General features: G+C 60.0%; 52 protein-coding genes and 5 tRNA genes (2 of these 57 running past the window's edge). 31 read left to right on the top strand and 26 right to left on the bottom strand.

The genetic code is table 11. The annotated features are described in order from the left end of the window. Nucleotides 1–547, bottom strand: partial view of a YceH family protein gene (locus AC1DQM_RS13220; protein ID WP_018925410.1) — the 5' portion only. It extends 101 nt beyond the left edge of the window; 547 of the gene's 648 nt are visible here — the first part of the coding sequence; it begins with the start codon at nucleotides 545–547; its stop codon lies off the left edge, out of view. A gap of 127 nt (nucleotides 548–674) precedes the next feature. Here AC1DQM_RS13220 and AC1DQM_RS13215 point away from each other — a divergent pair, with 127 nt between their 5' ends. Continuing rightward, a complete protein-coding gene (locus AC1DQM_RS13215; RefSeq protein WP_019579999.1) occupies nucleotides 675–1,184 on the top strand; it encodes a DUF1993 domain-containing protein in 510 nt (169 codons plus the stop codon). Nucleotides 1,185–1,253: 69 nt separating this feature from the next. Here the strand turns inward: AC1DQM_RS13215 and sstT are convergent, their stop codons facing one another. Then, on the bottom strand, nucleotides 1,254–2,486 hold the full coding sequence (gene sstT / locus AC1DQM_RS13210; protein ID WP_028941213.1) for a serine/threonine transporter SstT: 1,233 nt from the start codon (nucleotides 2,484–2,486) through the stop codon (nucleotides 1,254–1,256). 334 nt (nucleotides 2,487–2,820) lie between these two features. On the opposite strand from sstT, the gene AC1DQM_RS13205 reads away from it, so the two are divergent. Continuing rightward, a complete protein-coding gene (locus tag AC1DQM_RS13205) occupies nucleotides 2,821–3,975 on the top strand; it encodes an MFS transporter (protein ID WP_018925413.1) in 1,155 nt (384 codons plus the stop codon). A gap of 4 nt (nucleotides 3,976–3,979) precedes the next feature. Here AC1DQM_RS13205 and nhaR read toward each other — a convergent pair whose 3' ends face one another. Continuing rightward, nucleotides 3,980–4,879 carry a transcriptional activator NhaR gene (nhaR, locus tag AC1DQM_RS13200; protein ID WP_477746310.1) on the bottom strand — a complete coding sequence of 300 codons (900 nt, stop codon included), beginning with the start codon at nucleotides 4,877–4,879 and terminating at the stop codon, nucleotides 3,980–3,982. 155 nt (nucleotides 4,880–5,034) lie between these two features. Between nhaR and AC1DQM_RS13195 the strand changes: the two genes are divergently transcribed. Both AC1DQM_RS13195 and AC1DQM_RS13190 read left to right on the top strand, forming a co-directional pair. Next, entirely contained in the window at nucleotides 5,035–5,277 is a 243-nt protein-coding gene (locus AC1DQM_RS13195; RefSeq protein WP_477746309.1) for a hypothetical protein, read from the top strand. A 28-nt stretch (nucleotides 5,278–5,305) separates the two neighbouring features. After that, the gene (locus AC1DQM_RS13190) at nucleotides 5,306–6,055 is read left to right on the top strand and encodes a TerC family protein (RefSeq protein WP_018925415.1); all 750 of its coding nucleotides are present in this window, start codon (nucleotides 5,306–5,308) and stop codon (nucleotides 6,053–6,055) included. An 80-nt stretch (nucleotides 6,056–6,135) separates the two neighbouring features. On the opposite strand, the gene AC1DQM_RS13185 is transcribed toward AC1DQM_RS13190, so the two are convergent. Beyond that, nucleotides 6,136–6,306 carry a hypothetical protein gene (locus AC1DQM_RS13185; RefSeq protein WP_477746308.1) on the bottom strand — a complete coding sequence of 57 codons (171 nt, stop codon included), beginning with the start codon at nucleotides 6,304–6,306 and terminating at the stop codon, nucleotides 6,136–6,138. A 171-nt stretch (nucleotides 6,307–6,477) separates the two neighbouring features. On the opposite strand from AC1DQM_RS13185, the gene AC1DQM_RS13180 reads away from it, so the two are divergent. The 3 genes from AC1DQM_RS13180 (at nucleotide 6,478) to AC1DQM_RS13170 (ending at nucleotide 7,752) form a co-directional block, all read left to right on the top strand. Beyond that, nucleotides 6,478–7,206, top strand: a complete 729-nt coding sequence (locus tag AC1DQM_RS13180; protein WP_018925417.1) for a cysteine peptidase family C39 domain-containing protein — start codon at nucleotides 6,478–6,480, stop codon at nucleotides 7,204–7,206. Between the two features lie 93 nt (nucleotides 7,207–7,299). After that, entirely contained in the window at nucleotides 7,300–7,515 is a 216-nt protein-coding gene (locus AC1DQM_RS13175; RefSeq protein ID WP_230175229.1) for a DUF6021 family protein, read from the top strand. 12 nt (nucleotides 7,516–7,527) lie between these two features. Next, nucleotides 7,528–7,752 carry a hypothetical protein gene (locus tag AC1DQM_RS13170; protein WP_018925419.1) on the top strand — a complete coding sequence of 75 codons (225 nt, stop codon included), beginning with the start codon at nucleotides 7,528–7,530 and terminating at the stop codon, nucleotides 7,750–7,752. Between the two features lie 58 nt (nucleotides 7,753–7,810). On the opposite strand, the gene pbpG is transcribed toward AC1DQM_RS13170, so the two are convergent. Both pbpG and folD read right to left on the bottom strand, forming a co-directional pair. Then, nucleotides 7,811–8,749 (bottom strand): D-alanyl-D-alanine endopeptidase, encoded by a 939-nt coding sequence (gene pbpG, locus AC1DQM_RS13165; RefSeq protein WP_018925420.1) that lies wholly within the window; start codon nucleotides 8,747–8,749, stop codon nucleotides 7,811–7,813. 261 nt (nucleotides 8,750–9,010) lie between these two features. Next, nucleotides 9,011–9,865 (bottom strand): bifunctional methylenetetrahydrofolate dehydrogenase/methenyltetrahydrofolate cyclohydrolase FolD, encoded by an 855-nt coding sequence (gene folD / locus AC1DQM_RS13160; RefSeq protein ID WP_018925421.1) that lies wholly within the window; start codon nucleotides 9,863–9,865, stop codon nucleotides 9,011–9,013. Nucleotides 9,866–10,140: 275 nt separating this feature from the next. Between folD and AC1DQM_RS13155 the strand changes: the two genes are divergently transcribed. The 12 genes from AC1DQM_RS13155 to AC1DQM_RS13100 all read left to right on the top strand — a co-directional run bounded on the left by AC1DQM_RS13155 (nucleotide 10,141) and on the right by AC1DQM_RS13100 (nucleotide 20,747). After that, nucleotides 10,141–10,217: transfer RNA gene (locus AC1DQM_RS13155), tRNA-Arg, on the top strand. Between the two features lie 32 nt (nucleotides 10,218–10,249). Then, nucleotides 10,250–10,325, top strand: a tRNA-His gene (locus AC1DQM_RS13150). Between the two features lie 57 nt (nucleotides 10,326–10,382). After that, nucleotides 10,383–10,467: transfer RNA gene (locus tag AC1DQM_RS13145), tRNA-Leu, on the top strand. A gap of 78 nt (nucleotides 10,468–10,545) precedes the next feature. Further along, nucleotides 10,546–10,621, top strand: a tRNA-His gene (locus tag AC1DQM_RS13140). 400 nt (nucleotides 10,622–11,021) lie between these two features. Continuing rightward, the gene (gene tig, locus AC1DQM_RS13135; protein ID WP_026286355.1) at nucleotides 11,022–12,332 is read left to right on the top strand and encodes a trigger factor; all 1,311 of its coding nucleotides are present in this window, start codon (nucleotides 11,022–11,024) and stop codon (nucleotides 12,330–12,332) included. Nucleotides 12,333–12,425: 93 nt separating this feature from the next. Continuing rightward, on the top strand, nucleotides 12,426–13,064 hold the full coding sequence (gene clpP, locus AC1DQM_RS13130; protein WP_018925423.1) for an ATP-dependent Clp endopeptidase proteolytic subunit ClpP: 639 nt from the start codon (nucleotides 12,426–12,428) through the stop codon (nucleotides 13,062–13,064). A 106-nt stretch (nucleotides 13,065–13,170) separates the two neighbouring features. After that, entirely contained in the window at nucleotides 13,171–14,454 is a 1,284-nt protein-coding gene (clpX, locus tag AC1DQM_RS13125; protein WP_018925424.1) for an ATP-dependent Clp protease ATP-binding subunit ClpX, read from the top strand. A 232-nt stretch (nucleotides 14,455–14,686) separates the two neighbouring features. Beyond that, nucleotides 14,687–17,083: an endopeptidase La gene (lon, locus tag AC1DQM_RS13120; protein WP_007940400.1), complete on the top strand. Its 2,397-nt coding sequence runs from the start codon at nucleotides 14,687–14,689 to the stop codon at nucleotides 17,081–17,083. 150 nt (nucleotides 17,084–17,233) lie between these two features. After that, nucleotides 17,234–17,506, top strand: coding sequence for an HU family DNA-binding protein (locus AC1DQM_RS13115; protein ID WP_002552737.1), 273 nt, complete (start codon nucleotides 17,234–17,236; stop codon nucleotides 17,504–17,506). 53 nt (nucleotides 17,507–17,559) lie between these two features. After that, nucleotides 17,560–17,636: transfer RNA gene (locus AC1DQM_RS13110), tRNA-Asp, on the top strand. Nucleotides 17,637–17,738: 102 nt separating this feature from the next. Next, complete coding sequence (locus AC1DQM_RS13105) at nucleotides 17,739–19,610, top strand: SurA N-terminal domain-containing protein (RefSeq protein WP_477746307.1); 1,872 nt, start codon at nucleotides 17,739–17,741, stop codon at nucleotides 19,608–19,610. A 279-nt stretch (nucleotides 19,611–19,889) separates the two neighbouring features. After that, nucleotides 19,890–20,747 carry a DUF2242 domain-containing protein gene (locus AC1DQM_RS13100; protein WP_477746306.1) on the top strand — a complete coding sequence of 286 codons (858 nt, stop codon included), beginning with the start codon at nucleotides 19,890–19,892 and terminating at the stop codon, nucleotides 20,745–20,747. A gap of 291 nt (nucleotides 20,748–21,038) precedes the next feature. On the opposite strand, the gene AC1DQM_RS13095 is transcribed toward AC1DQM_RS13100, so the two are convergent. Further along, a complete protein-coding gene (locus AC1DQM_RS13095; protein WP_477746305.1) occupies nucleotides 21,039–22,124 on the bottom strand; it encodes an AraC family transcriptional regulator in 1,086 nt (361 codons plus the stop codon). A 3-nt stretch (nucleotides 22,125–22,127) separates the two neighbouring features. Then, a complete protein-coding gene (locus tag AC1DQM_RS13090) occupies nucleotides 22,128–23,258 on the bottom strand; it encodes a carbon-nitrogen hydrolase family protein (protein WP_018925428.1) in 1,131 nt (376 codons plus the stop codon). Between the two features lie 208 nt (nucleotides 23,259–23,466). Here AC1DQM_RS13090 and AC1DQM_RS13085 point away from each other — a divergent pair, with 208 nt between their 5' ends. Together AC1DQM_RS13085 and AC1DQM_RS13080 are read left to right on the top strand one after the other, a co-directional pair. Further along, nucleotides 23,467–25,506: an oxidoreductase gene (locus AC1DQM_RS13085; RefSeq protein ID WP_064618900.1), complete on the top strand. Its 2,040-nt coding sequence runs from the start codon at nucleotides 23,467–23,469 to the stop codon at nucleotides 25,504–25,506. Between the two features lie 202 nt (nucleotides 25,507–25,708). Beyond that, entirely contained in the window at nucleotides 25,709–26,641 is a 933-nt protein-coding gene (locus tag AC1DQM_RS13080; RefSeq protein ID WP_477746304.1) for a 1-aminocyclopropane-1-carboxylate deaminase/D-cysteine desulfhydrase, read from the top strand. Here the strand turns inward: AC1DQM_RS13080 and AC1DQM_RS13075 are convergent. From AC1DQM_RS13075 to AC1DQM_RS13065, 3 genes are all read right to left on the bottom strand, one after another. Next, entirely contained in the window at nucleotides 26,638–27,186 is a 549-nt protein-coding gene (locus AC1DQM_RS13075) for a cytochrome b (RefSeq protein ID WP_018925431.1), read from the bottom strand. The genes AC1DQM_RS13080 and AC1DQM_RS13075 overlap by 4 nt on opposite strands. A gap of 192 nt (nucleotides 27,187–27,378) precedes the next feature. After that, nucleotides 27,379–28,206: a phosphonoacetaldehyde hydrolase gene (gene phnX, locus AC1DQM_RS13070; RefSeq protein ID WP_477746303.1), complete on the bottom strand. Its 828-nt coding sequence runs from the start codon at nucleotides 28,204–28,206 to the stop codon at nucleotides 27,379–27,381. A 118-nt stretch (nucleotides 28,207–28,324) separates the two neighbouring features. Beyond that, nucleotides 28,325–29,434, bottom strand: coding sequence for a 2-aminoethylphosphonate--pyruvate transaminase (locus AC1DQM_RS13065; protein ID WP_477746302.1), 1,110 nt, complete (start codon nucleotides 29,432–29,434; stop codon nucleotides 28,325–28,327). Nucleotides 29,435–29,547: 113 nt separating this feature from the next. Here AC1DQM_RS13065 and AC1DQM_RS13060 point away from each other — a divergent pair, with 113 nt between their 5' ends. Next, on the top strand, nucleotides 29,548–30,411 hold the full coding sequence (locus tag AC1DQM_RS13060) for a LysR substrate-binding domain-containing protein (protein WP_018925434.1): 864 nt from the start codon (nucleotides 29,548–29,550) through the stop codon (nucleotides 30,409–30,411). Between the two features lie 102 nt (nucleotides 30,412–30,513). Here AC1DQM_RS13060 and AC1DQM_RS13055 read toward each other — a convergent pair whose 3' ends face one another. Then, nucleotides 30,514–31,944, bottom strand: coding sequence for a type VI secretion system Vgr family protein (locus AC1DQM_RS13055; RefSeq protein ID WP_477743823.1), 1,431 nt, complete (start codon nucleotides 31,942–31,944; stop codon nucleotides 30,514–30,516). Nucleotides 31,945–32,176: 232 nt separating this feature from the next. On the opposite strand from AC1DQM_RS13055, the gene AC1DQM_RS13050 reads away from it, so the two are divergent. Then, nucleotides 32,177–32,881 carry a YebC/PmpR family DNA-binding transcriptional regulator gene (locus AC1DQM_RS13050; RefSeq protein WP_007940960.1) on the top strand — a complete coding sequence of 235 codons (705 nt, stop codon included), beginning with the start codon at nucleotides 32,177–32,179 and terminating at the stop codon, nucleotides 32,879–32,881. Nucleotides 32,882–33,033: 152 nt separating this feature from the next. On the opposite strand, the gene AC1DQM_RS13045 is transcribed toward AC1DQM_RS13050, so the two are convergent. From AC1DQM_RS13045 to AC1DQM_RS13005, 9 genes are all read right to left on the bottom strand, one after another. Further along, on the bottom strand, nucleotides 33,034–34,335 hold the full coding sequence (locus tag AC1DQM_RS13045; RefSeq protein ID WP_477746301.1) for a leucine-rich repeat-containing protein kinase family protein: 1,302 nt from the start codon (nucleotides 34,333–34,335) through the stop codon (nucleotides 33,034–33,036). A gap of 81 nt (nucleotides 34,336–34,416) precedes the next feature. Continuing rightward, nucleotides 34,417–35,544 (bottom strand): cell division protein ZapE, encoded by a 1,128-nt coding sequence (gene zapE / locus AC1DQM_RS13040; RefSeq protein ID WP_477746300.1) that lies wholly within the window; start codon nucleotides 35,542–35,544, stop codon nucleotides 34,417–34,419. Between the two features lie 237 nt (nucleotides 35,545–35,781). Next, nucleotides 35,782–36,828: an ABC transporter substrate-binding protein gene (locus tag AC1DQM_RS13035; RefSeq protein ID WP_477746299.1), complete on the bottom strand. Its 1,047-nt coding sequence runs from the start codon at nucleotides 36,826–36,828 to the stop codon at nucleotides 35,782–35,784. Between the two features lie 18 nt (nucleotides 36,829–36,846). After that, nucleotides 36,847–37,962: an NAD(P)/FAD-dependent oxidoreductase gene (locus AC1DQM_RS13030; protein ID WP_477746298.1), complete on the bottom strand. Its 1,116-nt coding sequence runs from the start codon at nucleotides 37,960–37,962 to the stop codon at nucleotides 36,847–36,849. Next, the gene (locus tag AC1DQM_RS13025) at nucleotides 37,959–39,314 is read right to left on the bottom strand and encodes an FAD/NAD(P)-dependent oxidoreductase (protein ID WP_477746297.1); all 1,356 of its coding nucleotides are present in this window, start codon (nucleotides 39,312–39,314) and stop codon (nucleotides 37,959–37,961) included. Before AC1DQM_RS13025 ends, AC1DQM_RS13030 begins: the two co-directional genes overlap by 4 nt. After that, complete coding sequence (locus AC1DQM_RS13020; protein WP_018925441.1) at nucleotides 39,311–39,601, bottom strand: (2Fe-2S)-binding protein; 291 nt, start codon at nucleotides 39,599–39,601, stop codon at nucleotides 39,311–39,313. The genes AC1DQM_RS13025 and AC1DQM_RS13020 overlap by 4 nt, the downstream gene beginning before the upstream one ends. A gap of 7 nt (nucleotides 39,602–39,608) precedes the next feature. Further along, the gene (locus AC1DQM_RS13015; protein ID WP_019580025.1) at nucleotides 39,609–40,403 is read right to left on the bottom strand and encodes an ABC transporter permease; all 795 of its coding nucleotides are present in this window, start codon (nucleotides 40,401–40,403) and stop codon (nucleotides 39,609–39,611) included. Between the two features lie 6 nt (nucleotides 40,404–40,409). After that, complete coding sequence (locus AC1DQM_RS13010) at nucleotides 40,410–41,279, bottom strand: ABC transporter permease (protein WP_019648426.1); 870 nt, start codon at nucleotides 41,277–41,279, stop codon at nucleotides 40,410–40,412. Continuing rightward, nucleotides 41,276–42,301 (bottom strand): ABC transporter ATP-binding protein, encoded by a 1,026-nt coding sequence (locus AC1DQM_RS13005; protein ID WP_064618870.1) that lies wholly within the window; start codon nucleotides 42,299–42,301, stop codon nucleotides 41,276–41,278. Before AC1DQM_RS13005 ends, AC1DQM_RS13010 begins: the two co-directional genes overlap by 4 nt. A gap of 243 nt (nucleotides 42,302–42,544) precedes the next feature. Here AC1DQM_RS13005 and AC1DQM_RS13000 point away from each other — a divergent pair, with 243 nt between their 5' ends. Then, entirely contained in the window at nucleotides 42,545–43,381 is an 837-nt protein-coding gene (locus AC1DQM_RS13000; RefSeq protein ID WP_018925445.1) for an IclR family transcriptional regulator, read from the top strand. A 12-nt stretch (nucleotides 43,382–43,393) separates the two neighbouring features. Here AC1DQM_RS13000 and AC1DQM_RS12995 read toward each other — a convergent pair whose 3' ends face one another. Both AC1DQM_RS12995 and AC1DQM_RS12990 read right to left on the bottom strand, forming a co-directional pair. Next, complete coding sequence (locus tag AC1DQM_RS12995; protein ID WP_018925446.1) at nucleotides 43,394–44,146, bottom strand: anti-sigma factor family protein; 753 nt, start codon at nucleotides 44,144–44,146, stop codon at nucleotides 43,394–43,396. Then, a complete protein-coding gene (locus AC1DQM_RS12990; protein WP_086945058.1) occupies nucleotides 44,143–44,649 on the bottom strand; it encodes an RNA polymerase sigma factor in 507 nt (168 codons plus the stop codon). Before AC1DQM_RS12990 ends, AC1DQM_RS12995 begins: the two co-directional genes overlap by 4 nt. A gap of 294 nt (nucleotides 44,650–44,943) precedes the next feature. On the opposite strand from AC1DQM_RS12990, the gene AC1DQM_RS12985 reads away from it, so the two are divergent. From AC1DQM_RS12985 to AC1DQM_RS12965, 5 genes are all read left to right on the top strand, one after another. Further along, complete coding sequence (locus AC1DQM_RS12985) at nucleotides 44,944–46,506, top strand: amino acid adenylation domain-containing protein (protein ID WP_477746296.1); 1,563 nt, start codon at nucleotides 44,944–44,946, stop codon at nucleotides 46,504–46,506. Continuing rightward, nucleotides 46,503–47,837, top strand: coding sequence for a ferredoxin reductase domain-containing protein (locus AC1DQM_RS12980; RefSeq protein WP_477746295.1), 1,335 nt, complete (start codon nucleotides 46,503–46,505; stop codon nucleotides 47,835–47,837). Before AC1DQM_RS12985 ends, AC1DQM_RS12980 begins: the two co-directional genes overlap by 4 nt. 57 nt (nucleotides 47,838–47,894) lie before the next feature. Then, on the top strand, nucleotides 47,895–48,659 hold the full coding sequence (locus tag AC1DQM_RS12975) for an enoyl-CoA hydratase-related protein (protein WP_436275624.1): 765 nt from the start codon (nucleotides 47,895–47,897) through the stop codon (nucleotides 48,657–48,659). A 122-nt stretch (nucleotides 48,660–48,781) separates the two neighbouring features. After that, nucleotides 48,782–49,873, top strand: coding sequence for a catalase family peroxidase (locus tag AC1DQM_RS12970; protein WP_477746294.1), 1,092 nt, complete (start codon nucleotides 48,782–48,784; stop codon nucleotides 49,871–49,873). Continuing rightward, nucleotides 49,870–50,415 carry a cytochrome b gene (locus AC1DQM_RS12965; RefSeq protein WP_018925452.1) on the top strand — a complete coding sequence of 182 codons (546 nt, stop codon included), beginning with the start codon at nucleotides 49,870–49,872 and terminating at the stop codon, nucleotides 50,413–50,415. Before AC1DQM_RS12970 ends, AC1DQM_RS12965 begins: the two co-directional genes overlap by 4 nt. Nucleotides 50,416–50,516: 101 nt before the next feature. On the opposite strand, the gene AC1DQM_RS12960 is transcribed toward AC1DQM_RS12965, so the two are convergent. Beyond that, complete coding sequence (locus tag AC1DQM_RS12960) at nucleotides 50,517–51,743, bottom strand: MFS transporter (protein WP_477746293.1); 1,227 nt, start codon at nucleotides 51,741–51,743, stop codon at nucleotides 50,517–50,519. Nucleotides 51,744–51,839: 96 nt separating this feature from the next. On the opposite strand from AC1DQM_RS12960, the gene AC1DQM_RS12955 reads away from it, so the two are divergent. Beyond that, a complete protein-coding gene (locus tag AC1DQM_RS12955; RefSeq protein WP_026286359.1) occupies nucleotides 51,840–52,286 on the top strand; it encodes a winged helix-turn-helix transcriptional regulator in 447 nt (148 codons plus the stop codon). 62 nt (nucleotides 52,287–52,348) lie between these two features. Here AC1DQM_RS12955 and AC1DQM_RS12950 read toward each other — a convergent pair whose 3' ends face one another. Continuing rightward, entirely contained in the window at nucleotides 52,349–53,500 is a 1,152-nt protein-coding gene (locus tag AC1DQM_RS12950; protein WP_018925455.1) for a M14 family metallopeptidase, read from the bottom strand. Between the two features lie 487 nt (nucleotides 53,501–53,987). Continuing rightward, entirely contained in the window at nucleotides 53,988–54,329 is a 342-nt protein-coding gene (locus tag AC1DQM_RS12945) for a DUF6124 family protein (protein ID WP_018925456.1), read from the bottom strand. 129 nt (nucleotides 54,330–54,458) lie between these two features. On the opposite strand from AC1DQM_RS12945, the gene AC1DQM_RS12940 reads away from it, so the two are divergent. Beyond that, nucleotides 54,459–54,504, top strand: the start of a protein-coding gene (locus tag AC1DQM_RS12940) for a LexA family protein (RefSeq protein WP_018925457.1). 620 nt of this gene lie beyond the right edge of the window; the window shows 46 of its 666 coding nt (coding positions 1–46); it begins with the start codon at nucleotides 54,459–54,461; its stop codon lies beyond the right edge, outside the window.

The following is a 54,504-nucleotide window of genomic DNA, read 5'->3' as shown; positions in this document are numbered from 1 at the left end:
GGTTCTGTCGGGCCGCGAGGATCGCTTCGATATCCGCCGGATCACCCAGCGCATGCATGTAACGATCTTCGCGCTGACCGGCCTGGCGCGGGATCAACAGCGCCAGGCCTCGGGCGATCAAACGCTCCAGTTGATGCACCACTTGTTCGGCATCTTCGAAGTCATGCATGCGGCCGCTGCGGGTCAGCAGTTCGTTGACCGTCTGCGGACCGCGCAGGAACAACAGCCCCGTCAGAATCACCTGGGCCGGCACCAGTTCCAGCGCCTTGTCGACCCGATGTTCCCAGCGGTCGGCACGGCTGCCCATCACCAGCCGGGTGAAGCCGCGACCTTCAAGGGCGCGCAGGCTCTGGCCAACCTGGCCCTGGCTGAGGTTCATCACCGGTTCGCGGCTGGTTTTCTGGTTGCAGGCAATCACCAGGGCATTGAGGGTCAGCGGATAGGTTTCCGGGCTGGTGGCCTGTTTTTCGATCAACGAGCCCAAAATGCGGATTTCCGTGCTGTTGAGCCGCGGTTCGTCGAAGGTCGTCTCTTGTTCAGTGCTCATCGCGCTTTTCCCTAGGCAGTCGAGCCGCCTAGCCTAATCCTTGCTGGATAAAAGACAAGTCGCAGGGCGCGCCGGCATGGCTATAATCGCTCCACGTTTTTTACTCCCGTCACCACACGAGACTGCCATGACTATTTCCCTGTACGCCGCATCCGTTCCGGTTTTCCAGCAAATGCTCAACGCCCTGAGCAACAACCTGAGCAAGGCCGAAGCCCACGCTACCGCGAAAAACATCGACCCGAACGCATTCCTGCAGGCCCGTCTGTACCCGGACATGTTCCCGCTGGTGCGTCAGGTGCAGATCGCCGTTGATTTCGCCAAGGGTGTTTCGGCGCGTCTGGCTGAAATCGAACTGCCGAAATACGACGATACCGAAACCACCTTCGCCGAACTGCAAGCGTTGATCGCCAAGGTTCTGGCCTTCATCGGCGAGATCAAACCCGAGCAAATCAACGGCAAGGAAGGCATCGAAATCGTGACCCGTCCTGGCACCCCTAAAGAGAAGCGCTTCACTGGCCAGGCTTACCTGCTGAGCTACGGTCTGCCGCAGTTCTTCTTCCACGTCACCACCGCCTACGCGCTGCTGCGTCACAACGGTGTGGAAGTGGGCAAGCGCGATTACATGGGCGCGTTCTAAACCACCCAGGTACAAAAAAGCCCGCCAAGGTGTAAGCCTTGGCGGGCTTTTTCGTTTTCGTCGGTGCGTTTACGCCAAACGCTGCGCCTTCAACTCTTCACCCTGGCAAGCCGCCGCGGTGAACAGCACGTCGGTGGAGGAGTTCAGCGCGGTTTCCGCCGAGTCCTGCAACACACCGATGATGAAGCCGACCGCCACCACTTGCATGGCGATTTCGCTCGGGATGCCGAACAGGCTGCACGCCAGCGGAATCAGCAACAACGAACCGCCCGCCACGCCCGAGGCGCCACAGGCACAAATTGCCGCGACGACGCTGAGCAGAATGGCCGTCGGAATATCCACGGCGATGCCCAGGGTGTGCACGGCGGCCAGGGTCAGCACAGTGATGGTGATCGCCGCGCCGGCCATGTTGATGGTCGCGCCGAGCGGGATCGATACCGAATAGGTGTCTTCATGCAGGCCCAGGCGTTTGCTCAATTCCAGGTTGACCGGAATGTTCGCCGCCGAGCTGCGGGTGAAGAAGGCGGTGATGCCGCTCTCGCGCAGGCAGGTGAGTACCAGCGGATACGGGTTGCGGCGCAGTTTCCAGAACACGATGACCGGGTTCATCACCAACGCGACGAACAGCATGCAGCCCAGCAGCACCGCCAGCAGGTGCATATAGCCGATCAATGCGCCGAAACCGGAAGTGGCGAGGGTCGAAGCCACCAGACCGAAGATCCCCAGCGGCGCAAAGCGAATCACCAGGCGCACGATCACGGTCACGCCATTGGACAGGTCGTCCAGCACTTCGCGTGTCGTCTCGCCAGCATGGCGGATCGCAATGCCCATGCCGATCGCCCACGCCAGAATGCCGATGAAGTTGGCGTTCATCAGTGCGCTGACCGGGTTATCGACCACGCTCAGCAACAGACTTTGCAGCACTTCGCTGATGCCGCCCGGCGCGGTGACCGCAACGTCCTGGGTCGACAGCACCAGGCTCGACGGAAACAGCGTACTGGCGATCACTGCAACCACGGCTGCGGCGAAGGTGCCCAGCAGATACAGAAACAGGATCGGCCGGATATGGGTTTCCTGGCCGTGCTTATGATTGGCAATCGAGGCCATGACCAGCACGAACACCAGAATCGGCGCGACAGCCTTGAGCGCCGACACGAATACTTTGCCAATGAAGGCGGTGGACTTCGCCACCTCAGGCGCGAACAGGGCCAGGGCAATCCCGGCGATCAGGCCGATGATGATTTGCGTGACCAGGCTGCTGCGTTTCAGGCGTTGCAAAAGAGAAGGGGATGAAGCGGTCATAACGGTATCTCTGATTTTATTAGGGTGCAGGGTTCCTTGGCTCATGCAGCAAAAAGCCGGGCAGGCTACATGGAGGGAACCGAAGGGGTCGCCACATCAATGCCAATCAATGGCCGATGAGCAAGGTGTCAATCTCGCGGGTCGCGGACTTTATCACAGCGTAGCCGCGATCCTTCAGACCTGTGACGATCTGCCACCCGATTGTTCAACGCGATTTGCAGGTTCGTGCAACTTCGTTTGGAAACACTCTGTTAAGCTTCGCCATCCTCATTTTCTAGTTCTGCCAGTGGGCCTTCGGGCTGTCGCTGGTGTCGTCGTTTTCCTGGAGTTCTGCATGCTGTTGCCCATTCTTCTGTTGTCCGCCGCCGGTTTCACGGTGCTGACCACGGAATTCATCATCGTCGGCCTGTTGCCGGCAATCGCCCGTGACCTGGACGTCAGCATCCCTCAAGCGGGTTTGCTGGTGACCCTGTTTGCGTTCACCGTGGCCGCGTTCGGGCCGTTCCTGACAGCGTATTTCGCAAGGTTTGAACGACGCAAACTGTTCATCAGCGTGTTGATCATGTTCGGCCTGGCCAACACGCTGGCGGCGTTTGCGCCGAACATTTGGGTGATGGCCATTGCCCGGTTGATTCCGGCGCTGGGGTTGCCGGTGTTCTGGGCGTTGGCCAGTGAAACCGCGGTGGACATCGTCGGACCGGACTACGCCGGGCGGGCGATTGCCAAGATTGGTTTCGGCATCGTCTGCGCCACCGTATTCGGCATTCCGGTCGGCACGTTGATTTCCGATGCGTTCGGTTGGCGCAGTGCTTTCGGCATTCTGGCGGTGATTGCGTTTGCCAAGGCGCTGCTGCTGTTTATCTATTTGCCGAAAACCAGCCTGCACCAGCATCAGGTGAGTTTTCGTTCGCAGTTCAAGATCCTGCGCAGCCCGCTGATGCTGGGTCATGTTCTGCTGTCGATCCTGGTGTTCAGCGGCATGTTCACCGCCTACACCTACCTGGCCGACATTCTTGAACGCCTCGCCGGTTTCAACGGCACCGTGGTCGGCTGGTGTCTGATGGGCTTCGGCGCGGTCGGGCTGATCGGCAACTCGCTGGGCGGTCGCGCGGTGGATCGTCACCCGCTGATCGCTTCTATGACGTTTTGCGCGTTCATGATTGCCGGCATGGTGACGCTGGTGCCGAACATTCACTCGCCGCTGGGGCTGGCGGCGGCGATGGGGATTTGGGGGGTGACCCAGGCGGCGTTGTTCCTGGTCAGTCATGTGCGGTTGATGAAGGCGGCGCCTGAAGCGCCGGCCTTCGCGGCGTCGTTGAACATTGCCGGGGCCAACCTCGGGATCGGCCTGGGCGCCATGGTTGGCGGCCGGGTGATCGACAGTGTGGGCCTGGGTGGACTGGGTTTCGCCGCAGCCGGTTTTATCCTGGTTTCGATTCTCCTGGCCATGGCGCTGATGACCTTCAAACCTCGCGAAGTCTGCGCCTGAGGCTTTACATCTCGGTGAACAGCTCGCGTCGGGCACCTTCGGTAATGGCGACAATGCCGGGGTGCTTGACCTTGCGTTCCACCGAAATGGCATAGAACGACTCGCGCACCGCGTCGGTCTGGCCGATCAACTCCACACCGCATTGGCGTTTCACCTCGTTGGCAATCACGCTCGGGCCGATGAAAATCCCGCTACCGGATTGGCCGAAAGCCTGCATCAAAGCGCTGTCGTCGAACTCGCCGACGATTCGCGGCTGGATCTGCTGTTCGGCAAACCAGCGTTGCAAGCGACTGCGCACCACGGTTTCCGGCCCGGGAATCAACAACGGGGCGCCGTGCAGGCTGTGGGGGAAATCCTGGCCGTATCGCGCCGTCAGTTCGGCGGTGGCGAAGAAGCTGATACCGCATTCGCCGAGCTTCTGGCTGTAGCCCTTGATGTCCAGATGCGAGGGCATCGGGCTGTCGGAAATCACCAGGTCGAGGCGTTGAATCGCCAGGTCGGCGAGCAATCGTTCCAGTTTGTCTTCGCGGCAGGTGATGCGTAGCGGCTCGCTCAACTCCATGGTCGGCGCGATCAGGCGATAGACGATGGATTTGGGCACCACATCGGCGACGCCCACCCGAAACAGAATCTGTTGCTCATTGGGCTGCGCCCGCAGCATCAGCTCCAGCTCGCCCCCAAGTTGAAACATCTGCTCGGCGTAGGGCAGGGTCTGACGTCCGGCTTCGGTGAGTTCCAGTTGCCGCCCGACCCGGCGAAACAATTCAATGCCATAGGTTTGTTCGAGCAGGGAAATCTGCCCGCTGATGGTCTGTGGCGTCAGGTTCAACTGCTCGCAGGCGCGCACGATGCTGCCGGTCTTGGCCACCACCCAGAAATAATGCAGCTGTCGATAATTCAGCATTCATGTTCCCCGTAGCGTGTGTTTTGCTATGGATTCGTAAAAACCGAAGTATAACCGCTGAAAATACGAATTTTCCTGAAGTATTTGCCTCTTTAGACTGCCTCGCTATCGACGGATTGCCTTTCGGTTCTGTCTGTTCTATCGAGGAAAGCATCATGAAGCTTAAAACCACCGCGCTGCTGATCACCTCTTTACTGGTGTTGGCCGGTTGCGACCAGGCCGAGAAAAGTGCTCAGCAATTGATGGGCAAGGCCGCCGAAAGCGCCAAACAGGCGATCGACGATACCCACAAAGTCGCAGAACAAGCGTTGAGCGAGGCCACGAGTGGCCTGACCAGCAAGAAAGAACAACCGGCCAAAGAGACGGGCAAAACCGACTCTTCGTCCCAGGAAATCTAAACCGTCTACAACGAGTCAGGACTGACCCATGGAATACCTTTTAGAACTCGCTGCAAGCCCCACCGCCTGGGTCGCCCTGGCCACGTTGGTGGTGATGGAAATCGTGCTCGGCATCGATAACCTGATCTTCATCTCGATCCTCACCAATAAGCTGCCCGAGCAGCATCGCCAGAAGGCGCGGCGCATTGGTATCGGCATGGCGTTGATCCTGCGCCTGGCGCTGTTGAGCACCATCGCGTTTATCGTCCAGTTGACTGAACCGGTGATCGACATTCTCGGCCACGCGTTCTCCTGGAAGGACATGATCCTGATCGCCGGCGGCCTGTTCCTGTTGTGGAAGGCGACCACCGAGATTCATCACAGCATGGACCCGTCGCCGGAAGACCCGACGTCGGCCACCTCGACCGTGACCCTGGGCTTTGCCGCCGCCATCGGTCAGATCCTGATGCTCGACATGGTGTTCTCCATCGACAGCATCATTACCGCTGTCGGCATGACCGAGCATTTGCCGATCATGATCATCGCGGTGGTGGTGTCGGTCCTGGTGATGTTGCTGGCTGCTGACCCGTTGGCCAAGTTCATCAACGACAATCCGACGGTGGTGATGCTGGCGCTGGGCTTCTTGATCATGATCGGCATGACGCTGATCGCCGAAGGTTTCGGCGCCCACGTACCGAAAGGCTATGTCTATGCGGCCATGGCGTTCTCGGCGACGATCGAAGGCTTGAACATGCTGTCGCGGCGGGCCAAACAGAGGCGCGTTGCCGCAGAAGCTTAATCGCCGATAAACGAAACGGCCGCCTGAACTTGCGAGAGTCCAGGCGGCCGTTTTTTGTTTGTACGACTGAAAAGCGCCAGTCAGTGCGCGGTGATGGGGTGTGTAGCCGGTTTATCGGTTTTGGCCGCGGGCGCCGAGTTAATCGGGTGGTGATGGTGCCGACGGGTAATGCGCAAAACGCCCCACAACATGGCGGCGGCCACTGCCAGCCAGCCGGAAATCAACATCACAATGGTCATTGTCAGGCTCATCAGTGCCTCCTCTTTGCCCTGCCGCGGGCGCACACTCTTCCTTGGTAAAGGACAGTCTAGCCGTTGCTGTGTTTCAGGCTATTGACCAAAGGTCGTCTGTCATCAACCCGTTCGCTCTATCAAATGCAAACAACTGCCGGTTAAGGCTATACCGCTGTCGCGCGGCATCCTATGATCGACGGCCAAGCCGGCTGCGTGATCGCCTGGCGTCTGAACAAGAGAGTGATGATGGTGCGGGTATTTTCTCGAATTCGATCTTTGGCACTGATCGTTGGCTGCGTTGCCGGCCTGGCTGGCTGCGCGGGGAGCGTAGCGCCTGAGATCAAGCGTCTGCCGGAGCGTGTCGAACTCAGCGGTACGTTCTACCGCGGGCAAAGTTATCAGAGCGGGCCTCAAGTGCTGGCCAGCCTGTTGTCCCAACAGGACATCGTGATAACTCCGGGGTTGCTCGAAAAGCCCCTGAATTTACCGGGTGCCGAAGATCGGTTGCAGCAGAACATGCAAAACCTCGCCCGCGAATACGGGATGGTGGTCTATCCCCTCGACAGCCAATTGCCGGCGCTGCTGACCCAGGTCGCAGCCGGTTATCCGGTGATGGTACGCATTACTGAAGGCTCGGCATTCTGGGCCGGGCCGCGATACGCCATTCTTGCCGGTTACAACCGTCAGAAGCAGACCGTGTTGCTGCGCACCGGGATGGATCGTCGGTTGCTGATGGGGTTCAGCGCCTTTGAGTCGGCGCTCGAGAATGCAGGCGGTTGGGCCGTTTTGATCCAGAAGCCGGACCAGATTCCGGCCAACGTCGATCAGCAGCGCTGGCTGAAAGCGGCGAATGATCTTGCTCAGTCGGGTCAGGAGCAGGCGGCAGCCAGGGCGAAGAAGGCGCTGACCGCGCAGTAGGTTCCGCTCGTCATCTGCAAGGCACGACTCAGCGTTTTTGGTCTCTTATATAAAGGGCCCGGATTCTCGCCGGGTCGTGACCAGGAGGCGCCCATGGCTCATCCCAATACCCCCGACGGCCCGCACTCGTCCGAGCATTCGTCCGATAATGAGTTGGGGTTCGACCCCGATTCTCCGGACGTTGCTGATCCTCAGGTCGACCCCATCGGACCTGCCAGGGCACCCAAAGATATAAAACCGGGTGAAGAGGGCAAGAAGACACCGGCAAAGCCTTACGACCCGCTCGGTAATCTGAAACCCAAGTCTTAGTCAGAGGTGCATATGTCTACCGATTCGAGCTTCGACGACAAACATTCGGACCCTCCCGAAAACGTTCCAACAACCCCCGAGGCGGACCTGGACCCGGTGATGGATCCGGACAGCCCGCTAAGGGATCCCTTGGCCAGGCCGACCGTGGTGCCGACGAAGCATCCACAGGGCTGGCGAGACCCGAGTGCCGGGGATGGCATTCCGGATGACGATCAGATGCCGTTGCCCAATGATTGATCGCTGGACAAAAAAAGCCCCGAATATTCGGGGCTTTTCATTTACGGATGTTTCGACCTTATTTTGAGGCTTCAATCACACCGCTCTGGCGATGCTTGAGGTTCTTGTCTGACTTGTACTGCAGGGCGACGGACGGCACGTTGGTGCTCTTGCCGGTTTCAACCCAGCTGCGAATACGGGTCGCATCGGCAAAGTGCGTGTACTTGCCGAAGGCATCGAGAATCACCAGCGCAACCGGACGGTTGCCCATGCTGGTCACCAGCACCAGGCAGTGACCGGCCTGGTTGGTAAACCCGGTTTTCGTCAGCTTGATGTCCCAGTTCGGCTTGTTGATCAAGTGGTCGGTATTGTGGAAACCCAGGCTGTAGTTGGGTTTACGGAATGTAACGGTTTTTTCCTTGGTCGTGCTCAGCTCGGTCAAGAGTGGGTACTTGTGCGCGGCGATCAGCAGTTTGCTCAGGTCGCGGGCGGTGGACACGTTGCGCGGGGAGAGCCCCGTCGGTTCGACGAAATGGGTACTGGTCATGCCCAGCGCCTTGGCTTTGGCGTTCATGGCGGCAATGAACGCGACGTAACCGCCCGGATAGTGATGCGCCAAGGTTGCGGCGGCACGGTTTTCCGATGACATCAGGGCGATCAGCAGCATCTCGCGGCGCGTCAATTCGCTTTGGAGTTTGACTCGGGAGAACACGCCTTTCATTTCCGGGGTGTCGCTGATGTTGACGGGAATATATTCGTCCATGTTCTGCCGCGCTTCTACGACCACCAGGCCGGTCATCAGTTTGCTGACGGAGGCGATGGGTACGACGACGTCAGGATTGCTGGCATAGATGACTTTGTTGGTTTGCAGATCCATCAGCAAAGCGCTGCCGGAAGCGATCTTCAGTTGTGCAGTGTCTCGTGGTGCCGCGGTGGTTTCACCGGCGTTGACCGTTGGCGTGATGAAAGTCCCTGTAACTGCAAAAACTAGGCTCAGGATGGAAAGACGGATTTTCACGCTGGCAGACTCATAAAGGGTGGATATGCCGTTCTGTAACGGGCTGTTTCTTAAAAACGACGCATTTTAGGAGTATGTGCCAGGAAAGCCATAGGCGCCTGCAAGACGGGGGGTAAAAGTGAAGAATATTTAATGCTGTAACTCTTTCTTTACTATTTGGCTTTGCAGTTGTCCGACCTCTGTGATCGAGCTGTTTGCTACAGGCAAAAAGAACCCCGCGATGGGCGGGGTTCTTTTGGGTGCAGCAGGGTGAGAGTTAACTCAGCTGTGCAGTGTTTCGGCGGCGTACAACGTGTTTTCCAGCAGGCAGGCGCGGGTCATCGGGCCGACGCCACCCGGTACCGGAGTGATCCAGCCGGCACGGGCCAGGGCGGATTCGTAAGTCACGTCGCCGACCAGTTTGCCGTCTGCCTGACGGTTGATGCCGACGTCGATCACGATCGCGCCTTCCTTGATCCACTCACCTTTGACCAGGCCCGGCTTGCCGGCGGCAACCACTACCAGGTCGGCGCGACCGACGTGGCCGGCCAGATCCTTGGTGAAGCGGTGGGTGACAGTCACGGTGCAACCGGCCAGCAGCAGTTCCATCGCCATCGGACGACCAACAATGTTGGAGGCCCCGACAATGACCGCGTCCATCCCGTAAAGATTGACGCCGGTGCTTTCCAGCAGCGTCATGATGCCTTTGGGCGTGCACGGGCGCAGCAGCGGAATGCGCTGGGCCAGGCGACCGACGTTATAAGGGTGGAAACCGTCGACGTCCTTGTCGGGACGAATGCGCTCCAGCAATTTGGAGGCGTCCAGGTGTTCAGGTAGAGGCAGCTGAAGCAGAACGCCGTCGATTGCCGGGTCGTCGTTCAGGCGATCGATCAGATCGGTCAGCGCTGCTTGAGTGGTGTCGGCAGGCAGGTCATAGGCTTGGGATAGGAAGCCGACCTCTTCACAGTCTTTACGCTTGTGCGAGACATAAACCTGAGAGGCAGGATCGCTGCCGACCAGGATCACCGCGAGGCCGGGTGTGCGCAGGCCTTGCTGGCGACGCTCGGCAACTCGTTTGGCGATCTGCTGGCGCAGGCTGGCGGCGATCGATTTGCCGTCGATTAGTTGTGCAGTCATTGCGCGTGATTAACCATCGAGAGGGGAAAAAAAGAGAGCGCATTCTCGCATGTCACGAGGTGAGGGCAAAGGCGCTTGGTCTGCAAATTCCCCTAACTCCTTTAATTAAATGAATTTTTTTCAAAAAGGATTTGACGACCTTCAGGGGGCTCTATACTATTCGTCGCACTTGTCGGGCACAGCCTAGCACTGGTTAAGAAGGTCGAGCGGAGTTACGGTTCCGCAAGACTGAAAAGCACTTAGTTTGTAGTCCTTCAAGGGTACAGATTAACAAGGCGCCCGTAGCTCAGCTGGATAGAGCATCCGCCTTCTAAGCGGATGGTCGCAGGTTCGAGTCCTGCCGGGTGCGCCATTAGGCAGCATTGGCACAAGTAGCGCGATATGGTGGGCGTAGCTCAGTTGGTAGAGCACGGGATTGTGACTCCCGTTGTCGTGGGTTCGATCCCCATCGTCCACCCCATATTTCGAAAGGCGCCAGATTAATAGTCTGGCGCCTTTGCTTTAACAGCTTCAACCCGCGGATGTGGTGGAATTGGTAGACACACTGGATTTAGGTTCCAGCGCCGCGAGGCGTAAGAGTTCGAGTCTCTTCATCCGCACCAAATAAAGCTTCACTCATGCCGATTGGCATGATTGAGGTTCAACAAAGAAGTTGTTTGGCTTCTTTGTCACGCAATATGGTGGGCGTAGCTCAGTTGGTAGAGCACGGGATTGTGACTCCCGTTGTCGTGGGTTCGATCCCCATCGTCCACCCCATATTCCGAAAGGCGCCAGATTTAACAGTCTGGCGCCTTTTTTGTTTCAGTGGTTTGAGTGTCGGTGGCTGCAGGTTGTGGGCCGCAGGGGCAGGTCGCTTCGTCGTATTTATGTTTCTCGATGATGCCTGATTTGCCCGCCGATCCCCTCGCGGGGTTGGCTGTCAGGGACGGATTGCCGATTCCTTCTATATATAGGAAGGTGGGTGCAGAGCCCTGGCTTGATTGGCTGTATTTGCTAACAGGGCGAGGCACAACCGTTTGTCCCCGCCTATAAATTGCCTGCTGTTTTTTTACCCGTTTTCAGTAGGGTGACTTCTTGAGTTTGACCCACTAGAATGCATGCCCTTGATTCTGGGGTCGGAAACGGCCGGCTAACGTCTGTGCAACGAGGAATATCCATGCAAGTTTCTGTTGAAAATACTTCTGCTCTTGAGCGCCGCATGAGCATCACCGTGCCGGCTGAGCGCATCGAGACTCAGGTCAACAAGCGTCTGCAGCAGACTGCCCAAAAGGCCAAGATCGCTGGCTTCCGTCCAGGCAAAGTGCCAATGAGCGTGATCCGTCAGCGTTTCGGGGCTGATGCACGTCAAGAAGCCGTGGGCGACGTGATCCAGTCTTCCTTCTACGAAGCTGTCGTCGAGCAGAAGCTGAATCCGGCTGGTTCGCCTTCGATCGAACCTAAAACCCTGGAAGCGGGCAAGGACCTGGAATACGTAGCCGTATTCGAAGTGTTCCCTGAGTTCACCGTTGCCGGTTTCGAAGGCATCACCGTCGAGCGCCTGAGCGCCGAAGTGGCTGACGCCGATCTGGACAAGATGCTGGAAGTCCTGCGCAAGCAGAACACCCGTTTTGAAGTGGCCGAACGCGCTGCCCAGAACGAAGACCAGCTGAACATCGATTTCGTCGGCAAGGTCGACGGTGAAGTGTTCGCAGGCGGTTCTGCCAAAGGTACTCAGCTGGTGCTGGGTTCCGGCCGCATGATCCCTGGTTTCGAAGACGGTCTGGTTGGCGCTAAAGCCGGCGAAGAGCGCGTTCTGAACCTGACCTTCCCAGAGGACTACCAGAACCTCGACCTGGCAGGCAAAACTGCTGAGTTCACCGTGACCGTGAACACCGTTTCCGAGCCTAAACTGCCAGAGCTGACCGAAGAGTTCTTCGCTCAATTCGGCATCAAGGAAACCGGTCTGGAAGGCTTCCGCACCGAAGTTCGCAAGAACATGGAGCGCGAACTGCGTCAGGCGATCAAATCCAAGGTCAAGAATCAGGTGATGGACGGTCTGCTGGCCACCAACCCGATCGAAGTGCCTAAGGCTCTGCTGTCCAACGAAGTCGACCGTCTGCGCGTGCAGGCTGTTCAGCAGTTCGGTGGCAACATCAAGCCTGACCAACTGCCGGCCGAGCTGTTCGAAGAGCAAGCCAAGCGCCGCGTCGTGCTGGGTCTGATCGTGGCTGAAGTGGTCAAGCAATTCGACCTCAAGCCTGACGAAGCCCGCGTTCGCGAGATGATTCAGGAAATGGCTTCGGCCTACCAAGAGCCTGAGCAGGTTGTGTCCTGGTACTACAAGAACGACCAGCAACTGAACGAAGTCCGTTCGGTTGTGCTGGAAGAGCAAGTTGTGGATACTGTTCTGCAGAAAGCTAGCGTGACCGACAAATCGGTCTCTTACGAAGAAGCGGTCAAGCCGGTAGAAGCTCCACAAGCCGACTGATTGGTTTTGCGGTAAGAAGTACACACCATAAGCCAGCCTTCGTGCTGGCTTATGCGTATTCAAGACATAACTATTTGGGAGTGACTGCGAGACATGTCCCGCAATTCTTATTATCAGAGCTCTGACATCCAGGCCGCAGGCGGTCTGGTCCCGATGGTTATCGAGCAGTCTGCCCGTGGCGAACGTGCCTATGACATCTACTCGCGCCTGTTGAAGGAGCGAGTGATCTTCCTGGTAGGTCCGGTAGAAGACTACATGGCCAACCTGGTTGCGGCGCAACTGCTGTTCCTTGAAGCGGAAAACCCGGACAAGGACATCCATCTTTACATCAACTCACCAGGCGGTTCGGTGACTGCGGGCATGTCGATCTACGACACCATGCAGTTCATCAAGCCAGACGTTTCCACCACCTGCATCGGTCAGGCCTGCAGCATGGGTGCCTTCCTGCTTGCCGGTGGTGCTGCCGGCAAGCGTTTCTGCCTGCCGAACTCGCGCATGATGATTCACCAGCCGTTGGGCGGCTTCCAGGGTCAGGCGTCGGACATCGACATCCATGCCAAGGAAATCCTCCACATTCGTTCGCGTTTGAACCAGCTGTTGGCTCATCACACCGGTCAGAGCCTCGAAACCATCGAGCGCGATACCGAGCGCGACAACTTCATGAGCGCTGAGCGTGCGGCTGAATATGGCCTGATCGACTCCGTGATCGACAAGCGTAAAATGCCCGCCTAAGCAGCCCAAATGTAGGTGGTCGGGGTAACTGACCGCCTGCGGGCTTGAAAAAGCCTGCAATTGCCTTCATCTTGTGTTGCAAGCCTATCGGATTTGGATCGATCGAATGACTGACACCCGCAACGGCGAGGACAACGGCAAACTGCTCTATTGCTCCTTCTGTGGCAAAAGCCAGCATGAAGTACGCAAATTGATTGCCGGCCCCTCGGTCTTTATCTGCGACGAGTGCGTCGACCTGTGCAATGACATCATCCGTGAGGAGGTGCAGGAAGCCCAGGCCGAAAGCAGCGCGCATAAATTGCCTTCGCCTAAAGAAATCAGCGGCATCCTTGATCAGTACGTGATTGGTCAGGAACGTGCGAAAAAGGTTCTGGCCGTAGCGGTGTACAACCACTACAAGCGTCTGAACCAGCGCGACAAAAAGAATGACGACGTCGAACTCGGCAAAAGCAACATCTTGCTGATCGGCCCGACAGGCTCGGGTAAAACCCTGCTTGCCGAAACTCTGGCCCGCTTGCTGAACGTTCCGTTCACCATCGCCGACGCAACCACCCTCACCGAGGCGGGTTATGTGGGCGAAGATGTCGAGAACATCATTCAGAAGCTGCTGCAGAAGTGCGATTACGACGTAGAAAAGGCCCAGATGGGCATTGTCTACATCGATGAGATCGACAAGATCTCGCGCAAGTCTGACAACCCGTCGATCACCCGGGACGTTTCCGGTGAAGGCGTGCAGCAGGCCCTGCTCAAGTTGATCGAAGGCACGGTCGCTTCCGTTCCACCTCAAGGTGGTCGCAAGCATCCGCAGCAGGAATTCCTTCAGGTCGACACCCGTAACATCCTGTTCATCTGCGGTGGTGCGTTCTCCGGCCTGGAAAAGGTTATTCAAAACCGTTCCACCCGGGGCGGCATCGGCTTCAACGCAGAAGTGCGCAGCAAGGAAGAAGGCAAGAAAGTCGGTGAATCCCTGCGTGAAGTCGAGCCTGACGATCTGGTCAAGTTCGGTCTGATCCCGGAATTCGTCGGTCGTCTGCCGGTACTTGCCACGCTGGACGAGCTTGATGAGGCTGCGCTGATGCAGATTCTCACCGAGCCGAAGAATGCCCTGACCAAGCAGTATGCCAAGCTGTTCGAGATGGAAGGCGTGGACCTGGAATTCCGGGCCGACGCGCTGAAATCGGTCGCCAAACGTGCCCTGGAACGCAAAACCGGTGCCCGTGGCCTGCGCTCGATTCTCGAAGGTGTATTGCTCGACACTATGTATGAAATCCCCTCGCAGTCCGAGGTGAGTAAAGTAGTGATCGACGAAAGCGTTATAGAAGGCAAGTCCAAGCCTCTGTATCTCTATGAGAACAGTGAGCCGACTGCCAAGGCAGCGCCAGACGCTTAAGCGTCACACTGCTGGAATAAAGAAGGGGCCTTCGGGCCCCTTTGCTATTGTGGGAGACGGGGCAGCTAACCTGAATTTCTGGATGCGCCGGGATAAATGCAGGCGCTACCGTAAGCTCTGATTTTTTAAGTGATTCTTTTATCCGCTTGTTTTTTTTGAAAACAGCCCCCATCTTGGTTTCAAGCTTACTTCCATCTGTTTACGGCCTTATGGCCGCCGTAGAGGCGAAATCATGAAGACGACCATCGAATTGCCTCTCCTGCCATTGCGTGATGTCGTGGTTTATCCGCACATGGTTATCCCGCTGTTCGTGGGGCGCGAGAAATCCATCGAAGCTCTCGAGGCAGCGATGACGGGCGACAAGCAGATCCTTCTGCTGGCTCAGCGGAATCCTGCTGACGACGATCCCGGTGAAGAAGCACTTTATCGCGTAGGCACCATTGCTACCGTTCTGCAGCTGCTCAAACTGCCTGACGGCACCGTCAAGGTTCTTGTCGAAGGCGAGCAGCGGGGCGCCGTGGAGCGCTTCAGCGAAGTCGACGGCCACTGCCGTGCCGAAGTCTCGTTGATCGACGAAACCGAAGCGCCAGAGCGCGAATCGGAAGTGTTTGTCCGCAGCCTGCTGGCTCAATTCGAACAATATGTGCAGCTGGGCAAGAAAGTCCCCGCTGAAGTCCTGTCGTCGCTCAACAGCATCGACGAGCCGGGCCGCCTGGTCGACACCATGGCCGCGCACATGGCCCTGAAGATCGAGCAGAAGCAGGAAATCCTCGAAATCATCGATTTGTCGGCCCGGGTCGAGCACGTTCTGGCGTTGCTGGATGCCGAGATCGATCTGCTGCAAGTCGAAAAACGCATTCGCGGCCGCGTTAAGAAGCAAATGGAGCGCAGCCAGCGCGAGTACTACCTGAATGAGCAGATGAAGGCCATTCAGAAAGAGCTGGGCGACAGCGACGAAGGCCACAACGAAATCGAAGAGCTGAAAAAGCGCATCGATGCCGCCGGTCTGCCGAAAGATGCGTTGGCCAAGGCTCAGGCCGAACTGAACAAGCTGAAGCAAATGTCGCCAATGTCCGCGGAAGCGACCGTGGTGCGTTCGTACATCGACTGGCTGGTTCAAGTGCCATGGAAAGCCCAGAGCAAAGTGCGCCTGGACCTGGCCCGTGCCGAAGACATTCTCGACGCCGACCACTACGGTCTGGAAGAAGTCAAAGAGCGGATCCTTGAATACCTCGCCGTGCAGAAGCGCGTGAAGAAGATTCGCGGCCCGGTATTGTGCCTGGTCGGTCCTCCAGGGGTGGGTAAAACCTCTCTGGCGGAGTCGATTGCGCATGCCACCAACCGCAAATTCGTCCGCATGGCCCTCGGTGGCGTGCGCGATGAGGCGGAAATTCGTGGTCATCGCCGGACTTATATCGGTTCGATGCCAGGAAGATTGATTCAAAAGATGACAAAGGTGGGCGTCCGTAACCCGCTGTTCCTGCTCGATGAAATCGACAAAATGGGCAGCGACATGCGTGGCGATCCAGCGTCGGCGTTGCTGGAAGTGCTCGACCCCGAGCAAAACCACAACTTCAACGATCACTATCTGGAAGTCGACTACGACCTGTCCGATGTGATGTTCCTGTGCACCTCCAACTCGATGAATATTCCACCGGCGCTGCTGGACCGGATGGAAGTGATTCGTCTGCCGGGTTACACCGAAGACGAGAAGATCAACATCGCCGTCAAATACCTTTCGCCCAAGCAGATTGCTGCCAACGGCCTGAAGAAAGGCGAGCTGGAATTCGACGCCGAAGCGATTCGCGACATCATTCGCTACTACACCCGCGAAGCCGGTGTACGCGGGCTGGAGCGCCAGATTGCCAAGGTTTGCCGCAAGGCGGTCAAAGAGCATGCTCTGGAAAAACGCTTCTCGGTGAAGGTGACAGCCGAGATGCTGGAACACTTCCTGGGCGTGCGTAAATTCCGTTACGGCCTGGCTGAACAGCAGGATCAGATCGGTCAGGTCACCGGCCTGGCGTGGACCCAGGTGGGCGGCGAATTACTGACCATCGAAGCCGCAGTCGTGCCGGGTAAAGGCCAATTGATCAAGACCGGTTCTCTGGGTGACGTGATGGTCGAATCGATCACCGCAGCCCTGACCGTTGTCCGCAGCCGTGCGAAGAGCCTGGGGATTCCCCTGGACTTCCATGAGAAGCGCGACACGCATATCCACATGCCTGAAGGGGCGACCCCGAAAGACGGCCCTAGCGCCGGTGTAGGCATGTGCACGGCCCTGGTGTCGGCATTGACTGGCATTCCTGTAAGAGCGGACGTCGCCATGACCGGCGAAATCACCTTGCGTGGTCAGGTGCTGGCGATCGGTGGCTTGAAGGAAAAACTGCTGGCTGCTCACCGTGGCGGAATCAAGACGGTGATCATTCCTGAAGAGAACGTACGCGATCTGAAGGAAATTCCTGACAACATCAAGCAAGATCTACAGATTAAACCCGTTAAATGGATTGACGAGGTCCTGCAAATTGCGCTGCAATACGCGCCGGAACCCTTGCCGGATGTGGTTCCGGAGATCGTTGCAAAGGATGACAAACGCGAGTCTGACTCTAAGGAAAGAATTAGCACGCATTAGTACGCATTTGCCTGGGGGGCTTCCTTGACAGTTTTTTAGAGCCCTTGTTATAAAGCGGCTCTTAAGTGTCTGTAGGCCATTCAGCACTCGTTTTTTTGCTTTCACCAAAAAACTTAGAATCAAACTCAAATAGATATAAGGGGACTTAGAGTGAACAAGTCGGAACTGATTGATGCTATCGCTGCATCCGCTGATATCCCGAAAGCTGCTGCTGGCCGTGCGCTGGACGCTGTAATCGAATCCGTCACTGGCGCTCTCAAGGCTGGTGATTCTGTTGTTCTGGTTGGTTTCGGTACTTTCTCCGTGACTGATCGTCCAGCTCGCATCGGTCGTAACCCACAGACCGGTAAGACGCTGGAAATCGCAGCAGCCAAAAAACCAGGTTTCAAAGCCGGTAAAGCACTGAAAGAAGCTGTCAACTAAGTTCGATTCAGGTTTTTGCCTATCCGGGTCGGGGTCATTCCTGACTTGGCAGCGGAGCGGTAGTTCAGTCGGTTAGAATACCGGCCTGTCACGCCGGGGGTCGCGGGTTCGAGTCCCGTCCGCTCCGCCAGTTACGAGAAGGCGCATCCTCGGATGCGCCTTTCTTCTATCCGGATTCTACCCACGCTCCACGGTTGCCTAATTTTGAAGTTCAACCGTTTCTGGGGGACGCATGCTGCAGAATATCAGGGACAATTCACAAGGCTGGATTGCCAAGACCATTATCGGGGTCATCGTTGCACTGATGGCTTTGACCGGTTTCGACGCTATTTTCAAGGCCACGACGCACAAAAATGACGCGGCCAAGGTCAACGGCGAAGAAATCAGCCAGAACGAGCTGAGCCAGGCGGTCGATATGCAACGCCGTCAGCTCATGCAACAGCTGGGCAAGGATTTCGATGCTTCCTTGCTCGACGAAAAAATGCTGCGCGAATCGGCCCTCAAAGGCCTGATCGATCGCAAACTGCTGCTGCAAGGCGCAGAAAAATCGAAATTCGCTTTCTCCGAAGCCGCTTTGGATCAGGTGATCCTGCAAACGCCTGAGTTCCAGGTGAACGGCAAGTTCAGCCCTGAGCGTTTCGACCAGGTCATCCGTCAACTGGGCTACAGCCGTCTGCAATTCCGTCAGATGCTGGCTCAGGAAATGCTGATCGGTCAGCTGCGCGCTGGCCTGGCCGGTAGCGGTTTCGTCACCGATGCACAGGTGTTGGCCTTCGCCCGTCTGGAAAAGCAGACCCGTGATTTCGCCACCGTGAACATCAAGGCAGACCCGGCGGCAGTGAAACTGACCGACGATGAGGTCAAGGCCTACTACGACGAACACGCCAAGGAGTTCATGACGCCGGATCAGGTGGTCATCGATTACCTTGAATTGAAGAAGGCATCCTTCTTCGATCAGGTCAGCGTCAAGGACGAAGACTTGCAAGCGGCGTATCAGAAAGAAACCGCGAACCTGTCCGAGCAACGCCGGGCTGCGCACATTCTGATCGAAGTGAACGACAAGGTGACCGAGGCGCAAGCCAAGGCCAAGATCGAAGAAGTTCAGGCGCGCCTGGCCAAGGGCGAGAGTTTCGAGGCCCTGGCCAAGGAGTTCTCCCAGGATCCAGGTTCGGCGAACAACGGCGGTGACCTCGGTTTTGCCGGTCCGGGCGTCTACGATCCAGCGTTTGAAAAAGCCCTGTATTCGTTGGCCAAGGATCAGGTCTCGGAGCCGGTTCGCACTGACTTCGGTTTTCACCTGATCAAGCTGTTGGGTGTCGAAGCGCCTGAAGTGCCAACGTTCGCCAGCCTGAAAGACAAGCTGACCCGCGAGTTGAAAACCCAGCAAGTCGAGCAGCGTTTCGTCGAAGCGACCAAGCAATTGGAAGACTCCTCGTTCGAGTCCTCTGATCTGGCCCAGCCGGCACAAGACCTGAAGCTGACCGTTCACACGTCCGCGCCATTCGGCCGTGAAGGTGGCGAAGGCGTTGCGGCCAATCGTGCCGTGGTGACCGCTGCATTCAGTCCTGAAGTGCTGGATGAGGGTGCCAACAGCACCGCCATCGAGCTGGATCCGGAAACCGTGATCGTGCTGCGCGCCAAGGAGCACCGCAAGCCTGAGCAACTGCCGCTGGAAAGCGTGGCTGCCAGCATCCGCGTGCAATTGACCAAGGAGCACGCCAGTGCCGCCGCCAAGACCAAGGCCGATCAACTGATCGCCAGCTTGCGTGATGGCAAGACTGCACTGGACAAGGCGATCGATGGTCAGAACTGGAAAGTTGCCGCAACCGCGACTCGCGCTCAGGAAGGGGTCGACCCAACCGTGCTGCAAGCGTTGTTCCGCATGCCCAAGCCAGTCTCCAAGGACAAGCCGACCTTCAGCAGCGTGACCCTGGCCGATGGTAGCCTGGTGGTCGTGCGTCTGAACGGCGTGAATGAAGGCGCTGCGCCGACCGAAGAAGAGAAGGCTCAATACCGTCGCTTCCTCGCCTCGCGCATTGGCCAGCAAGACTTCGCGGCCTACCGCAAGCTGCTGGAGCGTGAGGCTGAGATCAAGCGTTTCTGATGCCTGACTGAGTTTTGCGCGACACAAAGGACCCCAGCCGAAAGGTTGGGGTTTTTTTATGGGGGAAACGAAAAGATCGCAGCCTGCGCTAGCGCTTTCAGGGGGGGCGCGGTCATCTTTAGGCGCTGCCACGGGCGGTGACCTTTTGATTTTTGCTCCGGCGGGACTTTCTCCCGAGATGATGGTCAATGAATCTGTAGCCGTTTTAGACAATCGTTGCTCCGCTAAGCATCGATCTGTTGCACAATACGCCTCGAACCGTTTTCCTCAGGATGTTCAATGTTTAAATCAATTCCCATGCGTGTTGTAGGGCTGGCCTTGGTGCTGGCCGCCGCTGCCGGTTGTTCGTCGAAGAAGGCCGCCATCTATGAGCATGAGAACTTCGACGACTCGGGAACGTTTTCGCGCAGCTACCCGGTGACCGATGCGCAAACCTGCGAAGCCGCCCGTCGGGCCTTGCTTAGCCAGGGTTACATCATCACCAGCAGCGATCCGAAACTGGTCAGTGGGCACAAGAGCTTCCAGCAGACCGGCGAAACCCATATGGAGATCAGCTTCAGTGTGGTTTGTGCCGATGACGGCAGCGAGGGGCACCATGCGACCATGTTCGCCAACGCCCTGCAGGACCGATATGCGCTGAAAAAGACCAACAACTCCGCCAGCCTCGGCGTCGGCGTATTGGGCTCGGTATCGATGCCGATCGGCTCGTCCGATGATTCGATGGTCAAGGTCGCCAGTGAAACCGTGTCCTCGGCCAAGTTCTACGAGCGTTTCTTTACCCTGGTCGAACTGTTCCTGCCGCCGGAAGCGAAGAAGGCCGCGCACATTATCGAGAAGCCGAAAACCGAACTGGGGATGCCTGAAGCCAAGGCTGCGCCCGCTCAGTTGGCGCCAACCCCGGCACCGGCGGCAGAACCTGCACCTGCACCTGCACCAGCGCCGGCAGCCGAGCCCGCACCTGCCGCCGCGCCTGCCACTTCGGAGCCTGTTGTGCCGCCTGCTGAAACAGCGCCGATTACCCCGGCCAAGAGCAGCGAGCCGACGTCGTCCACGGAAACGGTCACTCCAGTAGCGGACTCGAGCACGCTGCCGCCACCGACCGAGCCGATTTCGGCGATACCTGTCTCCGGCCAGTAATGGGCTTGCTTGTTATGGGGGCGGGTCAGACGATACCGCTCCCGTAACGTCCTTCAAGACTGATCCACATCAAGTCGGGCTGTATTCCCACAGTCCGTGTCGAAAAATCCAGTGATAAATTCCTGACCACCTGCTACGTTTTATTCAGTAGCGACGTAGTGTCGTACCCGCGTCATTTTTCTTTCATGCGGGCACTTTATGCTCAAGGCGTTGGTCATTTATTCAAGCGATTTTTTCAACAAGCGATGGGGGTTTAATAATGGACGATTATCAAGAAGAACTGCTCGAGTATCAGGCCTTTGAACTGGACCCGCTGGAACCGGCCGAAGACGCTACCGAGCTGTAATTACGCTGACTGCGGCGAAACTCGCCGGGCGTCTGGCCGTTCCAGCGTTTGAAAGCGCGCTGAAAGGCTTCGGCTGAGGCAAACCCCAGAAGATAGGCGATTTCGCCGAACGCCAGTTCAGTGTCGCGGATGTAGGTCATGGCCAGGTCACGACGTGTATCGTTGAGAATTGCACGAAATTGCGTGCCTTCCTCGGCGAGTTTGCGGCGCAAGGTCCAGGTTGGCAGCTTCAGGCGTGCCGCCACTTCTTCCAGGTCGGGTTCCCGGCCACCATTGAGCAACGGGCCCAGCAACTGAGTGATGCGTTCACCCAGGCTGCGGGTGCGTGTCAGTTGCTCAAGTTCCCGTTCACACAGTTGCAGCAGGTGCCGCCAGGTGCTCGGGCAGTGCTCCGGGTTGCGCTGGGCGAGGCTGTCCAGGCTCAGGCGCAGTTGATTCTGTTCGGCGCCAAACTGAATCGGACAGTCGCCGAATACGGCGTAGGCCTCACGGTAATCCGGTGCGTCAAATTCGATCTCGATTCGTTCGGCGCGCAGTGGGGCAGGGCTCACGCTGGACAATTGCTGCAACCAGCCAGCGATGATCGAATCCACCACGAAGCGGTTGTAGGCGTTGTAGGGGCTGATCGAATAGAACCGCAGCCAGGCGCCTTGGGCGTCTTCGTGAAAGCTCGACTGGCCTCGATAGTTGGAGCCGTACAGCGCTTCGAAACGAATCAGGCAGCGCGCCGCTTCGCGCACGGTGGGAGCCTGGGCGGCGGTGACGCCGGCCAAGCCGGCCTGGCTCAGGCGACTGAGCTGGCCCATGCGCAAACCCAGCGCCGGGTCGTCGGTCAGTTGAATAGCGCCGTGGCCCAGACGCATGTAGCGCGGGATCGACAGGCGGGCGCCGGCTTCGGCCAGTCGCGCGGCGTCGAGGCCGTACTGTTCCAGCAACGGTTGTGGGTCCAGGCCATGGCTGCGCACGGCGTCGGCCAGGCTATGGACGAAGCCTACCGACAGATCCCCGAGGCGCATCGGCTGCGGTTTCATCGCTTACAACCAGAGGTTCAGCAATTGCGCGCCGCGGGCATCGCTGTCGGCGAAATGCTGCCCGTTGCTGCTGAGGAAGCTTTGACCGGCGCTGCTCTTGTCCCAGAACTGACCGCGCAGGAACACACTCATGCCGGCGATGCTCTGGCTGGCCGGTGGTTGGGCGGTCAGCGTCAGCCGCTGCCAGGCCTGACCTTCGCTGAGTTCGCCGGCCTTGAGGCTGACAGAGCCCGGCGCGGGCAGGCCTCTATAGCCGCGCCATGGTTGATCCCAGGACCCACGCCCGACGACGAACGCCGGGACCGCCACCAGTTGCGCGCCTTGGGCGTCAAGTTTGCGGTAGTTGTCGGGGTACCAGCTGTCGCTGCCGATCAGCACGCCGAGGCGTCCGGCCGGGGTGTCGACGACGTTGACCGGATGATCGGAATTGCCTTGGAGCGTGCCACGTCCAGCGAACGTCGGGTGCACTTGGCGCTGGGGCTGGCCGATTGGCAGGCCGTCGCGACCGAACACCACGCTGCTGTTGTACAGCGCGCCGCGACCGATGTGCAGGGTGCCGTCGCTGACGCTCGGCTCGGGCAGCACGATGGAACCGGCCACCAGGGTCACGTGGAATTCTTTCGCCAGGCCACCGAACAGCGCCTGGTAATCCTTGGCCATGCGTTTGGCTTTCATCCGCAAGTGCGCGTCGTCGAGACGGTTGCTGCCTTCGGCGCTGATCAGGGCGCGGATGAACTGCAGCGGGTTGCTCACCGCCAGCCAGTTCATGGCTTCCTTGAGGGTGGTGGCCTGGTACAGCTCGTCTTTCTCGCCGCTGACCATCAGCCAGGTGCCGACATGTTCAGGCAGTACGACGATGGTTTTTTCATTCAGCAGGCCCTGGTCCTGGGCCTTCTGCAAATAGGCCGCGAGCTTGCGGTGCAGGCGTTCAGGGCTTTGATAGTCGGTGGGGAACAGCTCGGGCTGGATGCCCAGCAGATTGCCACGATCGGCGGGTGTGCCCTGATCGACCGCGAGATTGATGCGCAGGTCCGACAGGTAATGACCCACCGGACGGTCCGCGGCCCACATCGCGTAGGTCGTCAGAACGGCGATCAACGCCATGGAGAGGGTCAGGTACAGAAGTTTGCGCATGGAAAACAGTCAGCGGCCGTGTGCAGGGTTCGCGACTAGGGTAGGGCCCATGCCAGCGCTTGCCAAGGGGCGCTGCGCATTTGGATCAATAAGTTGTCAGTTACGGTCATTGAGTGACAGCGGTGCGACTCTTAGTCTGTCGAACATGACTGACGGGGGCCGAAGAGCTCCTGCAAATTTTCCGTGATCGCTCGTTGTGGAGTTACCGATGGCCGCCGCTCATTACCCGCACCTGTTGGCCCCGCTGGACCTGGGTTTTACCACGTTGCGCAACCGTACCCTGATGGGTTCGATGCACACGGGCCTCGAGGAAAAACCCGGCGGTTTCGAGCGCATGGCCGCGTACTTTGCCGAACGTGCCCGTGGCGGCGTAGGCCTGATGGTCACTGGCGGTATCGGCCCGAACGATGAGGGTGGGGTTTACTCGGGCGCGGCCAAGCTGACCTCCGATGAAGAAGCGCTCAAACACCGGATCGTCACCCGCGCGGTGCACGAGGCGGGCGGCAAGATCTGCATGCAGATCCTTCACGCCGGGCGTTATGCCTACAGCCCGAAACAGGTGGCGCCGAGCGCGATCCAGGCGCCGATCAACCCGTTCAAGCCTAAAGAGCTGGACGAGGAAGGCATCGAGAAGCAGATCAGCGATTTCGTTACCTGCTCGACCCTGGCGCAAAAAGCCGAGTACGACGGCGTCGAGATCATGGGTTCCGAAGGTTATTTCATTAACCAGTTCCTCGCGGCCCACACCAACCATCGCACTGACCGCTGGGGAGGTGTCTACGAAAACCGCATGCGCCTGCCGGTGGAAATCGTCCGTCGGGTGCGCGAAGCGGTCGGCCCGAACTTCATCATTATCTTCCGCCTGTCGATGCTCGACCTGGTGGAAGGCGGTAGCACCTGGGAAGAAATCGTGCAGTTAGCCAAGGCCATCGAGCAGGCGGGCGCGACCATCATCAACACCGGCATCGGCTGGCACGAAGCGCGGATTCCGACCATTGCCACCAAGGTGCCCCGTGCGGCGTTCAGCAAGGTCACGGCGAAACTGCGTGGTTCGGTGAGTATTCCGCTGATCACCACCAACCGCATCAACACCCCGGAAGTCGCCGAGCAGATCCTGGCCGAAGGCGATGCCGACATGGTGTCGATGGCGCGGCCGTTCCTCGCCGACCCGGACTTCGTCAACAAGGCGGCGGCCGGCCGTGCCGATGAAATCAATACCTGCATCGGTTGCAACCAGGCTTGCCTGGATCACACGTTCGGCGGCAAGTTGACCAGTTGCCTGGTGAACCCGCGGGCCTGCCATGAAACCGAACTCAATTACCTGCCGGTGCAGCAGATCAAGAAAATCGCCGTGGTTGGCGCCGGTCCCGCGGGGCTGTCCGCCGCCACCGTGGCGGCCGAGCGCGGTCATCAGGTGACGCTGTTCGATTCGGCCAGCGAAATCGGCGGCCAGTTCAACATCGCCAAGCGCGTGCCGGGCAAGGAAGAGTTCTTCGAAACCCTGCGCTACTTCAACCGCAAGTTGCAGACCAGCAACGTCGAGCTGTGCCTGAACACCCGTGTGGACGTGGCGCAGCTGGTCGAGGGCGGTTACGACGAAATCATCCTCGCTACCGGCATCGCGCCGCGGGTGCCGGCGATTCCGGGTGTCGAGCACGCCAAGGTGCTGAGCTACCTGGACGTGATCCTCGAGCGTAAACCGGTGGGCAAACGCGTCGCGGTAATCGGCGCTGGCGGTATCGGTTTCGACGTGTCGGAATTCCTCGTGCACGAAGGCGTGGCCACCAGTCAGGACCGCGACGCGTTCTGGAAGGAGTGGGGTATCGATACGCACCTTGAAGCGCGTGGCGGTGTAGCGGGCATCAAGGCTGCGCCGCATGCGCCGGCCCGCGAAGTATTCCTGCTGCAACGCAAGACCTCCAAGGTCGGTGATGGCCTGGGCAAGACCACCGGCTGGATTCACCGCACCGGTCTGAAGAACAAAAAGGTGCAAATGCTCAACAGCGTCGAGTACCTGAAGATCGACGACGAAGGCCTGCACATCCGCATCGGCGAAAGCGGCGAACCGCAGGTGCTGCCGGTGGACAACATCGTGATCTGCGCCGGGCAGGATCCATTGCGCGAGTTGCACGACGGTCTGGTTGCGGCCGGGCAGAACGTGCACTTGATCGGCGGCGCGGACGTGGCGGCGGAGCTGGATGCCAAGCGTGCGATCAACCAGGGGTCGCGGTTGGCGGCTGAACTCTAACGTTCGCAGCTATCCCTTGTAGCAGCTGGCGCAGCCTGCGTTCGGCTGCGCAGCAGTCGCAAAATCAGCCATCGCGGTATTCCAGATAAACCGAGGTGTCAGGATTGACGACTGCTTCGCAGCCGAACGCAGCCTTCGGCAGCTGCTACAGGGTTCGTGCTGGCTGATAGACTCCTGTTTTTCGTCAGAACGTAACGCATCAATGCTTTTTCCTCCTGCCGACTGGCTCCCCCAAGCCCCTCTCGAACCCCTTCACCTCGACTGGCTCACCACCGCCGGCATCGACGTCGCCATCCTGCGTCTGGATCAGATCGACCCGCTGATCAGCGGCAACAAGTGGTTCAAACTCATCGAACACCTGAAAGCCGCCGACCAGAACGGCGCCCAAGGCATCATCAGCCTGGGCGGTGCTCACTCCAACCATCTCCACGCATTGGCCGCCGCAGGCAAGCGCTTCGGGTTCACCACGGTCGGTTTGCTGCGCGGGCATCCGCAAGACACCCCGACAGTAAAGGACTTGCAGGCGTTCGGCATGCAGTTGCACTGGCTGGGTTATGGCGGTTATCGAGCGCGGCATGAGCCGGGTTTCTGGCAGCCGTGGCGGGCGCAGTATCCCGAGCTGCAACCGGTGCCGGAAGGTGGTGGTGGCTTGCGTGGGGCGAAGGGCTGCATGCAGCTGGTGGCGCAGGCCCGCGAGCAACTGAGTGGTCTGGGCTGGAGCCATTACGACGGCTGGTGGCTGGCCTGCGGAACGGGCACGACCCTGGCCGGTCTGGTGCTGGCCGAGGCGGGTGAACACCCGGTGTATGGCGCGCTGGCGGTGCCCGATGATCATGGCGTGGCGCAGCAGGTCGAGATGATCGGGCGGGAAGCCGGTTGGGTCGATCCCTTGTATGAACTACTGGACGCCAGCCGTGGCGGTTTTGCCAAAGTCGATCCGCAGCTGCTTGCATTCATCGAGCAGACCGAACAGGCCAGCGGTATTCTTTTCGAGCCGCTGTACACCGGAAAAGCGCTCATGGCTCTCAAGCAACAAGTCGAAGCTGGTAAATTTCCCCAAGGCATGCGCCTGATCTTCATCCACACCGGCGGCCTGCAGGGCCGCCGGGGTTTCGAGCAAAGCGGTCGCGATTAACCGCGTTTGGGCATCATCCGCAGCAAGGTGTTATCGCGCACCACATAGTGGTGGTAAATCCCGGCCACCGCGTGCAACCCGATCAGCCAATAACCGATGGTGGCGCCGAGCTCATGCCAGCCTTGGAACTGCTTGGCCAGCGGTTTGTTTTCTTCGATCAGCAATGGCAAGTCGACGCCATAGAACATCACCCGATGCCCCTCGGCGCTGGTAGTCAGCCAACCCAGAACCGGCACGGTGATCATGAAAATATACAGTGCCCAATGCATCAGCCTGGCAACCACGGTTTGCCAGCGAGGGGAGGCGGGGAATATCTGCGGTGCCGGCCCCAGGCTGCGGGCGAACAGCCGCAACCAGACCAGCACGAACACGGTCAGGCCGAGCATGAAGTGCGCTTCCTTGATCAGCGTTCGGCCGCCACTGCCTTTGGGAAAGATCCCGCGAAATTCGATACAGGCGTAGACCAGTATTAACAGAACCAGCATCAACCAGTGCAGCGCGATCGATACGGTGCTGTAGCGTGATTCGGAATTCTTCCAGGGCATACGGTGTTTCCTCACAATTCTGGTCTGAAGTCACCGTTCTTGTTCGACGGCGTGCACTAACTGTAATCCTGTTTCGCAGGATTTGCCCGAGGCAAATGGGCCGCTCAATGCTCTAAATCAAGTGATCGACCACAAAAAAGCGTCAGTTCCATCCAAGGAACTGGCGCTTTTATTATGAGGCGAGGGGTGCGATCAGTTGGCTTGCGGCATCTCGCCGTTGGCCAGGCGCTTGTTGATGTCGGCGATCACCTCGGGCAAGTCGGTGATGGTGTCGATCATGTAGTGCGGTCGCGAGCCTTCGAACAGGGCATGAATGCGCTTGCGTTCGCTGGCCAGTTGGTCGCTGCTTAGCGCGCGATAACCTTCGTAGTCCAGACCCAGCGCGTTACCGGAGCAGATCAACGCCACGGTCCACATGCCGGCACGGCGACCTTCGAGAATGCCCGGCACCGTGTCGTCGATCTTCACGCAGGCCGCGACGTCGTCGATGCCCAGCGCAATCACATTGGCCAGGGCCTGAGCGGGCCATGGGCGGCCGTTGGGCACTTCGTCAGTGGCGACCACGTGATCGGCGACGTAGCCGTTGGTGGCGGCCAGTTCCACCACTTTGTCCATGACTTGTTTCGGGTAGCCGGAGCACGAGCCGATCTTGATTCCTTGCTGACGCAGGTTGGCGATGGTGTCCAGGGCGCCCGGAATCAGTGCCGAGTGTTCGGCGATTTTTTTGATCTGCAGCGGCATGAAGCGTTGGTAGATGGCGGTGACGTCATCGTCGGTCGGCGTGCGGCCGAACACCTGGCGATAACGCTCGGCAACTGATGGCTGATCGCACAGGGTGCGGATGTGGTCCCACTTGCCCATGCCCATCGGCCCACGGGCTTCTTCGATGGAAACCTGGACGTCGAACTCGGCGAAGGCTTCGACGAAAATCTGCGTCGGGGCGATGGAGCCGAAGTCGACCACGGTGCCGGCCCAGTCGAGGATGGCGGCTTGCAGTTTGGTTGGGTTTACATAGTTCATGTCTCTGATCTCTGTAGGAGCGAGGCTTGCCCGCGAAGAACGATTACAGGGTTTAACTGACGCACCGTGTCGTCTGCATTCGCGGGCAAGCCTCGCTCCTACAGGGAACAGTGGTGGTTTAGATTTCGATGACTTCCATCTCGCGCAGCACCTCGGCCACGGCCGCCACCGCTGCGTGCATTTCGGCCTGGTTGACGTGGCCGATGCAGCCGACCCGGAACGTTTCGACCTGGGTCAGTTTGCCGGGGTAGAGGATGAAACCCTTGGACTTGACCCGTTCGTAGAATTCCTTGAACTGATAGCGCGGGTCTTTCGGCGCATGGAAGGTAACGATGATCGGCGCCTGGATCGCCGCGGGCAGGAAGCTGCGCAGGCCGAGTTTGGCCATGTCATCGAGCAGCACCTGGCAGTTGTTGGCGTAGCGCTGATGCCGGGCGGGCAAGCCACCTTCTTCGTGGTATTGCAGCAAGGCTTCGTGCAGCGCCGCGACCACGTGGGTCGGCGGGGTGAAACGCCATTGACCGGTCTTGGCCATGTAGGTGTGCTGATCGAACAAGTCCATCGCCAGCGAGTGCGAGTTGCCGGCGGCGTTCGCTAGCGCTTCTTTGCGAGCGAAAACGAAGCCCATCCCCGGCACGCCCTCCAGGCATTTACCCGAGGCGGCGATCAGGGCGTCGAAAGGCACCTGTTGCGCATCGATCGGCAGGGCGCCAAACGAGCTCATGGCGTCGATGATCAGGCGTTTGCCGTGCTGCTCGATGACGTGGGCGATTTCCGCCAGCGGGTTGAGGATGCCGGTGCTGGTTTCGCAGTGAATCAAGGCGACATGGGTGATGCTGGCGTCGGCCTGCAGCAGGCGGTCGACGTCGGCGGTGGTGATCGGTTCGTCTTCGGCGGTTTCGAAGGTGCTGAACGAACGGCCAAGCACTTCGCAGATCTTCGCCAGGCGTTTGCCGTAGGCGCCGTTGATCAGCACCAGGACTTTGCCGTCCCGGGGCACCAGCGTGCCGATCGCCGCTTCGACCGCGAACGTGCCGCTGCCTTGCAGGGGCACGCAGTGGTGGCTGTCGCCGGCGTTGATGATCACCAGCAATTTCTCGCACAGGCTGGCGGTCAATTGGTTGAAGCGGTCATCCCATGAACCCCAGTCGACCATCATCGCCTGACGGGTACGTTGCGATGTGGTCAATGGGCCGGGGGTGAGCAGGATGGGCTCGGCAGTACGCATTCTTGTGTCCTTGCAAAAGCTCAGTGGGATGAAACTACGGGGCATAAATTGCAATTCGGCGTGCTATCAATCAAATTGTTTGTTGTTATGGCAGCCATCAGTGAGAGTTATTCATGAATCTGTTCCAGCTGCGTGCCTTCGATGCCGTGGCCCGAGAGGGCAGCTTCACCCGCGCCGCCGAGCGCCTGTTTATCAGCCAACCGGCGGTCACCGGGCACATCAAGGCGCTGGAGGAGCACTACCAGATCACCTTGCTGCGCCGCACCGCGCGGCGGGTCGAGTTGACGGAAGAGGGCACCAGGCTCGCGGCGATCACCCGGGCAATGTTCGGCCTGGCCGAAGAAGCGCAGGCGATGCTGGAGGCCAACCGGCAGCTACTCACCGGGCGCCTGGAAGTGGCGGCGGATGGCCCGCACATGGTCATGCCGATGCTCGCCAGCCTGCGTGCGCGTTATCCGGGGATCACCGTGAACCTGCGGTTGGGCAATGCCCAGGAAACCCTCGCGGCGTTGCTGTCGGAGCATGCCGACGTGGCGGTGCTGACCGAAGTGGAGCCGCGCAAAGGGTTGCATCTGCAAGGGTTGAGCGAGTCGAGGATTTGCGCGTTGGTGCCCGCGGGCCATCCGTGGGCGCAGCAGTCGCAAGGGCTGCCGCTCAAGGCGCTGGATCAGGTGATCATGGTGCTGCGCGAGCCGAGTTCGATTACCCGGCGCACGTTCGACGAGGCGTGCGTTCAGGCCGGGGTCAATCCACGGGTGTTGCTGGAACTGGACAGTCGCGAGGCCGTGACCGAGGCAGTGGCCGCCGAGTTAGGCGTGGGCGTGGTGTCGTCGGTGGAAGTCAGCCACGACCCACGGGTGGCGGCGGTGCCGATCATTGGCGAGGGGCTGGTCAATCGGCACATGATCGGTTGTATGGAACGGCGGCGGGATTTGCGCTTGATACAGGCGTTTTTTGGGCTGGCGCCCGTCGGGTAGACCGCGGCGCGGCTATCGCGGGCAAGCCACGCTCCCACAGGTTTTGCGTCGTACGCAAGGTTGGCGGCCAGCATAAATTCCTGTGGGAGCGGCCCGGTAAAATCACGGCATGGGATCCGAGCGGTTGATCAGCCAGTCGAGCAGTAGATGCGCATCGCGGCGCGGCTCGGGAGCGGGACGGGAAGGCTGGAGGTGGCTCATGCCGGCACACAACACCGGCCGGTCCGGGTCGCTGTCGAGAAAACTGACCAACACTTCGGTGCCGGCCAAGGGCAGCCTGGACGGATCGATCCGACCGTCCGGTGCTGCGAGGGCGACCGGTAGCCAGAGCCCAACGGACTCATCCGCCTCGAACCCCGGTTTCGGCCACAAGCAGACCTGTATTCGGCCTTGCTCATCGAGTGCCGCCGGTTGCCCGACGGGGCCCAGCACCCGGGCGGTCTGATAGCCCGGGATGCTCGGCCTGACCTGTTTGAGCGCCGGCCTGAACACCGTTGACCAGGGAATGGCGGTGAAGCGATTGCTGTAGCGCCCGGCCATGTCATGGCCGGGCTTGTCCTCGGCGAGAATCGACGGCTGCTGCCCCTGGTGCTGGATGTTGGTGAGCAGCCACTGATCGTTGAAGCTCGAGAGCGGGTGCTGCGCCACTTGTACGATTCGTCCGCTGCGCAGCTCGTTCAGGGTGCTTTGGCCGTGGATCTGCCGGTGCTGGCAACGCAGGCGTTCCAGCGAGCGGCGGCCCAGCTGTTCGCGATGAAGCTGTTCGGGCGCAGGTCTTGCCGTAACCGGGCCCGTTCCGGTGAGCGGGTGGTTGGCCGCGCCGTCGCCGATCACGTGCGCGCCGCGGTTTCTGGCATCCCATTGTGCCGGGGCGGGGTCCGGGTCATGGCGCTGGAACAGTTCGCTGATCGCCGGCAAGAGCGGGTCGTTGAACACGTCGGCATGGAACGGCATCAGCAGCGGTTCCTGCGGGAAACTCAGGCTGTCATCGGCCAGGACCAGCACGTGCCCGTCGTGCTGATGTTCGAAGTGGAAGTGGATGCCTTCTTCTTCACACAGCCGCTGCATGAAGGCCAGATCGCTCTCATCGTACTGAATGCAAAAGGGCCGCAGCGGGTAGTGGCCGCAGGTCAGGTCGAAGCGATAGCTGTGCTCGGGCAGCTGATGCTTTTCCAGCAACTGACGCATGATCGCCGGCACGCTGAGACGATGAAAAACCCGACGCGAGCTGTGCAACTGAAGTCGTTGCAGATGGGGCGCCAGCACCAGTGAGTAGCCGACCCGATACGGGCCGCGATGTTCGCGGCTGACGCTGTGGATCACGCCGTGAATGCCCTGATCAGCCGACAGCCTCAGGAACGCCGGCTGTTGCAGCAACCGATCCAGGTTCATCGCCGGCGCGAGGCCGATCACCTCGATGTCGAATCGATAGGGCTGGTTGAGGCCCTCGCGGCCATTGAACTGCAACACCTGCAAACTCAGACCGCTGTCGAGGAGTGTCAGGGTGTAGGGGCTTTCCTTGTCGTTGTGCATCGAGCGCGCTTCTGCCTTGGAGAACGGGCGCAGAGGGTACGAAACCATAGCCCTGAAGCGTCACCGCAAATCGACTTTTCAGAATCGCCCTACAAACGCTGGTGAAGATGTCGACCCGTCGTGGGCTGAAGATGTTGGAATTTTTTGGTCGATTGGCATCTTTAGGCCGTATAAACTTGCGCTACGCGTCGGCCAATAGATGTCTCGGCGCCACAGATCAAGAGAGTGAGTAATGGGCGCACAGTGGAAGGTTAAACACAAAGAAGCGGCAGCCAACGCCAAGGGCAAGATCTTCGGCAAACTGGTGAAGGAAATCACCATTGCTGCGCGCAACGGTGCCGATACCGCCACCAACGCACACCTGCGTCTGGTGGTCGAACAGGCGAAAAAAGCCTCGATGCCTCGCGAAACCCTGGAACGCGCGATCAAGAAAGGCTCCGGCCAGCTCGGCGAAACCGTGCAATACCATCGCGTGACGTATGAAGGGTTCGCACCGCATCAGGTGCCACTGATCGTTGAATGCGTGACTGACAACATCAACCGCACCGTCGCTGAAATCCGCGTGGCGTTCCGCAAGGGCCAGTTGGGCGCTTCCGGTTCGGTGGCCTGGGACTTCAACCACGTCGGCATGATCGAGGCGTCCCCGGACAGCCCTGACGCCGATCCGGAAATGGCCGCGATCGAAGCCGGCGCCCAGGATTTCGAGCCGGGCGAAGACGGCGCGACGCTGTTCCTGACCGACCCTGCGGACCTGGATGCGGTACAGAAAGCGCTGCCGGAGCAAGGCTTCACCGTGTTGTCGGCCAAGTTGGGTTATCAGCCGAAGAACCCGGTGAGCGGCTTGAGCGACGAGCAGATGGCAGAAGTCGAAGCGTTCCTCGAAGGCCTCGATAACCACGATGACGTGCAGGACATGTTTGTCGGGTTGGCGGGTTAAGCGGTTCTGACCGTTGTGATTTAACCTGTGGCGAGGGCTTGCTTGTGGCGAGGGGGCTTGCCCCCGTTGGGTTGCGAAGCGACCCCAAAAGCGACGGCTGCTGCGCAACCGAACGGGGGCAAGCCCCCTCGCCACAGTTCTATCTTTGCGGGTCAGGATCCATTCAACTCCCGCACCACCTCACTGAACCCCGGCCGCGCCAACACATCCGGCTGACAGCAGCGCTGTTGTAAATCCTCTAACGCGACCCGCTGTTCAGCGCTCAACCCCGAGTCGATCCGCTCCAGCAATTCTCCCAGCAAAATCCCGAACGCCCGTACCTCGATCCGTTGCAGCGCACGGCTTTCGAAACTGTCCGAGGTGGCATGGAAAGATGCCGCGCCAAAATCCCCCAACAGACAATCGCCATGCTCGTTCCACAGAATGTTGTGGCCATAGAGGTCGCCGTGGGTGATGCCTTGACGGTGCAGGTGTTCGGCCACCGAGGCGATGCCACTGGCGATGCGCATTGCCACGCCGGCGCTGAACCGGGTGTCGTCGGCATAGATGTCGCGGGAGCAGGACGCCAGGCTCGGCAGGCTGGCCAGGTTGCGGTAGCTCGGATCGATCAGTTGCATCACCAGCCCGGCCTGCGCCTGCGGATGCCCGACGATCCGCCCTTCGACCCGGATCAGGTTAGGGTGGATGCCGGCGGTGATGCAGGCGTTCATTTCGTGCAACGGCGAGCCGTCGCTGGTCATTTCGCCCTTGTAGAGTTTTACCGCGACCTGTTTTGTCTGCTCCCACAACGCCTGATGAATGACCCCCGACGCGCCTTCGCCGAGTTTCTGCTCCAGGCTCAGCTCGGACCAGGGAATGCTCGTCGTGGCTTCAAGTGCGGCCGCATCGGCTTCGGTTTCCAATGGGTTACCGGCGTACGCCAGCCAGGTCAGGCCCGGCAGGGTCAGCAGCCATTCGGGAAGCTCGGTGAGCTGATTGGCGGCAATGCGGATCAGTTCAAGTCGATGACAGTGGCTCAGGCTCTCGGGCAAACGCTGTAAGCGGTTACCGGCGAGCATGAGTTTTTGCAGGTACGGGCGCTCGCCCAGTTCGGTTGGCAGATCCGTGATGCGGTTGTCGGTCAGGATCAGCCAGCGCAACAGCGGCGGCAGGGCGGCGGCCGGCACGTGTTCGATGGCGTTGGCCTTGAAACCGATCATTGTCAGCGCCGTACACTGGCCGAGGCAGGCGGGCAGTTCGGTGAACTGATTGTCCGAGCAGAACAGCACGCGCAAACGGGTTAGGCGGTGCAGATCGTCCGGCAGGCTGCGCAAGGCGTTGCCGCTGAGGTTGAGCACTTCCAGCGAGTCCGCCAGGTCGAAGATTTCCCGGGGGAATTCGGTCAGGCCACAGACCAGGTCCAGGCGGGTGATACCCGACAGTTGGCCGGCGCGCAGTTGTGCGAGGGTGTGCATAGGCAGGTTCGCTATTGATCTGAAGGAAGGCGCTGGGGCCTGGAAATGGGCGACATGATAGCGGGAAAGTGGTGGTGGCTGTCAGGCGAGTTCCCTGACTTCCAGTAACTGCCCCAGCCGGCTGCGCGTGCGCGCCAGGTCGATGGCATCGCCATCCAGGCATTCGCGCAATGACTGGTGGCCGAGCAGAATCAGGTGTTTGTCCTGGTCGTACAAGACGTCGATCAGGTTGATGAAGCGTTGCTGGGCGGCGATTGAACAGCCGGCGAGGCTGGGCAGTTTGTCGATGATCCAGCGGTCGAAGCGACGGCACAGTTCCAGGTAGTCCATGACGGCGGTGGGGTGTTCGCACAAGTCGGCGAAGGTGAAGCCAATGGTTCGCCCTTCGCAGTATCGGGCTTGAAGGTGTCGTGTCCCGACGGGCAGCCGAATGGGCGGTGCGTCGTGTTCGAGCAGGTGCAGCGCCTGACGCTGGCTCACCGTGGCCGGCCAGACGTACTGGCCCTGGGTAAACAGCTGCTGCGCACGGGGTCGCGCCTGACTGCGGTAATCATGGGGGCCGCCGACTTCCATCACCTGCATGCGCGTGTTGATCAGGTCGATCACCGGTTTGAAACGGGCATGGTAAAGCGGGTTGGGCAGTAAACCTTCCTGCGGGTAGTTTGAGGTCACCAGCAGCAGAATCCCCCGGCGAAACAGCGCCTTGAACAACCGCGTGATGAGCATCGCATCGCCGATGTCATGCACGTGGAATTCATCGAAACACAGCACCCGGCAGTCTTGCAGCAGTTCGTCGAGGGTGGTTGCCAGCGCATCGGGCTGATCGCGATGGCTGAACATGCCCTGGTGCAACTGCGCAAAAAACTCATGGAAGTGCAGGCGCTGTTTTGCCGTGACGGGGATGGCCTGGAAAAAACCGTCGAGCAGCCAGCTCTTGCCGCGCCCGACCGCACCATGGAGGTAAAGTCCGGGGAGTGGCGTCGATGACCCCGGCAGCGCCGACGCGTGCTGCGCCATGCAGTCGATCACGCGCAACTGGCTGTGGCTGAGGGTGTAGCCCTGAACATGGGCCTTGTGGCGGAAGTAGTCGTGGATCACCCGGCCTTGCGCGCTGCCACTGGATGGCGCCGCGAATGCCTTGCCGAAAAAACGGCGTAGCGCGGACCAGCGTGGTGTGAGTTGCGGACGGTTGGGCGGTCGTACGGCCAATGTGATGTCACCCCGTAATCTTCAGGCCGGCTCCCCCTGAGCCGCAGCGGCGTAGTTTAACCAAGTGGGTAATTTCCCTTCCACTGCTGCCGACCAAGCTTTTGTGTCGAGAAGGCTTTTGTGGCGAGGGAGCTTGCTCCCGTTGGGCTGCGAAGCGGCCCCAAAAAAGGAACTGCTGCGCAGTTCAACGGGAGCAAGCTCCCGTGCCACAAAAGCCCTCTCACCTGATCTTCGAGGTTAGCGCTCGATACTGCGATTCCACCGGTCATTCCACGCCGGGCGCTGTTCGTTGACCTGATCCCAATCGATGGTAATCGCTGTCTCCAGATAGCGCTTCATCGCCTCGACCTGACCGCGGGTCTTGTCGGTGGTTGGCGTATTCGGGTTCGACGGAATCTGATCGCCGTCTTCAAGCGCCGCAGCCTGTGCGGCAGGCGTCAGCAAGAAGGCTGCGAGTTTCTGCGCCAGTTCCGGTTGGGTGTTGTTGGCGATGGCGCATTCGGCCACGTTGAGCACCACCGAGCCTTCCTTCGGCTGCGCATATTCCACCGGCATGCCCTTGAGTTTCAGTGCGGTGACCTGGGTCGGGGTCAGCGGGAACAGCGCCGCTTCGTCGGTCTGGAGCATTTCGGAGATTTTCGCCGAGCTCGGAATGTACTCCAGCACGTTGCGCCCGACGGTGTTCGGCCAGGCCTTGAACCCCGGTTCGACGTTAGTCTCGCTGCCGCCCTGAATCCGGTTGAACATCAGGAAACCGTGCAGGCCGAAGGTCGAGGAGGCCATCGACTGGAACACCAGTTTGTCCTTGAAGCGCGGATCGGCCATGTCCATCCAGGAGGTCGGCGCGTTCCAGCCCTTTTCCTTGAACAGCCGCGTGTTGTACGCCAACCCGGTAACGCCGAGGCTGACCGCCACCGCTTGATCCTTGATGCGGCCCTTGGGCGGAATCTGCGCCAGGGTCGGGCTGTCTTCGAGTTTGTCGCACAGGCCCATGGCAATGGCGCGGTACATGATGCCGTCGTCGAGGAACATTACATGCAATTGCGGGTTGCCTTTGCTGGCCTGGACCTTGGCCAGAATATCAGCCGAGGTCCCCGGCACGATCACCACTTTGACGTTGTTGGCTTTCTCGAAAGCCGGCAGCACCTTGTCGGCGTAGAGCCGCTCCATGGTCCCGCCGTTCATGCCCAGGTAAAGCGTCGGTTCGGCGTGGGCCTGAGTGACCGTGAGCAGGGCGCTCATGCAGGACAAACCGAGCAGTGCAGTGCGTTTGAGGTTATTCATTGGCGCGACCTTCCTCTATCAAGCTACGGAGATGGAGTGAAACCGGGTGATGGAAAACGCATCCAGCGGCGTCTTTGACGCGCCGCTACAGATGATCTCGGTGAGCGCCTGGCCCACCGCAGGCCCGATCTGAAAACCCGCGCCGGCAAAGCCGAATGCGTGCAACAGACCGGGTTGCGTGCTGCTGTGACCGATCACCGGTTGACGATCGGGCAGATAACCTTCGGTGCCGCTCCAGGTACGAATCGCCTGGGCGCCTTCAAGAAACGGGTAGAGCTCGACGGCCTGACGCAGGATCTCGATCACCGCGCTCTGGCCAGGTCGGGCGCGGGCACCATCAAGGGCAAAGCCCTGGCCGCCGCCCAACACACAATTGCCCCGCGCGACCTGACGGGCATAGATGCCGCCGCCTTCGACGCCGGTGCTGGCATTCATCACCAGCGGCAACGGCTCGGTGACCAGCATCGCCGGGTGCCCGGCATGCATCGGCACCGCTTCACCGAATTGCGCTGCAAGGTTGCCGGCCCAGGCGCCGGCGCAGTTCAGCAGCCAGGGTGCGCGCAGTTCGAGGCCGGATTGAGTGCTGACGCGAAAGCGCTGACCATTGTGTTCCACCGCCGTGACTGCGCATTGCTCATGCACCTGCGCGCCATGCCGACGTGCCGCTTGGGCAAACGCCGGAGACACCAGGCGCGGGTTGGCGTGGCCATCGTCCGGGCACAGCGAAGCACCGACCGCGACGTCTCCGACCCACGGAAAACGTGCGCGCAACTCATCGCGATCAAACAGCTGCAAATCAAGGCCGAACCCCTGGCTGCTGGCGGCGTAATCCTGCAAGGCATGCAGATCGTTGAGGCTGCGGGCGAGTTTCAGGTGACCGCTGCGCTGGTACTCACCGTCGATGCCGATCAATTGCGGCAGCTGTCCCCAGATTTCGTGGGCCCGTTGCGACAACGGCAATTGCGACAGCGGCCGGCCCTGACGACGCACGCCGCCATAGTTCACACCGCTGGAATGCGAACCGCAAAAATCTCGTTCCAGCAGCGCTACGCGTCGGCCAGCCTTGCTCAGAAACAGGGCGGCGGAGGCCCCGACAATGCCGCCGCCAATGATGACCGCCTCGACTTCGATCATGGCTCGACCTCCAGACCGAACGGCAAGGGTTTGATCGGTGCCTGAGCCCGCAACCGACCGATGTCGGCTACTGAACGCTGACTTTCGCAGGCAATGATTTCCGCGGCGGCGGCCCCGCACATCCGGCCCTGACAGCGACCCATGCCGATCCGGCAGTGGGCCTTGACCCGGTTGATCTCCCAATGACCTTCGCGCACCACCTGGCGGATGTCGCCGGCGCGTACTTCTTCGCAGCGACAGATCATCAGGTCATCCGCAGCGTCGGTGGCCCAGCTTTCGGGGAAGGCAAAGGCACGCTCAAGGCCCTGGCGGAATCTGCCGATTGCTTTCAGCGACTGTTCCAGCTGGCTGGCACGTTGCGGCGGGAGCAGGTAACCGCTGTCTTCGAGCAGCGCCAGGGCTGCCCGTTCGCCAGCCATTTCCGCCGCGTCGGCGCCCATGATGCCGGCGCCGTCACCCGCCAGGTACACCTCGGCGACACTGCTGCGCCCGGCGCTGTCGCGCTGTGGCAGCCAGGCGCGGTTGAGCGGGTTCCAGGTGAATTCGCAGCCCAGCAGATCGGCGAGTTGGGTTTCGCTGCGCAGGCCATGGGCGAAGGCGACGGCGTCGCAGTCGATTCGATGTTGGCCTTTTGCGTTGCGCCAGATCAGCGATTGCACACGCTGTTGGCCATCGATGCCTGACAAGCTGGCGCCCTGATGCACCGGGATGCCGTGGGCGGTCAGCCAGGTGCGGTAATAGAGGCCTTTGGCGAGGGTAGCCGGTTGTGACAACAGACCGGGCAGGGCGCGGGCCTGAACGCTGAACGGCGAACTGTCGAGCACCGCGACCACGTTGGCACCGGCCTTGGCGTATTGATACGCCACCAGGTACAGCAACGGTCCGCTGCCGGCGAATACCACGCGTTCACCAATGGCACAGCCCTGAAACTTCAAGGCGATCTGCGCCGCGCCGAGGCTGTACACCCCCGGCAACGTCCAGCCCGGCACCGGCAGAATCCGGTCGGTGGCACCCGTGGCGACAATCACCCGGGAGAACGCCACGCGTATGGCGCGGCCCTCGTGCAAGGTGTCGAGCGCGTTGGCCTCGGCGTTCCATACCAGCGTGTCGGGGCGGTAATCGAGTTGTTCGCGCAGTGCGTCGATGGTTTGATGCAGCGCGTTGGCCTTGGGGGCTTCGAAGCCATACAACTTGACGGGCGAGCGCTTGAAGTTCGCCGGTTGCCGCCGATAAATCTGCCCGCCACCGCGTGCGGCTTCGTCCAGCAGAACCGGGCGCACGCCATGCGCCGCCAGCGTCTGCGCCGCACGAATCCCGGCGGGGCCGGCGCCGATGATCACCACAGCGTTCATACCGAGCGCCCCGGTTCGCGGCTGACCTGCTGGCCGGCTTCAAGCTGCGTCGAGCAGGCCCGCACCCGGCGGCCATCGCCCAGGCGTACCCAGCAGTCCTGGCAGGCGCCCATCAGGCAAAAGCCGGCGCGGGGTTCGGCGCTGAAGTCGCTGCCGCGCAGGTGTTCGCTGCAGGTCAGCACGGCGGTCAGCAGGGTGTCGCCGAGCAAGCCGCTGGCAGGCACGCCGTCGAGGGTAAAGTCCAGGGCCGGGCGGTCGCCTTCGGCCAGTCGTTTCAGCAGAGCCATGGCGCCCTCATTGTTTACCCACCAGAACCCGATCCAGGCCGTAGACCCGATCGAGCAGAATCATCGTCAGCGCGGTCAGCGCGATCACCAGGGCCGACACCGCCGCCATCATCGGATCGATGGATTCGGTGGCGTACACGTACATGCGCACCGGCAAGGTTTGCGTGGCCGGCGAGGTGACGAAGATCGACAACGTGACCTCGTCAAAACTGTTGATGAACGCCAGCAGCCAGCCACCGGCGACCCCCGGCAGAATCATCGGCAAGGTGATTTGCCGGAACAGCGTGAAGCGTCCGGCACCCAAGGATTGCGCGGCGTGTTCGGCGCTGCGGTCCAGGCCTATGGCCGACGCCAATACCAGCCGCAACACATACGGCGTGATTACCAGCACATGGGCGAAGATCAGCCAGGCGAAGCTGCCGTTGACGCCCATCAGCGCGAACAGGCGCAGCAACGCCACCCCCAGCACCAGGTGCGGAATGATGATCGGCGACAGGAACAGGGCGTTGAAAAAGTCCCGTCCGGGGAACTCGAAGCGGGTGATCGCCAGCGCCGCCGGCACCGCAATCAGCGTCGCCAGACTGGCCGCGCTGAAGGCCAGGATCAGGCTGTTGTAGAACGCATCGACAAAGTCCGCACGTTCGAACACGGCGCGGAACCAGCGCAGGGAGAAATCCGTGGTCGGCAGGCTCAGGGTGTTTTCCGGGGTGAAGGCGACGAGGCACACCACCACCAGCGGCGCGAGCATGAACAGCACCACCAGGGCATGGAACAGCAGGGCGAAAGGACCGTTTCTGGACATGACGAATTATCCCAATGACTTCTTGTAGCGGCCTTCGATCATTCGGTTCCACGACAGCATGATCAGCAGGTTGAGCAACAGCAGGGCCACGGCAATCGCGGCGCCCATCGGCCAGTTCAGCTCCGACAGGTACTGGTCGTAGATCAGCGTGGCGACCATCTTCAGCCGGCGTCCGCCGAGCAGGCCGGGAATGGCGAAGGAACTGGCCGCGAGGCCGAACACGATCAAGGTGCCGGAGAGCACGCCGGGCATGACCTGCGGCAACACCACTTTGCGTATCACCGTGAAGTGGCTGGCGCCCAGTGACAGCGCAGCCTGCTCGGCGGCCGGGTCGAGTTTTTGCAGTGAGGTCCAGACCGGAATGATCATGAACGGCAGCATCACGTGGACCAGCGCGATCACCACTGCGAACGGCGTGTAGAGCAGCTTCATCGGCGAGCCACCGAAGGCTTGCAAGGTCTGGTTGACCAGCCCGTCGGCGCCCAGCAACAGGCTCCAGCCGAACGCCCGCACCACCACCGAAATCAGCAGCGGCGTGAGGATCAGAATCAGGAAAATCGAACGCCACGGTGCGCCCATGCGACTGAGGATGTAGGCCTCGGGCACGCCGATCAGCACGCAGAGCAGGGTGGTCAGGGCGCTGATCCACATCGTGCGCAGAAAGATCTCGTAGAAGTACGGATCGCCCAGCAGGCTGCTGTAATGGGCGAAGGTGTAGGCGTCGCTGTTGATCCCCGCGCTGTAGTCGAAGACGTTCAACGACAACACCAGCGTCAGCAGCAGCGGGATCGCCAGCAGGCCGACGTACAACGCCAGGGCCGGCGCCGACAACACATACCCTTGGCGTCCCTGACGGATGGCGGCGAGCGTATTCATGCCGACACCTCGTCGACACTCAGCACCCGCAGCAGTGCCGCGTCCCAGTCGAGGCCGACCGCCGTGCCTTCGGCCAGTGGCGCCGAGCCGTCGTTGCGGCGCACCACGCAGAGTTCGCCCAGGGTTGTCGTTACGCCGTACAACCATTGGCTGCCGAGGAAGAAGCGGCTGGCGATCTTGCCTTGCAGACGACCATGGCCTTTTTCCCGCAGATCGATTTTTTCCGGGCGCAGGCTTAGCGTCAGTTCGCCGTTGCCGGTGTTGCACACCTGAACCACACCGGCGCCGTCCCGCTCACCGGGCAGCAGATTGGCTTTGCCGACGAACCCGGAAATGAACTCGGTGCGCGGGTGTTCGTAGAGGGTGTAAGGGGCGTCGATCTGGGTGATGCGCCCGGCCTGCATCACCACCACCCGATCGCTGATCGACAGCGCTTCGGACTGGTCGTGGGTGACCATCAGCGTGGTGATCCCGACTTCACGCTGGATGCGGCGGATTTCGAACTGCATCTCTTCGCGCAAATTGGCGTCGAGGTTGGACAGCGGTTCGTCGAGCAGCAACACCGGCGGCTCGATCACCAACGCCCGGGCCAGTGCAACACGCTGGCGCTGGCCGCCGGAAAGCTCTCGCGGGTAACGCTCGGCGTGCTGGTGCAGGCGAACCAGTTTCAGCACCCGATCCACCCGTTGCTGCAATTCACCGTTGGGCACTTTGCGCATGCGCAGGCCGAAGGCGACGTTGTCTTGCACGGTCATGTGCGGGAACAGCGCGTAACTCTGGAACACCACGCCCAGGCCACGGCTGGCGGGTTTGGCGTGGGTGATGTCGCGACCGTCCAGCACAATGCGTCCGCTGCTGACTTCGACGAAGCCGGCGATCATTTGCAGGGTGGTGGTTTTGCCGCAGCCGGAGGGGCCGAGCAGTGAGACGAACTCGCCTTTTTCCACCGACAGGTTGGTGGCGACGACTGCGTCGATCTCGCCATATCGTTTGCCGAGGTTTTCAAGCTGCACAAAGGCCATGACTGCGCTCCACCTGAGATTGTTATGCGTCGCCAACGGCGCGCTTTTTTGTATGGGCAGATACGAAAAGATGTTGCGGGGGGTGTTGGCGCTCGACATGTGTCGGCTGCCGTTGTTGTTCGAATCGCCCCTGTATGGACGCAGAGTAGGACGAAGAATAGGATGGGCTCAATAACCTATTTCACTGAAGCGATGACTATTTTCAGTTTTATTCAGTGAGTAAATTTATTGATGAGAAATCAAATGTCAGATTCCACTGATCGGAATGAAAACAAAAATGAAGTCGGTGTCGGTGCGGTCTCAAGACTGTTTGCGGTGCTGCGCAGCCTGGGTGACACCGTCGAGGGCGGCGAGCGCGTGACGCAACTGGCGCAGCGCATCGGCTTGTCGCAACCGACTACCCACCGCTTGCTGCGCAGCTTGATGGACGAGGGCATGGTCGAGCAGGACGCCCGCAGCAAACGCTATCGCCTGAGCCTGGAGTTTTTTGCCTTGGCGGCCCGCGCCGGCAATACCAACAACCTGCGCGAACTGGCGCGGCCGGCATTGCTGCGGTTATCGGCATCGCTGGGCGATTCGCTGTTTTTGCTGGCGCGCAGTGGCTTTGATGCGATCTGTCTGGACCGCAGTGAAGGGCCGTTTCCGATCCGCACATTTACCGGTGACATCGGCGGGCGGGTGGCGCTCGGCGTGGGTCAGGGCAGCCTGGCGATTCTGGCATTCCTGCCGCAAGAGGAACGCGACACGGTGATTCACTACAACTTGCCGCGGCTCAAGGATTTTCACCTGTATGACGAAGTGTTCCTGCGCTCGGAAGTCGAGAATGTGCGCGCGCTCGGGTACGCCGGGCGCAACACCGGCGTGTTGCAGGGCATGGCCGGCGTGGCCGTGCCGATCCTCGATCGCGACGGCCGGGCAGTGGCGGCGTTGAGCGTGGCCACGATCAGTGATCGCCTGGGGCCGGATCGTTTGCCGACCGTGGTGGAAATGCTCAAGCGCGAAGCGGCGTTGATCGGGCCGCGGATCAACCCGTTCGACCCGCTGTTGCGCAGGCCTTCGCAGGTGTTTGGGCAGGGGTGACCACAACCCGGATCAGAACTTCAGTGTCTGCTTGAGCATCTGCGCCGCCGGTGTGTCACTCGGGCTGACCATCGCGTAGTTGTACCCGGCATCCGACCAATACTCGGCCTGCAGTTCGCCGTCGCTGCGGCTGCCGCGGGGCAGGAGGAAGTTTTTCGGCCCCGGTGGCCGGACGTAGAAGCTGACTTTGTGGCCGCCCTGATCTTCGTAGACCACCATCGCCGCCGGCCCTTGTTCGGTACTGAGCAAACGGCCGCTGACCGGTTTGTAGCCAGCCCCCGCCAGGTTCGGCAGACGATGGGCCTGGCTGAAATAGCGGTCGAGCCAACCCTGCATGTCGCCATCGTCGCTGACTTGGTAATCCGCCGGCAGCATGCCTTGCTGGGCAATCAGTCGGTAGGCCTGCATCGCATCGGCCATCGGCAGTGGGGGGCTGACCAGAGTCATCTCCCGCGCGTGCCAACCGCCCAATCCGCCGACGCTGACCGCAATCAACAACATCGCGGCACTGGCCAGATGACGGCGGGACTGGCGTTTGAGGCGCTGGCGAATCAGCGCCGGGTCAAGTTGCGGGTTGGCCGGTTGCTGCAAGGCGCCGCTCAGGGCTGCGCGCAATTGTTGGGCGTCTTGCTGCCAGGCGCGTACTTGTGCGGCCACTTCGGCGTTGCCGGCCAGATAAATTTCCACTTGATGTCGGTCGGCATCGCTGAGTTGGTGATCGACGTAGGCGTGCAGGTCACGCTCGTTGGGAGGCAGGCTGATCATTTGAGTCTCCGCAGAGAAGGGCGGGTGATTTCGCCGTCACTGAGCTGGCGCAAGGCCTGACGCGCGCGGGACAGGCGTGACATCACGGTGCCGATGGGGACGTCGAGAATCTCGGCGACCTCCTTGTAACTCAAGCCTTCCACCGATACCCAGAGCAGCAGCGCGCGCTGTTCGGTGTTGAGCTGATCGAAGGCTTGCAGGGTCGACTGGGCGATTACCGTGCGTTCTACCGAAGGCTGTGCATCGTCGCGCCCGGTAAAGAATTCGAGCATCCGCGCATACCGCCGGGATCGGCGGTGGGCGTCGAGAAACTGCCGATAAAGAATCGAAAACAGCCAGGCCCGCAGGTCGCCCTCCGGACGTTTAGCGCTCCAATTCGACAGCGCTCGTTCCAGGCTTGCCTGCACCAGATCGTCGGCGCTGCTGGGGTTGCGCGTCAGCGACACGGCGAAGCGCCGCAGCCTGGGAATGATTTCACGCAATTGTCCGTCGATGTTGTTCATGGAAAAGGCGTGTTCTCTGGCTGTGATGAATGGCACTGACAAGAAGGACGCCGGCCACCGTGGTTTATTCCTTCGTCGGGGAAAACCATTACTTATTTGTGTAGGAGATTTCTGAGGGGTTTGTAATCCATGTAATGGCATCGAACTTCGCGGCTCAACCCATGCAGCAAGCTCAGGCAGTCAGCCCAGCCTCTCACCAGGCTGCGCAGAACCACCCGTGCTTGAACGTAAATATTGAGCCTGAAGAGAATTTTTAACATGCAAGAGTGCAAAATTTCCCTTGAGTCGGCATCGATGTGTTCGCTGCTTCCGGACAACAACACCCATGACGTGTGGCCGCGGTTCGGTCGTGGGCCGACGGTTGAGCCTGAGTATCTTCTGATCCATCACGCCATCGAGGCGCAAGCCGCCGCCAGACCTCAGGACATTGCCGCCCATTGTGAGGGCGAAGCCATCACCTACGGTGAACTGAACCGGCAGGCCAACCGACTGGCCACGCTGTTGCGTCAGCAGGGCGTCGCCCCGGGCGATCACGTGGCCTTGTTTGTGGAACGTTCGATCCCGATGCTGGCGGGAATGTTGGCCGCATTGAAAGTGGGTGCTGCCTACATCCCTCAGCACGTAGGGATTACTCCCACCGCGCAATTGCGCCACATCATGGACGTGGCCTCGACGCGGGTGGTGCTGACACTGTCGAGCCTCGAGTCGCGAATTCCCCTGACGTCGCAGCAACACTGCATTTGCCTCGATGAGTCCATGGCGGTTGCGTCAACACCCGCTGATGACCTGAATGTGGCCTGTTCGCTGTCATCGACCCCGGACCGGTTGTGTTTCGTGCTGTTTACCTCCGGCACCACCGGCCTGCCCAATGGGGTTCGGGTGACCCACCGCAATGTGTGCAATATTTTGCTGACAGCCCCTGGCAATCTCGGCATGCGGCCTGGGCTTAAGGTCGGACAGATACTTAACATCGCCTTTGACATGGCGGCCTGGGAAATACTCGGGTGCCTGGCTCATGGTGCGACCTTGATGATCCGTGGCAAGGACATCGCCCAGACGGCCGAACAATGCGACGTACTGATCGCTACACCTTCGATACTCGGCACACTCGATCCATTGCGTTGTCAGCAAGTCAAGGTCGTGGCCCTTGCCGGGGAGCCTTGCCCTCAGCCCCTGGCTGATCGCTGGTCCTCGTTCTGCACTTTTTACAATGCCTGCGGCCCGACCGAAACCACGATCGTCAACACCATGCAGCATTACAGGGGCGCAGGTGCATTGACGATCGGCAAACCCACGCCCAACAACACGGTGTACGTGCTGGATGAGGCGGGCCAGCTCTGTCAGGCGGGTGAGCAAGGTGAGATGTGGGCTGGCGGCGACTGTGTGACCGCCGGTTATTTGAGTAACCCGACGCTGACCGCCGAACGCTATCGGCCCGATCCGTTTCTGGGGCAGGGCCGGATGATGTTTCGCACACGTGATCTGGGGCGCTGGACAGCAAACGGCGAACTTGAACACCTGGGGCGTGTCGATGATCAGGTCAAGGTCAGAGGGTTTCGGGTGGAGCTCGACTCTGTTTCTGCGGCTCTGGAGTCATCTGATCGCTGCGAGCGGGCGGTCACGTTGAAACTCGACAGTCGCCATCTGGTGGCCTTCGTCTATCCCGTTACCACGGACATCGATGATGCAAGACGGCGCTGTGAAGAGCGGCTTGCCTATTATTGCGTCCCTTCGCTGATCCTCGCCGTGGAGCACATTCCGCTGACCTCACGCGGCAAGGTCGACAAACGCTTGCTGCTGGAGTGGGCGATGACGCACCAGGCCGACGCGACGACCCGGCAAGGGGTGAGCGCATGAAGGGGGGGAATCCGGATACCGCACTGCCGGTCAAGCGCGTGCTGTGGCGGCGATTGGGGACGTTGCCGATATTTTCGCATTACAACCGCCTCGTAGCGCTGGTGCTTGCACTCAATATCGCGGCACTGGCGCATGGGTTGACCGCCGGGCAGTGGTGGACATCCACGGGGATAGTCCTTGAGGCGCTGTCGGGATTGGTGGTGGCGAATCTGTCGCTGGCGATTTTGATTCGCCAGCAATACATCATCAATCTGCTGTTCTGGCTGGCAACCCGGGCGCCCACTTCCTGGCCGCTTGCGATACGCCGCTCACTGGCCAAGGTTTACCACTTTGGCGGCTTGCACAGTGGCGGGGCGCTGGCGGCGATTGGCTGGTTCGCGGTGTTGATCGGCTCCCTGGCCTGGCATTGGACTGAAAGCTTGGGCGGCGTTTCCCTGGCGCTGCTCGGGGTGAGCACCGGGTTGCTGGGGATCTTGCTGCTGGTGGCCGTCATGGCTCACCCGCGGATTCGCGGGCGTTTTCACAACGGCTTCGAGCGAATGCACCGCTTTGGTGGGTGGACCGCACTTGCCCTGTTCTGGGTATGGAGCGTTCTGTTTACCCGGGACCAGAACCCGCAGGCCTCCGTGAGCGAGGCGCTGTCGTCGTCGGTGGCATTCTGGATGCTGATTGTGCTGACGTTCAGCATCGCCTTGCCATGGTTTCGTCTGCGCAAAGTGCCGGTGCAACTGATCAGGCCTTCTTCTCATGCGGTAATAGCCCGTTTTGGCCATGTCACGCCGTTTGCCGGCTCCTCCAACGCTATCAGTCTCAACCCGCTGATGGAGTGGCATTCCTTTGCCAATATTCCCGCACCGGGTGAAGCGGGTTTTCGCCTGATCATTTCCCGGGCAGGTGACTGGACCGGCGAGTTCATCGAGCAAATGCCGACGCATGTCTGGGTCAAAGGCATTACCACCGCTGGCGTGGCGCACATCGAAACCCTGTTCAAATCGGTGGTGTACATCGCCACGGGCAGCGGCATCGGCCCGGTGTTGCCCCATTTGTTGGCCAGGCAAGTACCGATACGGCTGGTCTGGTCGACCCGCAGCCCGCGAAAAACCTACGGTGACGAACTGGTGGAAGAGATCCTGCGGGCCAATCCTGATGCCTTGATCTGGGACACCGATGTGCTCGGCAAGCCAGACCTTGTGCAACTGGCTTATGACGCGGTTCGCTCGTTCGGTGCCGAGGCGGTGATCTGCATTTCGAACCAGACGCTCACCCAGCGAGTGGTTGAGGAAATGGAAGGGCGAGGCATTCCGGCGTATGGCGCAATCTGGGATTCCTGAAGTGTGCCAAGAGCGTTTTTTCATTCAAACATTTCACATCTATTTAATGAGATCACCATGCACACATTGATCGAACGTCATGATCGAGTCGTATTGATTCGTCTTAATCGGCCGCAGACCAGGAATGCTTTGAGTTCGGCCCTGATGCGCGAACTGCTGGACACCTTGCAACGGCTGGACCGCGACCCCGGAGTCGGCTGTTTCGTGATCACCGGGACAGCGGATTTTTTTGCGGCTGGTGCCGACATCAAGGAGATGTACGGAAAATCTTACCTGGACATGGTCCATGAGGATTATTTCGCCGATTGGGAAGCCTTTGCCGCGTTGCGTACGCCCAAGCTGGCCGCTGTTGCCGGTTATGCATACGGTGGCGGCTGTGAGTTGGCCATGATGTGCGATCTGATCTTTGCTGCCGATAACGCTCGTTTTGGCCAACCGGAAATCAGGTTGGGGGTGATGCCTGGAATGGGCGGGACCCAACGTCTCACGCGCCTGATCGGCAAGTCGAAGGCCATGGACATGATTTTGACTGGACGCTCGATGTCGGCCGAAGAGGCCGAGCGGGCAGGATTGGTGTCGCGGATAATCGTTGCCAGCGATCTGCTGGAGCAATCCTTGGCCGCAGCGCAGATCATTGCCGGTTTCGCCAAAACCGCCACACTCGCTGCGCGAGAAGCAGTGGACCGGGCACTGGAGTCAGGATTGCGCGATGGCCTTCTTTTCGAGCGAAGAGTGTTTCATGGTTTGTTTGCCACGCAGGGGCAACAGGAAGGTATGCAGGCTTTTTTGCAGAAGCGTGAGCCGAGTTTTAACCCGGTTTGACCAACCTTGAGGATTCGTCGCTAGCGGTGCTTTGAAAGAAACTACAGTTCAGGGGGAATAATCCTACGTGACGTTCGTCTCATAGCTCTTTCCCCCTGTGGCCTACGGCCCCGGAGACTTTCATGGTTGATCGCTCATCTACAACAGGGCCGTCTCGGCCGCCCCTGAGCACCGCGAGCCTGACGTTGCGCCTGACCGGCATTGCCGTGGTGGTCGCCGCGCTGGCCGGGGCTTTTGCCTACGTCAACGGCACACTCGACCCACAGCGCCTGACGCCGAAAGCGTTGATCAATGTGCTGGAGAAAAACAACGGCGTGCACCCGGGGTTCCGTCGTAACCACGCCAAAGGGGTGTGCGTTATCGGGCATTTCGAGAGCAGCGGCCAGGTGCGCGAGTATTCCAGCGCCCAAGTGTTCAATGAAGCGCGGACCCCGGTGGTCGGGCGTTTCGCGCTGCCTGCCGGCAACCCTTACGCACCGGACAACAGCGTGCCGATCCGCAGCCTAGCGTTGCGCTTTACCCAGGCCAACGGTCAGCAGTGGCGCACCGGCATGAACAGCATGCCGGTGTTCCCGGTGGGCACGCCCGAGGCGTTCTATCAGCTGCAACAAGCGCAGTCACCGGACCCGGCCACCGGCAAACCGAATCCTGCGGCGGTGCCGGCGTTCTTCGGTTCTCACCCGGAAGCCGCACCGTTTCTTGCCTGGATCAAGACCGCCAAACCTTCTGCCAGTTATGCGATCGAGACGTATAACAGCGTCAATGCGTTTTACCTGGTGAACGCAGCGGGGCAGCGGCAAGCGGTGCGTTGGAGCATGACCCCGGTTGCTCAGGATGCGGCGGGCGCGATGGCACCGGAGGGCGCTGACTTTCTGGAGAAGGATCTGGTTCAGCGTTTGTCCGCCGGACCGCTGCGTTGGCAGTTGAACATCACCCTGGCGAACCCTGGGGACCCGGTCAACGACGCGAGCAAGGCCTGGCCCGGTGACCGAAAAGTTGTGAACGCCGGCACGCTGGTGCTCGAAAGCACCCAGCCACAACTCAATGGCGAGTGCCGTGACATCAACTACGACCCACTGGTATTGCCCAGCGGTATCGAAGGCTCCGACGACCCGTTGCTCGCCGCTCGTTCAGCGGGCTATGCCAATTCCTATCTGCGTCGCACCAGCGAAGTGAATCAGTTGCCTAACGCCAAGCAGGAGGCTCATCAATGAGCGCTCAACCGAACCATTTCGCTCCCTTGGCGCGGCTACTGCATTGGCTGATGGCGCTGATGATCATCGCGATGCTATTCATCGGCGCCGGCATGGTGGCCTCGGTGTCCGAGCGTCACGAGTGGCTGATCCACCTGCACAAACCGTTGGGCATCGCCATTCTGCTGTTGGTGGTCGTGCGTCTGGCCGTGCGTTTTTCGACCCGGCAACCACCGCTGCCGGCGGACTTGCCGGGTTGGCAAGTGCTCGCGGCGAAGGCTTCGCATGTCTTGCTGTACGCCTTGATGCTGATTTTGCCGCTGCTGGGCTGGGCGATGATATCGGCGGCTGGCGATCCGGTGATGCTCAGCAGCTCGTTGCAACTGCCGTCGATCCTGCCGGCGAATGCGCAGGTGTTTGCCTTCCTGCGCAAGGCACATAGGTATCTGGCGTATCTATTGTTCCTGACCGTGCTGCTGCACCTGGCGGCGGCGTTGTTTCACGGTTGGGTGCGCCGCGATGAGGTGCTGGACAGCATGTTGCGGGGCAGGGACCGTGGGTGAGTCGGGGGACTGCCGATAACTGTGGCGAGGGGGGCTTGCCCCCGTGGGGCTGCAACGCAGCCCCAAATGCGGTTGGTCAGACGCTCCTGCGTCTGATCGATTTACGCCTGCTGCGCAGCCGATCGGGAGCAAGCTCCCTCGCCACAGGTGTTGGGTGTTTTGGCGGCGAGCGTCAGCCACCAATAGATCAACGCTACGGCGCTGATGCCCGCACCCAGCCAGCACACCGCGATCCAGCCGCCCCAGGCATACATCGCCGTCGAACCGATAGAGCCCAAGGCGCTGCCGATCGAATAGAACAGCATGTAGCCGGCGGTGAGTCGGCTTTGCGCTTCGGGGCGCACGCTGTAGATCATGCTCTGGCTGGTGACATGGACGGCCTGCAAACCCAGATCCAGCGTAATCACCCCGAGCAGCAGCGCCCACAGCGAGGATTGAGTGAGGGCGATGGGCAGCCATGAGGCGAGCATCAGCAACAACGACAGTCCGCTGGTCCATTGACCCAGGCCACGATCGGCCAGATGTCCGGCGCGAGCAGCGGCCAGTGCGCCGGCAGCCCCGGCCAGCCCGAACAGTCCGATTTCGGTGTGGGACAGTGAAAGCGGCGGGGCGCTCAACGGCAATACCAAAGGGGTCCACAGCACCATGGCGCTGGCGAACGTCAGCAGGGCAAGGATGGCCCGTTGACGCAACACCGGTTCTTCCTTGAACAACGTGAAGACTGAGCCGATCAACGCGCCGTAAGCGCTATCCGGTCGCGCGTCTTCGTGCCTGGGCAGCACACGAAACAACAGCAGCGCCATCACCAGGGTCAACCCGGCGGACAGCAGATAAATCGAACGCCAACCAGCCAGGTCGGCCATGCCGCCGGCCACCGTTCGTGCCAATAGAATGCCGACGACAATGCCGCTGGTGATCACGCCTACCACACGTCCACGTTGCGCCGGGATGGCCAGCGTCGCGGCGTAGGCCACCAGGACTTGCGTCACGACCGCCAGTAATCCGGTCAGCGCCATGCCGAGCAACAGCCAGGTGCTGCTCGGGGCTAACGCAATCATCAACAAGGCCAGTGCCGACAGCAGGGTTTGCAAGACGATCAATCGGCGGCGGTTGAGCAGATCCCCCAGAGGGACCAGCAACAACAGGCCCACGCCATAACCGATCTGAGTGAGGGTGATGACGATACCGATGGTTGCCGGGTCCATGGCGAAGGCTTCGGCCATGGCATCGAGCAATGGTTGTGCGTAATACACATTGCCGACGGCCAGGCCGCAGGCGACGGCAAACAGCAGCACCACGGCGCCGCTTAACGGGTGGTCAGGTTTCATCACAGGCTTCCTTGTGTGGTTTCAATATAAAACCAGTTGTACGGTAAGGAGTCTGGTTTTATATTGCAACCACATTGGTTGCCGGCGGACGCGGTCATGGTTAAACGTACAAGCATGGAAGGCGCCGAATGCCCGGTCGCCCGTTCACTGGATGCGATTGGGGATTGGTGGTCGCTATTGATTGTGCGCGATGCGTTCGATGGCCTGCGACGCTTCGGTGAGTTCCAGCGCAATCTGGGCATGGCCAAGAACATTCTTTCGGCACGCCTGCGCACATTAGTGGCCCACGGGATTTTCGATCTGGTGCCGGCGTCGGATGGCAGCGCGTATCAGGAATATGTGCTGACGGAGAAGGGCCAAGGCTTGTTCCCGTTAATCATCGGGTTGCGGCAGTGGGGCGAGGCGTTTTTCTATGAGGCGGGGGAGGCGCATTCGCAGGTTGTCGATCGTGAGAACGGTCGACCGGTGCGGCCGCTGGAATTGCGCGCCGAGGATGGGCGGCTGTTGGGGCCCCAGGATTGTGTGCGGATCCCGGCTGAGTAAAACATCAAAAAATCGCAGCCTTGCAGGAGCTGCGAAGGCTGCGATCTTTTGTCCAAGGGTGATCAGCGCAAGGTATCGACCATGTCGGCAATGGTCGTCAGCACATCCTTGCCCAACTGCTTCGAACGCTTACCAGACCAGCCGGTCAGCGCATTCGGCGCGTCGTTGTTGTCCTTGAAGGGCATTTCAATGGTAAAGGACAGGCAGTCGAACTTCTGACCGACGCTGTTGCAGGCCAGGGTCATGTTGGCTTTGCCCGGTTCGTCGCGGGTGTAGCCGTGTTTGGTCTGAAAGTCCTTGGTCAGGTGCTTCAGATGGCTGCGGAAGCGCTCTTCGAGTTTTTCGATCCGCGGTGTATAGCCGGGGTTGCCTTCGCAACCGGCGGTGAACACGTAGGGAATTTCTTCATCGCCATGGATGTCGAGGAACAGGTCGACGCCATACTTTTCCATTTGCTGCTGAACGAACAGCACTTCCGGGCTGATTTCCTGGCTGGCGTTCTGCCAGGCGCGATTCAGGTCCTGGCCCATGGCATTGGTGCGCAAATGACCGTGGAAGGCGCCGTCCGGGTTCATGTTCGGCACCAGGTACAGGTCGGCGCTGGCCAGGAGCTTATTCAGCACCGGGTCGTCATGTTTTTCCAGGCGTTCGATCACGCCTTCCATGAACCATTCGGCCATGTGTTCGCCGGGGTGTTGCTGGGCAATGATCCAGACCTTGCGCTGGCCTTCGCCGCCAGTTCCTTTGCGCAACAACTGGATGTCACGACCTTCAACGCTCTTGCCGGTGGCCAACAGTTCGGTGCCGGCCTTGGTCAGTGCCTGTTCGATCAGCCAGTCGTGACGGCCACGGCTGTAGGGTTCGAAGTAGGCGAACCAGGCATGGGTGGCAGTGGCTTCAAGGCTGAAACGCAGGCAGTCGCCTTCGAAGATGGTCGGCACCCGGAACCAGTTGACGTGGTCGTAGGACGCCACCGCCTGATAACCATCCCAGGCCTTGTTGTATGAGGATTTGCTGGCGTTGTTCAGACGAAACCAATGCTCCTGACCCACATGCAGGCCGCTGGCCTTGAAATGGAACCACTGGAAATGCTGGCTGCGAGTGTCTGGCCTGATGGCCAGCAATGCTTGCAGAGGATTGCTGATGTCCAGCACATCAATGTTGCCGCTGTCGAAGTTAGCGCTGATGTCGAAAGAAGATTTAGCCCCGGCCATAATCAATTCCTGAATACGATTTTTATGGCTGCTACTTTACACGCAAGAGGGGGAGAAACCGGGGGGAAATTACGGGGGGGTAAAAGGGGGGGCGTCCTCCTTGACGCCGATGCAGCTTAGAGACTGCGCAATTGATTCTCAAGTGCTATTTTTCGTTAGTTTGGCCCAGTGCTGCCGGGCTTCTCTTGGCAGTAGATATTCTTTTGATATCATCCGCGCCAATCGAATTTTGCAGCACCTACAGACTTCATTAGCCTGAAGCCAAAGCCAGCCTGACTGGCAAAAAAAAGACCCGGCAAAAAGCCGGGTCAAAAACCGTGATTAGCCTGATGAGGAGATAGTCCAGGAGTCCGACCTAAGGTCTCTTGGCCTATCGACTGATCTCGCGACCAGTTGATGCAATAATAATCATTATCATTTGCAAGTCAAATGTTTCTACCTGCGCGATTGGAAAAATTTTCCTGTCCTCCTCCAATGCGCTCCCGCCTCAATTGTTCTGATTGCCCTCCAGGGCCCGTTCGACCATCGCCTTGGCCATGTCGATCATGTGCACCGTCGAAAACGCCAGATCCCGGCTTGCGCCCTGCAGTTGGTTGGCTGACTCATGCGCGGTGGCAACGGCGCACCGCAGCAGATCCGAAGCATGGACCAGCGCCTCTTCGCTGCTGATGTTACGGTTCACATCAAAGAAACGTTCTTCGCTGGCTACTTCTGACACAGCTGGTTTCAAGTAATAGTCCAGTGCGCGCTGCGCCGCGGCAGAGCCTTTTGGCGAGGTGAGGCTGGTGTCGATTTGCATATCGGGCAAGGTATTGCTGGGGATGGTCATGGCGATGGCGAGCTCCGTGAAAGAATCAAATCCGTGAGCCCAGCTTAGTACTTACTGTATTTGTTTCTTTAATTTAAATACTACAATTTGTGTTTTGATGGTCGGAGTACCCCACGTATCGTGCCGCACATGGATAAATGGATCGAATTGGTCAAGGCCAAAATGAGTGAACTCA

This window comes from Pseudomonas sp. 01L34 (assembly GCF_056400265.1).
Note: the sequence above shows the minus strand (reverse complement) of the source record. Positions and strands in the feature narration are given on the sequence as shown.

Bases quoted from the DNA above. Each gene is read 5' to 3' on its own strand.
- AC1DQM_RS13215 (WP_019579999.1), top strand. From the start codon at position 675: ATGACTATTTCCCTGTACGCCGCATCCGTTCCGGTTTTCCAGCAAATG.
- sstT (WP_028941213.1), bottom strand. From the start codon at position 2,486: ATGACCGCTTCATCCCCTTCTCTTTTGCAACGCCTGAAACGCAGCAGC.
- AC1DQM_RS13205 (WP_018925413.1), top strand. From the start codon at position 2,821: ATGCTGTTGCCCATTCTTCTGTTGTCCGCCGCCGGTTTCACGGTGCTG.
- nhaR (WP_477746310.1), bottom strand. From the start codon at position 4,879: ATGCTGAATTATCGACAGCTGCATTATTTCTGGGTGGTGGCCAAGACC.
- AC1DQM_RS13195 (WP_477746309.1), top strand. From the start codon at position 5,035: ATGAAGCTTAAAACCACCGCGCTGCTGATCACCTCTTTACTGGTGTTG.
- AC1DQM_RS13190 (WP_018925415.1), top strand. From the start codon at position 5,306: ATGGAATACCTTTTAGAACTCGCTGCAAGCCCCACCGCCTGGGTCGCC.
- AC1DQM_RS13185 (WP_477746308.1), bottom strand. From the start codon at position 6,306: ATGAGCCTGACAATGACCATTGTGATGTTGATTTCCGGCTGGCTGGCA.
- AC1DQM_RS13180 (WP_018925417.1), top strand. From the start codon at position 6,478: ATGATCGACGGCCAAGCCGGCTGCGTGATCGCCTGGCGTCTGAACAAG.
- AC1DQM_RS13175 (WP_230175229.1), top strand. From the start codon at position 7,300: ATGGCTCATCCCAATACCCCCGACGGCCCGCACTCGTCCGAGCATTCG.
- AC1DQM_RS13170 (WP_018925419.1), top strand. From the start codon at position 7,528: ATGTCTACCGATTCGAGCTTCGACGACAAACATTCGGACCCTCCCGAA.
- folD (WP_018925421.1), bottom strand. From the start codon at position 9,865: ATGACTGCACAACTAATCGACGGCAAATCGATCGCCGCCAGCCTGCGC.
- tig (WP_026286355.1), top strand. From the start codon at position 11,022: ATGCAAGTTTCTGTTGAAAATACTTCTGCTCTTGAGCGCCGCATGAGC.
- clpP (WP_018925423.1), top strand. From the start codon at position 12,426: ATGTCCCGCAATTCTTATTATCAGAGCTCTGACATCCAGGCCGCAGGC.
- clpX (WP_018925424.1), top strand. From the start codon at position 13,171: ATGACTGACACCCGCAACGGCGAGGACAACGGCAAACTGCTCTATTGC.
- lon (WP_007940400.1), top strand. From the start codon at position 14,687: ATGAAGACGACCATCGAATTGCCTCTCCTGCCATTGCGTGATGTCGTG.
- AC1DQM_RS13105 (WP_477746307.1), top strand. From the start codon at position 17,739: ATGCTGCAGAATATCAGGGACAATTCACAAGGCTGGATTGCCAAGACC.
- AC1DQM_RS13100 (WP_477746306.1), top strand. From the start codon at position 19,890: ATGTTTAAATCAATTCCCATGCGTGTTGTAGGGCTGGCCTTGGTGCTG.
- AC1DQM_RS13095 (WP_477746305.1), bottom strand. From the start codon at position 22,124: ATGAAACCGCAGCCGATGCGCCTCGGGGATCTGTCGGTAGGCTTCGTC.
- AC1DQM_RS13090 (WP_018925428.1), bottom strand. From the start codon at position 23,258: ATGCGCAAACTTCTGTACCTGACCCTCTCCATGGCGTTGATCGCCGTT.
- AC1DQM_RS13085 (WP_064618900.1), top strand. From the start codon at position 23,467: ATGGCCGCCGCTCATTACCCGCACCTGTTGGCCCCGCTGGACCTGGGT.
- AC1DQM_RS13080 (WP_477746304.1), top strand. From the start codon at position 25,709: ATGCTTTTTCCTCCTGCCGACTGGCTCCCCCAAGCCCCTCTCGAACCC.
- AC1DQM_RS13075 (WP_018925431.1), bottom strand. From the start codon at position 27,186: ATGCCCTGGAAGAATTCCGAATCACGCTACAGCACCGTATCGATCGCG.
- phnX (WP_477746303.1), bottom strand. From the start codon at position 28,206: ATGAACTATGTAAACCCAACCAAACTGCAAGCCGCCATCCTCGACTGG.
- AC1DQM_RS13065 (WP_477746302.1), bottom strand. From the start codon at position 29,434: ATGCGTACTGCCGAGCCCATCCTGCTCACCCCCGGCCCATTGACCACA.
- AC1DQM_RS13060 (WP_018925434.1), top strand. From the start codon at position 29,548: ATGAATCTGTTCCAGCTGCGTGCCTTCGATGCCGTGGCCCGAGAGGGC.
- AC1DQM_RS13055 (WP_477743823.1), bottom strand. From the start codon at position 31,944: ATGCACAACGACAAGGAAAGCCCCTACACCCTGACACTCCTCGACAGC.
- AC1DQM_RS13050 (WP_007940960.1), top strand. From the start codon at position 32,177: ATGGGCGCACAGTGGAAGGTTAAACACAAAGAAGCGGCAGCCAACGCC.
- AC1DQM_RS13045 (WP_477746301.1), bottom strand. From the start codon at position 34,335: ATGCACACCCTCGCACAACTGCGCGCCGGCCAACTGTCGGGTATCACC.
- AC1DQM_RS13035 (WP_477746299.1), bottom strand. From the start codon at position 36,828: ATGAATAACCTCAAACGCACTGCACTGCTCGGTTTGTCCTGCATGAGC.
- AC1DQM_RS13030 (WP_477746298.1), bottom strand. From the start codon at position 37,962: ATGATCGAAGTCGAGGCGGTCATCATTGGCGGCGGCATTGTCGGGGCC.
- AC1DQM_RS13025 (WP_477746297.1), bottom strand. From the start codon at position 39,314: ATGAACGCTGTGGTGATCATCGGCGCCGGCCCCGCCGGGATTCGTGCG.
- AC1DQM_RS13020 (WP_018925441.1), bottom strand. From the start codon at position 39,601: ATGGCTCTGCTGAAACGACTGGCCGAAGGCGACCGCCCGGCCCTGGAC.
- AC1DQM_RS13015 (WP_019580025.1), bottom strand. From the start codon at position 40,403: ATGTCCAGAAACGGTCCTTTCGCCCTGCTGTTCCATGCCCTGGTGGTG.
- AC1DQM_RS13010 (WP_019648426.1), bottom strand. From the start codon at position 41,279: ATGAATACGCTCGCCGCCATCCGTCAGGGACGCCAAGGGTATGTGTTG.
- AC1DQM_RS13005 (WP_064618870.1), bottom strand. From the start codon at position 42,301: ATGGCCTTTGTGCAGCTTGAAAACCTCGGCAAACGATATGGCGAGATC.
- AC1DQM_RS13000 (WP_018925445.1), top strand. From the start codon at position 42,545: ATGTCAGATTCCACTGATCGGAATGAAAACAAAAATGAAGTCGGTGTC.
- AC1DQM_RS12995 (WP_018925446.1), bottom strand. From the start codon at position 44,146: ATGATCAGCCTGCCTCCCAACGAGCGTGACCTGCACGCCTACGTCGAT.
- AC1DQM_RS12990 (WP_086945058.1), bottom strand. From the start codon at position 44,649: ATGAACAACATCGACGGACAATTGCGTGAAATCATTCCCAGGCTGCGG.
- AC1DQM_RS12985 (WP_477746296.1), top strand. From the start codon at position 44,944: ATGTGTTCGCTGCTTCCGGACAACAACACCCATGACGTGTGGCCGCGG.
- AC1DQM_RS12980 (WP_477746295.1), top strand. From the start codon at position 46,503: ATGAAGGGGGGGAATCCGGATACCGCACTGCCGGTCAAGCGCGTGCTG.
- AC1DQM_RS12975 (WP_436275624.1), top strand. From the start codon at position 47,895: ATGCACACATTGATCGAACGTCATGATCGAGTCGTATTGATTCGTCTT.
- AC1DQM_RS12970 (WP_477746294.1), top strand. From the start codon at position 48,782: ATGGTTGATCGCTCATCTACAACAGGGCCGTCTCGGCCGCCCCTGAGC.
- AC1DQM_RS12965 (WP_018925452.1), top strand. From the start codon at position 49,870: ATGAGCGCTCAACCGAACCATTTCGCTCCCTTGGCGCGGCTACTGCAT.
- AC1DQM_RS12960 (WP_477746293.1), bottom strand. From the start codon at position 51,743: ATGAAACCTGACCACCCGTTAAGCGGCGCCGTGGTGCTGCTGTTTGCC.
- AC1DQM_RS12955 (WP_026286359.1), top strand. From the start codon at position 51,840: ATGGTTAAACGTACAAGCATGGAAGGCGCCGAATGCCCGGTCGCCCGT.
- AC1DQM_RS12950 (WP_018925455.1), bottom strand. From the start codon at position 53,500: ATGGCCGGGGCTAAATCTTCTTTCGACATCAGCGCTAACTTCGACAGC.
- AC1DQM_RS12945 (WP_018925456.1), bottom strand. From the start codon at position 54,329: ATGACCATCCCCAGCAATACCTTGCCCGATATGCAAATCGACACCAGC.